The organism is Arthrobacter sp. P4_H3 (assembly GCF_056400885.1).
Window position 1 is genome coordinate 1 of sequence record NZ_JBFUKK010000016.1, and the last position, 54616, is coordinate 54616.

Annotated in this window: 57 protein-coding genes, 2 tRNA genes and 1 riboswitch (1 of these 60 cut by a window edge); of the genes, 22 read left to right on the forward strand and 37 right to left on the reverse strand. The window is 65.7% G+C overall.

The features are described 5' to 3' along the window. Positions 1 to 240 (forward strand): integrase core domain-containing protein (locus tag AC1DRE_RS18455; protein ID WP_476985972.1); only part of this gene is annotated, 240 nt, incomplete at its 5' end. Positions 241 to 323: 83 nt separating this feature from the next. On the opposite strand, the gene AC1DRE_RS18460 is transcribed toward AC1DRE_RS18455, so the two are convergent. From AC1DRE_RS18460 to AC1DRE_RS18475, 4 genes are all read right to left on the reverse strand, one after another. Next, positions 324 to 962, reverse strand: a complete 639-nt coding sequence (locus AC1DRE_RS18460) for a TetR/AcrR family transcriptional regulator (protein WP_476985973.1) — start codon at positions 960 to 962, stop codon at positions 324 to 326. Position 963: 1 nt separating this feature from the next. Continuing rightward, entirely contained in the window at positions 964 to 3504 is a 2541-nt protein-coding gene (locus AC1DRE_RS18465) for a PEP/pyruvate-binding domain-containing protein (RefSeq protein WP_476985974.1), read from the reverse strand. Then, positions 3497 to 5074 carry an MFS transporter gene (locus tag AC1DRE_RS18470; RefSeq protein WP_476985975.1) on the reverse strand — a complete coding sequence of 526 codons (1578 nt, stop codon included), beginning with the start codon at positions 5072 to 5074 and terminating at the stop codon, positions 3497 to 3499. The genes AC1DRE_RS18465 and AC1DRE_RS18470 overlap by 8 nt, the downstream gene beginning before the upstream one ends. A 271-nt stretch (positions 5075 to 5345) precedes the next feature. Continuing rightward, positions 5346 to 7172, reverse strand: a complete 1827-nt coding sequence (locus AC1DRE_RS18475; protein ID WP_476985976.1) for a phosphoenolpyruvate carboxykinase (GTP) — start codon at positions 7170 to 7172, stop codon at positions 5346 to 5348. Positions 7173 to 7450: 278 nt separating this feature from the next. Between AC1DRE_RS18475 and AC1DRE_RS18480 the strand changes: the two genes are divergently transcribed. Next, a tRNA-Arg gene (locus AC1DRE_RS18480) sits at positions 7451 to 7524 on the forward strand. Between the two features lie 118 nt (positions 7525 to 7642). Here AC1DRE_RS18480 and AC1DRE_RS18485 read toward each other — a convergent pair. After that, positions 7643 to 8371 (reverse strand): FadR/GntR family transcriptional regulator, encoded by a 729-nt coding sequence (locus AC1DRE_RS18485; protein ID WP_476985977.1) that lies wholly within the window; start codon positions 8369 to 8371, stop codon positions 7643 to 7645. Between the two features lie 173 nt (positions 8372 to 8544). On the opposite strand from AC1DRE_RS18485, the gene AC1DRE_RS18490 reads away from it, so the two are divergent. From AC1DRE_RS18490 to AC1DRE_RS18505, 4 genes are all read left to right on the forward strand, one after another. Then, positions 8545 to 10011 carry a dihydrolipoyl dehydrogenase family protein gene (locus AC1DRE_RS18490; protein WP_476985978.1) on the forward strand — a complete coding sequence of 489 codons (1467 nt, stop codon included), beginning with the start codon at positions 8545 to 8547 and terminating at the stop codon, positions 10009 to 10011. An 87-nt stretch (positions 10012 to 10098) separates the two neighbouring features. Continuing rightward, entirely contained in the window at positions 10099 to 10836 is a 738-nt protein-coding gene (locus tag AC1DRE_RS18495; protein ID WP_476985979.1) for an ABC transporter ATP-binding protein, read from the forward strand. Then, positions 10833 to 12869, forward strand: coding sequence for a YhgE/Pip family protein (locus AC1DRE_RS18500; RefSeq protein ID WP_476985980.1), 2037 nt, complete (start codon positions 10833 to 10835; stop codon positions 12867 to 12869). Before AC1DRE_RS18495 ends, AC1DRE_RS18500 begins: the two co-directional genes overlap by 4 nt. After that, positions 12866 to 13483 (forward strand): TetR/AcrR family transcriptional regulator, encoded by a 618-nt coding sequence (locus AC1DRE_RS18505; RefSeq protein WP_476985981.1) that lies wholly within the window; start codon positions 12866 to 12868, stop codon positions 13481 to 13483. The genes AC1DRE_RS18500 and AC1DRE_RS18505 overlap by 4 nt, the downstream gene beginning before the upstream one ends. Before the next feature lie 560 nt (positions 13484 to 14043). On the opposite strand, the gene AC1DRE_RS18510 is transcribed toward AC1DRE_RS18505, so the two are convergent. The 6 genes from AC1DRE_RS18510 to AC1DRE_RS18535 form a co-directional block, all read right to left on the reverse strand. Continuing rightward, complete coding sequence (locus AC1DRE_RS18510) at positions 14044 to 15147, reverse strand: EamA family transporter (protein ID WP_476985982.1); 1104 nt, start codon at positions 15145 to 15147, stop codon at positions 14044 to 14046. A 43-nt stretch (positions 15148 to 15190) separates the two neighbouring features. Continuing rightward, on the reverse strand, positions 15191 to 15907 hold the full coding sequence (locus AC1DRE_RS18515; RefSeq protein ID WP_476985983.1) for a hypothetical protein: 717 nt from the start codon (positions 15905 to 15907) through the stop codon (positions 15191 to 15193). Between the two features lie 95 nt (positions 15908 to 16002). Continuing rightward, complete coding sequence (locus AC1DRE_RS18520; RefSeq protein ID WP_476985984.1) at positions 16003 to 16533, reverse strand: SixA phosphatase family protein; 531 nt, start codon at positions 16531 to 16533, stop codon at positions 16003 to 16005. A gap of 57 nt (positions 16534 to 16590) precedes the next feature. Beyond that, positions 16591 to 16794 carry a dodecin family protein gene (locus AC1DRE_RS18525; protein ID WP_476985985.1) on the reverse strand — a complete coding sequence of 68 codons (204 nt, stop codon included), beginning with the start codon at positions 16792 to 16794 and terminating at the stop codon, positions 16591 to 16593. A 302-nt stretch (positions 16795 to 17096) separates the two neighbouring features. Then, entirely contained in the window at positions 17097 to 17969 is an 873-nt protein-coding gene (locus AC1DRE_RS18530; RefSeq protein ID WP_476985986.1) for a winged helix-turn-helix domain-containing protein, read from the reverse strand. A 541-nt stretch (positions 17970 to 18510) separates the two neighbouring features. Next, on the reverse strand, positions 18511 to 19392 hold the full coding sequence (locus AC1DRE_RS18535; RefSeq protein ID WP_476985987.1) for a hypothetical protein: 882 nt from the start codon (positions 19390 to 19392) through the stop codon (positions 18511 to 18513). A gap of 245 nt (positions 19393 to 19637) precedes the next feature. Between AC1DRE_RS18535 and AC1DRE_RS18540 the strand changes: the two genes are divergently transcribed. The 4 genes from AC1DRE_RS18540 to AC1DRE_RS18555 all read left to right on the forward strand — a co-directional run bounded on the left by AC1DRE_RS18540 (position 19638) and on the right by AC1DRE_RS18555 (position 24041). Continuing rightward, on the forward strand, positions 19638 to 20378 hold the full coding sequence (locus tag AC1DRE_RS18540; protein ID WP_028271072.1) for a response regulator transcription factor: 741 nt from the start codon (positions 19638 to 19640) through the stop codon (positions 20376 to 20378). 3 nt (positions 20379 to 20381) lie between these two features. Then, a complete protein-coding gene (locus AC1DRE_RS18545) occupies positions 20382 to 21911 on the forward strand; it encodes a HAMP domain-containing sensor histidine kinase (protein WP_476985988.1) in 1530 nt (509 codons plus the stop codon). A 201-nt stretch (positions 21912 to 22112) separates the two neighbouring features. Continuing rightward, positions 22113 to 22287, forward strand: a riboswitch (cyclic di-AMP (ydaO/yuaA leader). Continuing rightward, positions 22287 to 23072 (forward strand): aggregation-promoting factor C-terminal-like domain-containing protein, encoded by a 786-nt coding sequence (locus tag AC1DRE_RS18550; protein WP_476985989.1) that lies wholly within the window; start codon positions 22287 to 22289, stop codon positions 23070 to 23072. It overlaps the preceding riboswitch by 1 nt. A 162-nt stretch (positions 23073 to 23234) precedes the next feature. Then, positions 23235 to 24041, forward strand: coding sequence for a glycosyltransferase (locus AC1DRE_RS18555; protein ID WP_476985990.1), 807 nt, complete (start codon positions 23235 to 23237; stop codon positions 24039 to 24041). Between the two features lie 68 nt (positions 24042 to 24109). Here the strand turns inward: AC1DRE_RS18555 and AC1DRE_RS18560 are convergent, their stop codons facing one another. From AC1DRE_RS18560 to AC1DRE_RS18580, 5 genes are all read right to left on the reverse strand, one after another. After that, positions 24110 to 24478, reverse strand: coding sequence for a DUF7793 family protein (locus tag AC1DRE_RS18560; protein ID WP_476985991.1), 369 nt, complete (start codon positions 24476 to 24478; stop codon positions 24110 to 24112). A gap of 65 nt (positions 24479 to 24543) precedes the next feature. Beyond that, positions 24544 to 25248, reverse strand: coding sequence for an HAD-IA family hydrolase (locus AC1DRE_RS18565; RefSeq protein WP_476985992.1), 705 nt, complete (start codon positions 25246 to 25248; stop codon positions 24544 to 24546). 43 nt (positions 25249 to 25291) lie between these two features. Next, the gene (locus tag AC1DRE_RS18570; RefSeq protein ID WP_104173984.1) at positions 25292 to 25669 is read right to left on the reverse strand and encodes a glyoxalase superfamily protein; all 378 of its coding nucleotides are present in this window, start codon (positions 25667 to 25669) and stop codon (positions 25292 to 25294) included. A gap of 107 nt (positions 25670 to 25776) precedes the next feature. Then, positions 25777 to 26412 (reverse strand): uracil phosphoribosyltransferase, encoded by a 636-nt coding sequence (upp, locus tag AC1DRE_RS18575; protein ID WP_043478170.1) that lies wholly within the window; start codon positions 26410 to 26412, stop codon positions 25777 to 25779. A 12-nt stretch (positions 26413 to 26424) separates the two neighbouring features. Then, positions 26425 to 27210 carry a phosphatase PAP2 family protein gene (locus AC1DRE_RS18580; RefSeq protein ID WP_476986071.1) on the reverse strand — a complete coding sequence of 262 codons (786 nt, stop codon included), beginning with the start codon at positions 27208 to 27210 and terminating at the stop codon, positions 26425 to 26427. Between the two features lie 136 nt (positions 27211 to 27346). On the opposite strand from AC1DRE_RS18580, the gene tadA reads away from it, so the two are divergent. After that, complete coding sequence (gene tadA / locus AC1DRE_RS18585; protein ID WP_476985993.1) at positions 27347 to 27838, forward strand: tRNA adenosine(34) deaminase TadA; 492 nt, start codon at positions 27347 to 27349, stop codon at positions 27836 to 27838. Here tadA and AC1DRE_RS18590 read toward each other — a convergent pair. From AC1DRE_RS18590 to AC1DRE_RS18605, 4 genes are read right to left on the reverse strand one after another with little or no spacing between them, the layout of a single operon-like run. Next, positions 27835 to 29103, reverse strand: coding sequence for a DNA glycosylase AlkZ-like family protein (locus AC1DRE_RS18590; RefSeq protein ID WP_476985994.1), 1269 nt, complete (start codon positions 29101 to 29103; stop codon positions 27835 to 27837). The genes tadA and AC1DRE_RS18590 overlap by 4 nt on opposite strands. After that, positions 29100 to 30323, reverse strand: a complete 1224-nt coding sequence (locus AC1DRE_RS18595) for a glycosyltransferase (protein WP_476985995.1) — start codon at positions 30321 to 30323, stop codon at positions 29100 to 29102. Before AC1DRE_RS18595 ends, AC1DRE_RS18590 begins: the two co-directional genes overlap by 4 nt. A gap of 4 nt (positions 30324 to 30327) precedes the next feature. Further along, positions 30328 to 30726 carry a 6-pyruvoyl trahydropterin synthase family protein gene (locus tag AC1DRE_RS18600; protein WP_476985996.1) on the reverse strand — a complete coding sequence of 133 codons (399 nt, stop codon included), beginning with the start codon at positions 30724 to 30726 and terminating at the stop codon, positions 30328 to 30330. Positions 30727 to 30729: 3 nt separating this feature from the next. Next, the gene (locus tag AC1DRE_RS18605) at positions 30730 to 31734 is read right to left on the reverse strand and encodes a zinc-dependent alcohol dehydrogenase (protein ID WP_476985997.1); all 1005 of its coding nucleotides are present in this window, start codon (positions 31732 to 31734) and stop codon (positions 30730 to 30732) included. Positions 31735 to 31838: 104 nt separating this feature from the next. On the opposite strand from AC1DRE_RS18605, the gene AC1DRE_RS18610 reads away from it, so the two are divergent. Further along, positions 31839 to 31928 (forward strand) — tRNA-Ser (locus AC1DRE_RS18610). Positions 31929 to 32183: 255 nt separating this feature from the next. Here AC1DRE_RS18610 and AC1DRE_RS18615 read toward each other — a convergent pair. Further along, entirely contained in the window at positions 32184 to 32651 is a 468-nt protein-coding gene (locus tag AC1DRE_RS18615; protein WP_476985998.1) for a hypothetical protein, read from the reverse strand. Between the two features lie 299 nt (positions 32652 to 32950). On the opposite strand from AC1DRE_RS18615, the gene AC1DRE_RS18620 reads away from it, so the two are divergent. Next, complete coding sequence (locus AC1DRE_RS18620; protein WP_476985999.1) at positions 32951 to 33496, forward strand: hypothetical protein; 546 nt, start codon at positions 32951 to 32953, stop codon at positions 33494 to 33496. 177 nt (positions 33497 to 33673) lie between these two features. On the opposite strand, the gene AC1DRE_RS18625 is transcribed toward AC1DRE_RS18620, so the two are convergent. From AC1DRE_RS18625 to AC1DRE_RS18640, 4 genes are all read right to left on the reverse strand, one after another. Beyond that, positions 33674 to 33919, reverse strand: coding sequence for an AAA family ATPase (locus AC1DRE_RS18625; protein WP_476986000.1), 246 nt, complete (start codon positions 33917 to 33919; stop codon positions 33674 to 33676). A gap of 55 nt (positions 33920 to 33974) precedes the next feature. Next, positions 33975 to 34667 carry a DJ-1/PfpI family protein gene (locus tag AC1DRE_RS18630; RefSeq protein ID WP_476986001.1) on the reverse strand — a complete coding sequence of 231 codons (693 nt, stop codon included), beginning with the start codon at positions 34665 to 34667 and terminating at the stop codon, positions 33975 to 33977. 766 nt (positions 34668 to 35433) lie between these two features. Further along, positions 35434 to 35661 (reverse strand): hypothetical protein, encoded by a 228-nt coding sequence (locus tag AC1DRE_RS18635; RefSeq protein ID WP_476986002.1) that lies wholly within the window; start codon positions 35659 to 35661, stop codon positions 35434 to 35436. 432 nt (positions 35662 to 36093) lie between these two features. After that, the gene (locus AC1DRE_RS18640; RefSeq protein ID WP_476986003.1) at positions 36094 to 36540 is read right to left on the reverse strand and encodes a hypothetical protein; all 447 of its coding nucleotides are present in this window, start codon (positions 36538 to 36540) and stop codon (positions 36094 to 36096) included. Positions 36541 to 37198: 658 nt separating this feature from the next. Between AC1DRE_RS18640 and AC1DRE_RS18645 the strand changes: the two genes are divergently transcribed. Both AC1DRE_RS18645 and AC1DRE_RS18650 read left to right on the forward strand, forming a co-directional pair. Continuing rightward, on the forward strand, positions 37199 to 37540 hold the full coding sequence (locus AC1DRE_RS18645) for a hypothetical protein (RefSeq protein WP_476986004.1): 342 nt from the start codon (positions 37199 to 37201) through the stop codon (positions 37538 to 37540). Positions 37541 to 37623: 83 nt separating this feature from the next. Next, positions 37624 to 37767, forward strand: coding sequence for a hypothetical protein (locus AC1DRE_RS18650; protein WP_476986005.1), 144 nt, complete (start codon positions 37624 to 37626; stop codon positions 37765 to 37767). 83 nt (positions 37768 to 37850) lie between these two features. Here AC1DRE_RS18650 and AC1DRE_RS18655 read toward each other — a convergent pair whose 3' ends face one another. From AC1DRE_RS18655 to AC1DRE_RS18685, 7 genes are all read right to left on the reverse strand, one after another. Continuing rightward, on the reverse strand, positions 37851 to 38321 hold the full coding sequence (locus AC1DRE_RS18655) for a hypothetical protein (protein ID WP_476986006.1): 471 nt from the start codon (positions 38319 to 38321) through the stop codon (positions 37851 to 37853). Further along, complete coding sequence (locus AC1DRE_RS18660; RefSeq protein WP_476986007.1) at positions 38314 to 38724, reverse strand: hypothetical protein; 411 nt, start codon at positions 38722 to 38724, stop codon at positions 38314 to 38316. The genes AC1DRE_RS18655 and AC1DRE_RS18660 overlap by 8 nt, the downstream gene beginning before the upstream one ends. Beyond that, positions 38721 to 39065 carry a PadR family transcriptional regulator gene (locus tag AC1DRE_RS18665; protein WP_476986008.1) on the reverse strand — a complete coding sequence of 115 codons (345 nt, stop codon included), beginning with the start codon at positions 39063 to 39065 and terminating at the stop codon, positions 38721 to 38723. The genes AC1DRE_RS18660 and AC1DRE_RS18665 overlap by 4 nt, the downstream gene beginning before the upstream one ends. A 483-nt stretch (positions 39066 to 39548) precedes the next feature. Beyond that, entirely contained in the window at positions 39549 to 39818 is a 270-nt protein-coding gene (locus AC1DRE_RS18670; protein ID WP_476986009.1) for a hypothetical protein, read from the reverse strand. After that, positions 39809 to 40066 (reverse strand): hypothetical protein, encoded by a 258-nt coding sequence (locus AC1DRE_RS18675; RefSeq protein ID WP_476986010.1) that lies wholly within the window; start codon positions 40064 to 40066, stop codon positions 39809 to 39811. Before AC1DRE_RS18675 ends, AC1DRE_RS18670 begins: the two co-directional genes overlap by 10 nt. Before the next feature lie 409 nt (positions 40067 to 40475). Continuing rightward, entirely contained in the window at positions 40476 to 41081 is a 606-nt protein-coding gene (locus AC1DRE_RS18680; protein WP_476986011.1) for a dihydrofolate reductase family protein, read from the reverse strand. 102 nt (positions 41082 to 41183) lie between these two features. Beyond that, entirely contained in the window at positions 41184 to 41960 is a 777-nt protein-coding gene (locus tag AC1DRE_RS18685) for a type 1 glutamine amidotransferase domain-containing protein (protein ID WP_476986012.1), read from the reverse strand. 312 nt (positions 41961 to 42272) lie between these two features. On the opposite strand from AC1DRE_RS18685, the gene AC1DRE_RS18690 reads away from it, so the two are divergent. The 5 genes from AC1DRE_RS18690 (at position 42273) to AC1DRE_RS18710 (ending at position 44608) form a co-directional block, all read left to right on the forward strand. Further along, positions 42273 to 42725 (forward strand): hypothetical protein, encoded by a 453-nt coding sequence (locus AC1DRE_RS18690; RefSeq protein WP_476986013.1) that lies wholly within the window; start codon positions 42273 to 42275, stop codon positions 42723 to 42725. After that, positions 42715 to 43182: a hypothetical protein gene (locus tag AC1DRE_RS18695; protein ID WP_476986014.1), complete on the forward strand. Its 468-nt coding sequence runs from the start codon at positions 42715 to 42717 to the stop codon at positions 43180 to 43182. Before AC1DRE_RS18690 ends, AC1DRE_RS18695 begins: the two co-directional genes overlap by 11 nt. 11 nt (positions 43183 to 43193) lie before the next feature. Then, positions 43194 to 43343, forward strand: a complete 150-nt coding sequence (locus tag AC1DRE_RS18700; protein ID WP_476986015.1) for a hypothetical protein — start codon at positions 43194 to 43196, stop codon at positions 43341 to 43343. A 37-nt stretch (positions 43344 to 43380) separates the two neighbouring features. Continuing rightward, positions 43381 to 43686, forward strand: coding sequence for an NIPSNAP family protein (locus AC1DRE_RS18705; RefSeq protein WP_476986016.1), 306 nt, complete (start codon positions 43381 to 43383; stop codon positions 43684 to 43686). A 331-nt stretch (positions 43687 to 44017) separates the two neighbouring features. After that, on the forward strand, positions 44018 to 44608 hold the full coding sequence (locus tag AC1DRE_RS18710) for an adenylate kinase (protein ID WP_476986072.1): 591 nt from the start codon (positions 44018 to 44020) through the stop codon (positions 44606 to 44608). On the opposite strand, the gene AC1DRE_RS18715 is transcribed toward AC1DRE_RS18710, so the two are convergent. The 5 genes from AC1DRE_RS18715 to AC1DRE_RS18735 all read right to left on the reverse strand — a co-directional run bounded on the left by AC1DRE_RS18715 (position 44605) and on the right by AC1DRE_RS18735 (position 51823). Continuing rightward, a complete protein-coding gene (locus AC1DRE_RS18715; RefSeq protein ID WP_476986017.1) occupies positions 44605 to 46065 on the reverse strand; it encodes an amidase in 1461 nt (486 codons plus the stop codon). The genes AC1DRE_RS18710 and AC1DRE_RS18715 overlap by 4 nt on opposite strands. After that, positions 46062 to 47294 carry a M20 family metallo-hydrolase gene (locus tag AC1DRE_RS18720; protein WP_476986018.1) on the reverse strand — a complete coding sequence of 411 codons (1233 nt, stop codon included), beginning with the start codon at positions 47292 to 47294 and terminating at the stop codon, positions 46062 to 46064. The genes AC1DRE_RS18715 and AC1DRE_RS18720 overlap by 4 nt, the downstream gene beginning before the upstream one ends. 44 nt (positions 47295 to 47338) lie before the next feature. Further along, a complete protein-coding gene (locus AC1DRE_RS18725) occupies positions 47339 to 48697 on the reverse strand; it encodes an MFS transporter (protein ID WP_476986019.1) in 1359 nt (452 codons plus the stop codon). A 378-nt stretch (positions 48698 to 49075) separates the two neighbouring features. Then, the gene (locus tag AC1DRE_RS18730; protein ID WP_476986020.1) at positions 49076 to 49993 is read right to left on the reverse strand and encodes a LysR substrate-binding domain-containing protein; all 918 of its coding nucleotides are present in this window, start codon (positions 49991 to 49993) and stop codon (positions 49076 to 49078) included. 117 nt (positions 49994 to 50110) lie between these two features. Further along, positions 50111 to 51823, reverse strand: a complete 1713-nt coding sequence (locus AC1DRE_RS18735) for a PucR family transcriptional regulator (RefSeq protein ID WP_476986021.1) — start codon at positions 51821 to 51823, stop codon at positions 50111 to 50113. Between the two features lie 120 nt (positions 51824 to 51943). Here AC1DRE_RS18735 and AC1DRE_RS18740 point away from each other — a divergent pair, with 120 nt between their 5' ends. After that, entirely contained in the window at positions 51944 to 53431 is a 1488-nt protein-coding gene (locus AC1DRE_RS18740; RefSeq protein WP_476986022.1) for a CoA-acylating methylmalonate-semialdehyde dehydrogenase, read from the forward strand. 26 nt (positions 53432 to 53457) lie between these two features. Continuing rightward, positions 53458 to 54616, forward strand: the 5' portion of a protein-coding gene (locus AC1DRE_RS18745) for an aminotransferase class III-fold pyridoxal phosphate-dependent enzyme (RefSeq protein ID WP_476986023.1). Its footprint extends 215 nt past the window's final position; the window shows 1159 of its 1374 coding nt (coding positions 1-1159); it begins with the start codon at positions 53458 to 53460; the stop codon falls past the right edge of the window.

The following is a 54616-nucleotide window of genomic DNA, read 5'->3' on the forward strand; positions in this document are numbered from 1 at the left end:
CTCGCCGAAGTCGGGATAAAGCACAAGCGCACAAGGCCATACAGGCCCCAGACCAACGGCAAAGTCGAGCGGTTCAACCGCATCCTCCAGGAGGAGTGGGCCTACGCCAAGGCCTATAGCTCAGAAGCCGAACGCCAAGCCTGCTATCAGGACTTCCTCGAGCACTACAATCACAGCAGGCCCCACACCGCACTCAACGGCGCCTCACCGGCAAGCCGCGTCACCAACGTACCGGGTTAGTACAGCTAGTCCGCCCCTGTGGGGAAGCGCGAACGGACACTTAAGCCCCGGGGCTCAAGTGTCCGTTCGCGCTTCTTGAGGGCTTAAGTGTCCGTTCGCGCAGAGTACGACGGCGGCGCCCCGGGCGGGCTGGCCCCCAGCAACGGCAGCATCACCTCGTCCACCACCTGCACCAGATAATCGTCCTCGATGGGCGCGGCCGAGAAGATGAATCTCTGCCGGAGCAGGGCGGGGCCCGCCTCGATTTTGCATGCCGTGGCCAGGGCGGGGTCGCATTCGCCCCGGGCCACGGCTTGCTCGACGATGGCGTGCATGACCTTGACGACGTTGCCTCGCGCGTAGTCGTGGATTTCCGCGGCCACCGCGGGGTTCTGGAGCGCCTCGCCCAGCAGCCCGCGCATGGCCTGCCCCACCACTCCTTGCAGTTGCTGCGCCACGTGCCGCAGGAGTGCCAGGGCATCTCCGCGCAGGCTTCCGGTGTCGGGGGCGGACGCGGGGCTGGGCATCGCATCGTAGGCTGCCTCCAGCACCAAAGCCGCACGTCCGGGCCACCGCCTGTAGAGCGAGGCCTTACTGGCCCGGGCGCGCTCGGCCACACTGTCCATGGTCAGCGCGGCATACCCTGATTCGGCAATCTCCGCCCGGACCGCTTCGAAGATGGCGCTGTTCAGGGCCGCTCCGCGGCGGCGCGGCAGCTTTCGGTGGTCCTGGAGCTCCGGCATCTCAAGCCCCGTCCGGCGTGGGCGCGGACAGGACCGCTCCGGCGGTTCCGTCCACAAGTACGCGCTGCCCGTCGGCCAGGGTGCTGGTACCTGAACCGGTGCCCATGACGGCCGGAATTCCATACTCCCTCGCCACAATCGCCGCATGCGAGCCGAGCCCTCCGGTGTCCACCACCACCGCGGCGGCCCGCTGGAACAGGGGTGTCCAGGACGGGTTTGTATACGGGCAGACCAGGATCTCGCCACTGCGCAGCTGGCCGAACTCGGCAGGTCCACGGATCACCCGCACGGGCCCGCTCGCCTGGCCGCGGCTGGCTGGCGTTCCGGTGACGAGGGCATCTTTCACACGGCGGTTCCGGCCAAAGAGCAAAGCCGGATCCAGCAACGGGATCCCCTCCAGCTCGCGCCGCTTCGCCGCCCGCGCCAGCACCACCGGACGGAAACGCTCCCGGACGGAAGCTGGCAGCGCCCCGCCGTCGTCCGTGTCCGTGATGGAGGCCAGCTCCTCGAAGCGCAGGTGGTAGACGTCGTGCGCCTCGTCGACCACGCCGGCAAGCACCAGGCGGCGGCCGAGCTCCCGGTGCGCTCGGCGCATCGGCGGAATGACCTTTGTGGCGTAGAAGTGGCTGTCCTCGCGGAACGCCATTCCGCTGCGTGCGGACCCGACGGCGGCCAGCACGCTCCGGCGCAGGGGCTCGAACCGGAGCAGAGGGTGCCTCCTCAACTCGGACAGCGCCATCCCGGTCTGGTCCACCGCCTGGAGCCGCTCGCCGAACATGGCCTTCACCAGCCCCAGCACCACTTCCGGTGCATCGGACCAGGTGGGCGCACTGCTCAGGACAACGCTGATGGTTTCACGGTGCCCGTATTCGAGCAGGAACGCTTTGAAAGCCTCGCGGAAGGCGACGTGCTCGGGTTCCTTTTCCACCACCTCCAGCAGCCGGCCCGGGTCCGACTCCGCAAAGGCGCGTGCCAGTCCGGGATCCTCGGCGGCAATCGCGGCCAGCTGTTCAAGAGCGCGGTTCGCCTGGCTGGTCCGGGTTTCCGCCCCGGCGATCAGCGCGTCCGCCAGCTTAACTTTGCCCAGCAGCAAGAGCATCAGGCGCATTTTCAGCAACGGCACGAATACTCCGGGCAGGTAGGAGACGCGCAGATCCGTGATGCCCCGCATCGTTGCGAAGGATTCTTCCACGAGTGCGACGACGGCACGCCACCGTAACGGGCCGGGATCCTTCCCGTTCAGCTGTTCCACGTCCTCAAGGAAGGCGGAAAACCGTGGATCCTGTGTCCACATGGCCGGATTGAACTGCCTGGCGCGGCGCACCACTGACACAGGCGCGGCCAGCGTCCGGATGGTCGGGTGCGGAACCGGCGGGACGAGCCGCACCACCACGCCGTCCTCCTCCGGGAGCAGCAGCTCAACGGCTGGGAAGACCACCCCCACGCTTCCGGCCATTCGATGCAGCATGGCCAGGATTCCCCGGCTCATCCAGCCGGACACATCCAGCGGATAGGGCCGTTCCTGGAACATCTCCAGGAAAAACGGCCCCAGCCGACGTTGGAAGGGGTTGAGCATCTGCGGCTGGGGCGGCAGCGCCGTCATTGGCCGCGACTGCAGCACGTAAAGGAGTCCCTCGGAGACCGCCCATTCAATGTCCTGCGGCCGCCCGAAGTGTTGCTGTGCACGCTGTCCCAGACGGGCCAGTTCCGTCAGCTGATCCGCGGTGAGCTCCGGCCCGGTGCCCGGCGCTGCCGGGTTTTCCTGTGTGCCGCCGCCCTCGGCCGCACTGATCACCACTTCCCGGCCGCCGGGCGCAAAGCTGAGCGCCTTTCCCGTGCGGTCCAGGACATAGTGTTCCGGCGTCACCCGCCCTGCGACCACTGCCTCCCCCAGACCAGGGCTCGCGTCCACCACGATTTCACCACGCTCGCCCGTGACGGGGTTTGCGGTGAACATGACTCCGGCCGCATCGGCCGGCACCATTCTCTGCACGACGACGGCGATGGCCAGCCCGCGCGGATCGGTCCCCTGGCGCCGGCGGTATGCAACGGCCCGGTCTGTCCACAGCGAGGCCCAGCAGTCGGCGACCGCCTGGACCACGGCGTCCTCGCCGAGTACGTTCAAGTACGTGTCCTGCTGGCCGGCGAACGCGGCCCCCGGCAAGTCCTCCGCCGTGGCACTGGAACGAACCGCCACGGCTCCGCCGCCCAGCTCCGCATAGGCCGCGCCGATCTCTTGCCTCAGCTGTCCGGGAAGTTCCGTTCCCGCGAACAGGGCATGGATGGCGGCGCCGCGGCTTTCACCCTCGGCAGTGCCAATGTCCGCGCCGCCGGCGGAGTCAGCTCGCAGCAGGCCCTCCAGCGCCGCACCCACCCTTGTTTCCGCCAGGAAGGACAGGTACGCGCCGGTGGTGATGATGAAGCCCGGCGGCACCGGAAATCCCTGGCGCAGCAGCTCGCCCAGGGCAGCACCCTTTCCACCGGCGGCGGCGATGTCTCCTGCGCCGAAATCGGCCAGCGGGGAGGTGGTCTTTTCAGTCATCGGGGGCTCCTCTTTGTGTGCGGTCGGCAGGGTCTGCAGCATCGGAGTGCGCGGCGTCAGGGTCTGCAGCATCGGAGTGCGCCGTGGTCCGCAGCTCCCGCTCGGGCAGGAAGAGTGTCAGGAGGAATCCCGCGGCCAGCACCACGGCGGCATACCCGAAAACGGGCGGAAGTGCATGGCCGAACGCCTCGGCCACTGCACTGCGGTCCGCAGCAGGCAGACGCTCAAGTTCCTTGGGCGTCAGTGATTTGAGGCTCTCCCCCAATGCGGCGGCCAGCGGCGCGGGGACGGCGGCGGCGAAGCGCACGGTGATCAGGGAACCCAGAACTGCCACGCCAACAGAGGCGCCCACCTGGCGAAGAAAGGTCACGGTGGACGTGGCGGCGCCCAGGTCGCGCCGCTCCACGGCGTTCTGCACCACCAGCACCATGACTTGCATGACCAGCCCGATGCCCAGCCCGAGCAAGAGCATCGACGCCAGCACCAGCCACGGGCTGCTCCTCGAATCCATGGTGCTGAACAGCCAGGTTCCGGGAACGGCCAGCAACGTCCCGGCCACCGGGTACAGCTTGTAGCGTCCGGTGCGGGTGATCAGGGTGCCGGATACCGCCGTCGTGAGCAACACCCCGGCCATCAGGACGATCAGCACGCCGCCCGAAGCGGTGGCCGACATGCCCATGCCCACCTGCAGGAACGCCGGAAGGTAGCTCACCGTGGCGAACATGGCGAAGCCGATCAGGAAGCTGACCGCCGTCGGGACCGCGAATGCGGCGTCGCGGAACAGCGACAACGGGATGATCGGATCCGCAGTGCGGCGCGCGGCAAACAACCACCCGGCCATGGCCGCAACAGCCACCACCGCCAGGACAGGCCCCACCCAGCCCGGCCCCGAATAGCTGCCGCCGCTGCAGAGCAGGATCACGGAGACAATTGCCAGGCACAGCAAGGCCGCGCCAGCGTAGTCCACCCGCCGCCCGCGCGGGGTGTCCGGCAGCCGGAGCGTGAGCGTCACCACGGCAAGGGCGGCCAGGCCCAACGGCACGTAGAAATAGAAGATCCAGCGCCAAGAGAAGTGGTCCACCACCGCCCCGCCGGCAAGCGGACCGGCTACCGCGGCCACAATGAAGGCGGCGCCGATGATGCCAAGAAGCCTGCCGCGGTCGCGGGGACTGACAAGTTCGCCAATGATCGCCTGCGCCCCGATCATGAGCCCTCCACCGCCGATGCCCTGAATCGCCCGGTAGGCGATGAGTTCCGGCACGGTCTGCGCCAAGGAGCACAACGCCGCGCCAACAACGAAGAAGACTAGGGAGCCTTGGAGGACGCGCTTGCGCCCGAAAGCATCGCCGAGCTTGCCGGTCAGGGGCATCGCGGCCGTGGCGGCGACAAGGTAGCCGGTGATGATGGCGGACATCTGGTCCAGACCACCCAGGTCTCCGGCAACGGTGGGCAGCGCAGACGCCATGACAGTCTGGTCAAGGGCTCCCAGGAACATCACGAGCAGGATGCCAGGCAGCGCCGCCCTGACGGCAGACGGGATCCGTCTGGTGCGCTGCTGGGTGTTGCCCATAGCCCGGTCCCTCAACTTAGAGAACAACTGGTTCTCTAAAAGCTACGCCTGCCGCATGCGCGGCACAATGGCCGGGGTTCATGATCGGCTGCCATGGAACGGCCGTTTGACGCGGAAACCGCTGTTATGGAGTCATCAACGGTGAATTGACGACGGCGGCCCCCGCACCTTCCAGGGGGAAAGGTGCGGGGCCGCCGTCGTACTATTCAGGGGCCTCCGCCGCCGAGGGTTCCCTGGCTGAGCGGAGCGAAGCTAGGGAGGCGGTGGGGACCTAGCCGAGGCGGGCCTTCAGGCCCTCCAGCTCGGACTGCAGTGCCTCGGGCAGCGAGCCGCCGAAGTTGGCGAACCATTCCTCGATGGAGGCGAGTTCGGTGGCCCACTCGGCCGGGTCGACGCGGACGGCTTCTTCAACCTGGGCAGGCGTCATGTCCAGGCCCTTGAGGTCGATCGCATCGCCCGTGGGAACGAACCCGATGGGGGTCTCCACGGCGTCAGCCTTGCCTTCGAGGCGTTCGATGGCCCACTTCAGGACGCGGGCGTTGTCACCGAATCCGGGCCAGGCGAAGCCGCCCTCGGAATTGCGGCGGAACCAGTTGACCAGGAAGATCTTGGGCAGGCGCTCCGGGTTGGCCTTGGCGGACAGGTTGACCCAGTGGTTCAGGTAGTCGCCTGCGTCGTAGCCGATGAAGGGCAGCATGGCCATCGGATCCCGGCGGACAACACCAACCGCGCCGGCTGCGGCGGCAGTGGTCTCGGACGACAGGGTGGAGCCCATGAAGATGCCGTTGGACCAGCTGCGCGCCTCGGTGACCAGCGGAATGGTGGTCTTGCGGCGGCCACCGAAGAGAATCGCGGAAAGCTCCACGCCGTTCGGGCTGTGGTATTCCTCGGCCAGCATGTCGATCTGGTCGATCGGCGTGCAGAAGCGGGAGTTCGGGTGCGCAGCGGGCTTGTCCGAGTCCGAGGTCCACGAGTTGCCCTGCCAGTCGGTGAGGTGCGCGGGCACTTCCTCGGTCATGCCCTCCCACCACACACCGCCATCGTCGGTCAGCGCGACGTTGGTGAAGATGCTGTTGCCCTTGGCGATGGCGCGCATCGCGTTGGGGTTGGTACCCCAGCCGGTGCCGGGAGCAACGCCGAAGAGGCCGGCCTCGGGGTTGACGGCGCGGAGCTCGCCTTCCTTGCCGAAGCGCATCCAGGTGATGTCGTCACCCAGGGTCTCCACCTTCCAGCCTTCGATGGTGGGATCGAGCAGCGCAAGGTTGGTCTTGCCGCAGGCGGACGGGAAGGCGGCCGAGACGTAGTACGTCTTCTGCTCCGGGGAAGTCAGCTTCAGGATGAGCATGTGCTCAGCCAGCCAGCCTTCGTCGCGGGCCATCACGGAGGCGATGCGGAGGGCGTAGCACTTCTTGCCCAGCAGCGCATTTCCGCCGTAGCCGGAGCCGTAGGACCAGATGGAGCGCTCCTCGGGGAAGTGCACGATCCACTTATCCGGGTTGCACGGCCACGGCACGTCGGCCTGGCCGGTCTCGAGCGGGGCACCCAGGGAGTGCAGGGCCGGGACGAAGAACGCGTTGGTCTCCGTGATGCGGTTCAGCACGTCGGTGCCGATGCGGGCCATGATGCGCATCGAGGCAACAACGTAGGCACTGTCGGTGATTTCGACGCCGAACTTCGGATCTTCGGCATCCAGGTGGCCCATGACGAACGGGATCACGTACATGGTGCGGCCGCGCATGGAGCCGGCGAACAGTCCGCGCAGCTTCTGCTTCATCTCGGCCGGGGCCATCCAGTTATTGGTGAAGCCGGCGTCGTGCTCCTTCTCGGAGCAGATGAAGGTCTGCTCTTCCACACGGGCTACGTCCGCGGGATCAGAGAATGCAGCGAAAGAGTTGGGGAAGAGCTCCTGGTTCAGGCGCGTCAGCGTTCCTGCTGCGACGAGTTCGTCGGTGAGGCGCGTGTTTTCCTCTTCGGTACCGTCAACCCAGTGGATCCGGTCCGGCTGAGTAAGTTCTGCAACCTCTTCGACCCATGCCAGCAGGCCGGCATGTGTAGTGGGTGCTTTCTCAAGCAGCGGCAGTCGTGCGAGATCGCCCATTGCGGTTCCCTTCCTCGGGTTCAGTGGTGTGTCCTAAATGCTAGGGCTCTAGACCACTGGAATTTCTGGGCCAGAGATGGGATGTCCTCGGGGCTAAAAAGCAAAAACCGCGGAAAATCAAGGAACAGCACCCAAGGAATCGGCCCTTTTTGTGAGGAAGGTCACATAGACCGGTCTAGTCGTGTAGATTACACACGTTTCGATTTGGAACTCCGCGGCAACTCGCGTAAAGTAATTCGAGGTTCGGGGGTGAACGAAAAACTCCCGGAGCCGAGAATGCGCCCATAGCTCAGCTGGATAGAGCGTCTGTCTACGGAACAGAAGGTCAGGGGTTCGAATCCCTTTGGGCGCACAGATAGAAAGATCCGCACCGGTTCGCCGGTGCGGATCTTTTTTTGTTTCAATATGTTTCGGTTTGACGGCCGAGGGCGGCCGCCGGCCTGACCGCCCCTTCGGGTCAGGCCGCCGTCCTAGTTCTCTATTGACTCGGTGATGCGGTGACGGATGCCGTCGAAGTGGCGGTTGAGCCGTTCAGCAGCCAGGGCTTTGTCTCCATGCGCCAGTGCCTCGTAGATCCCGCGGTGCATCGCCGCCGTCTCCATCAGATCCTCGGCACCCGTGCCGACCTCGAGGTGAATTTGCCGGTACACCTTCCAGAAAACGGCGAGCAGGTTGATCAGCAGCGCGTTGTTAAGCGGCTCAAATAACCGCCGGTGGAACTCGGCGTCCGCTTCCACAAACGCCTCCCCAGCGGCAGCCAGCTCCTCCATTCGGACCACGGACTCCTCAACAGCTGCCAGCTGCCCGGAGCTCATCGCGTCCATGGCACTGCCAACCAGGCCGGATTCGAGGGCCTGCCTGACGTCCACCAGCTCCAGGGCCTCACCGCCCTTGTGCCGCAGCGACAGCCTGCCACGGAAGGTCAATCCGTCTGCCAGGGCATCAAAATTACTGGGCGCCACAAACATTCCGAATCCGTGGCGGATTTCCACAACGCCAAGCGCCTGCAGCACTTTGAGCGATTCACGGAGCGTATTCCGCCCCACGCCCAACGCCACGGCGAGCTCGTTTTCAGTGGGCAGCGGATCCCCCGCCTCGAGTTCACGTTCCAGAATGAGGTCCATGATGTCCGCCTGAAGCGCGCGGAGCCGCGCCTGGGCGCTGAACCGCGCCTGTGAAGCGACGCCTGATGTAGTCATGGGTTCCCCTAACCGAGAGTCCTGAACCACCGGACACAGTGGGTCACAGCAAACAATATTGGATGTCCCACCTACTGTTAAGCTCCCGCGCCTATCCCGGGCCTGATTGCCGGCGCCAATCTCCCAATCTTCATCCCGCCACACATCCTGGATGCCGGGCGTAGTCTGTTGCCATGACGGCGACAATTGAACGCGAATTCGATGTCATAGTGATCGGCGCGGGCGCCGTGGGGGAGAATGTCGCGGACCGCGTGGTCCAGGGCGGCCTGACGGCGGTCCTGGTCGAGGCGGAGCTGGTGGGCGGCGAATGCTCCTACTGGGCCTGCATGCCCTCCAAGGCCCTGCTGCGCCCCGGCACCGCCCTTCATGGCGCACAAACCGTTCCCGGTGCCGGAGAAGCGGTCACACGGACCCTGGACGCATCCGCCGTACTCAAGCGCCGGGACTACTTCACGTCCAACTGGCAGGATGACGGCCAGGTCAAATGGGTGGAGGACACCGGGATTGAACTGATCCGGGGCCGTGGCCGTATCACCGGCCCCCGTGCGGTGGAAGTGACGGGATTGGACGGCAAGAACTACCTCCTCTCGGCGAGGCACGCCGTCGTACTCTCCACCGGATCGGCCCCCACGGCTCCGCCGGTAGCAGGCCTGGCGGAGCTGGAGTACTGGACTACCCGTGAGGCCACCTCCGCACGCAGCGTTCCGCGCAGCCTGGTGGTCCTCGGCGGCGGGGTGGCCGGCACCGAGCTGGCGCAGGCATTCGCCCGGCTTGGTTCGTCCGTGACGCTCGTGGCGCGCGGCGACCTGCTCAGCATGTACCCGCAGGACGCCTCAAATCTGGTGCTGGCCGGCCTCCGCGCGGACGGTGTGGACGTCCGCCTCAACACCGGCACTGAGCGGGTCAGCAAGAACGACGACGGCTCGGTCACCGTGGATCTGGCGGACGGCAGCAGCGTCAGTGCCGAGAAGCTGTTGGTGGCAACCGGCCGCCATGCCGCCCTGGACGGATTGGGGCTGGAAGCCGTGGGCCTTGGCGCCGACGGCAAAGTACCGCCGCTGCGCACGGACACCACCGGGCTGGTGGAGGGCATCCACGCCGACAGCAGCGACGGCGGCAACAGCCCGTGGCTCTATGCGGTGGGGGACGCGGCCGGCAAGGTCATGCTGACGCACCAGGGCAAATATTCGGCACGCGCCACAGGCGACGCCATCGCCGCGCGGGCCAAGGGTGAGCTGCACGGAACGCCGGCGCCGTGGAGCCGCTTCGCGCAGACCGCCAACGACCATGCCATTCCCAATGTGGTGTTCACGGATCCCGAGCTCGCCAGCGTGGGCCGGTCCGTCCGGCAGGCGGAGAAGGACGGCTACAACGTCTCCTCGGTGGAACTCCCCATCAACGTGTCCGGCTCCTCGCTGCATTCCGAGCACTACGAGGGCTGGGCGCAGCTGGTGGTGGACGAGGACCGGAAGGTGCTGCTCGGTGCCACGTTCGCGGGCCCGGACGTGGCCGAGCTCCTCCATGCCGCCACCATCGCCGTCGTAGGCCAGGTGCCCCTGGACCGGTTGTGGCATGCGGTGCCGTCCTACCCCACCATCAGCGAGGTGTGGCTTCGGCTGCTCGAGGAGTACGGCCTCTGACTGCCTGGTCACATCCGCCGCATTCTATTTGAACTGACCAGTCAGTTCAGTTAGCCTTGAAGCAGAAACCCTCTGCGAAAGGCTCCAATGCTCTCGGTTCGACAGCTTCACGTGAAAGGCCGGCGGGATGACCTCCTCCCGCCGACTTCACTCCAGGCCCGGCGGGGCGAGCTGGTTTTGGTCACCGGCGCCGGCCAGGATCAGAGAACTGCGCTGGCACTCACACTGAGCGGACGCATGAAACCGTCGTCCGGCGGGCTCCTCTGGGACAGCGTGGCGAAGACCAAGCACATTCGGCTGGCCAGCTCCCTGGTGGACGCCCCCGGGGTCAATGAACCCGAGCAGCACCTGAGCGTGCGCGATCTCGTCACCGAGGACCTGGCGCTGATCCCCCGGCGCTACCGCGGTGCGCTGCTCAGCAAACCGTGGCTCAAAGTCAACCGCTTCGAGGACATCGCCGGCCTGTGGACGGAACAGCTGGCCCCTGCCAGGCGCATCGAACTGCTCACTGCCCTCTCGCTCGCCAACCCGGACACCGACCTCCTGGTGGTCGACTCCCCCGACCGCCACAGCGCTGACACCGCAGACTGGCTGCCGCGGCTTCAGGAGCTGGCGTACGACGGCGGCCGGCACCTCGCCGTCGTCGCCACGGTCGCTTCCCTCCCGGACAACTGGACCGGCCCCGCCGCGGTGATCGGCAACGCCGTCCCCCGCCCTCCCCTTGACAAGAGTTTTTGTCCAGATAACGCGGGCAAAACGGCCCCGAAGTCCCTTGATGTGGACAAAAACTCCAGCCCCGAAACCGAAACAGAGGACGCAAAGTGACTGTGCTGCGGCTGGCCCGCTCCGAACTCAAGCGCATGACCGGCGGGCTGCTGCCCAAGCTGACCATCATTGCCCTGACCATGGTGCCGTTGCTTTACGGGGCGGTGTATCTCTACGCCAACTGGGATCCGTACAGCAACCTGGACCAGATCGACGCCGCACTGCTGGTGGAGGACACCGGCGCCACGTCCGGCGACGGAACACAGCTGCATGCCGGCCAGGATGTAGCCGACAGCCTCATCGACGGTCACGTGTTCAACTGGCAGCCGGTCGATTCCGCAGAGAAGGCCGATGAAGGAGTCAGCAGCGGCAAGTACGCCTTCGCCCTCAAAATTCCCAAGGACTTCTCCTCGAACCTTGCCTCCCCCGGCAGCTTCGACGCAGCCAACCAGGCGATGCTGAACGTGACCACGAACGACGCCAACAACTACCTCCTGAGCACCATCGTGGACAAGCTGACCACGGCCGTCCACTCGAGCGTCGCGAAGGAAGTGGGCGAGGAAACCGCCAACCAGCTGCTCACCGGGTTCGGCACCATCCACACCCAGATGGTCAAGGCAGCGGACGGCGCCGGCCAGCTTTCCGACGGCGTGACCAAGCTCCACGACGGCACCGTGGCCCTCCACGACGGCACCACGCAGATGAGCAGCGGGGCCGATGAGCTCTACGGCGGCCAGCTCAAGCTGCGCGACGGCGCCAACCAGCTGAACGCCGGCGCGGCACAGCTGAGCGACGGACTCGGCCAGCTCGAGGACAAGACGGGCTCCCTGCCAGCCGATTCGCAAAAGCTGGCCGACGGCGCCGCCCAGGTGGCCGCCGGAAACGCCACCCTGAACACCAAGGTGCAGGACGTCGTCGGGCAATTGAACACGGCGGACCAGGGGCTGCGGACCCGGGTTGTCGAGTCCAACAGCAGGCTGATGGCTGCCGGGATCATCACCCAGGCCCAGGCGGACAGCATTCTTGCGGACTTTGATGCGGCTGCTGCCTCCGGACCTGTCGCGGACGCCAAGGCCAAAATCCAGTCCGATGCGGCGCAGATCCAACAGCTTGCCGACGGTTCGGCTGCAGTGAGCGCCGGTGCCGCCAAGCTGGCGGCCGCCACACCCGCCCTGACGGGCGCCATCTCCCAGGCGTCCGCAGGAGCCGACCAGCTCCACACCGGATCATCCGCACTGGCGGCCGGCGAGCAGAGTGCCGTTGACGGCGCCGCGAAGCTCGCCGAAGGCGCCCGGACGCTCGACGGCGGCGCGGCGCAGCTTGAGGACGGCGCGGCAACGGCCGCCGGCGGAGCTGGCACCCTTGCCTCGGAGCTGGCCAAGGGCGCGGGGCAGGTCCCCAATCCCGACGATGACCAAAAGGACAGCCTCGCCAAGGTCATGGCCGATCCCGTGGCCGTCAGCAACGTCTCCCAGGCGAAGGCCGGGTCCTATGGGGCCGGCCTCGCACCGTTCTTCCTGACCCTGGCACTGTGGATCGGCATCTTTATGCTCATCCAGGCTATGCGGCCCGTCACGCAGCGGGCGCTGGCGTCCAACGCGCCGTCATGGAAGATCGCCGTGGGCGGCTGGCTTCCCTTCCTGGCTGTCTCCGTTGTCCAGGCGAGCCTGCTCACTCTCGTAGTGGACCTGGCGCTAGGCCTGAACCCCGCGCACCCGGTGCTGATGTGGCTGTTCATGCTTGCGGCCGCCATGGCATTCAGCGCCATCATCCAGGGCATCGTGGCATTGCTTGGTTCACCCGGGAAGCTCGTGGTGCTGATCCTGCTGGTGCTTCAGCTGGTGTCCTCGGGAGGCACCTTCCCCTGGCAGACCACGCCCCAGCCGCTGCACGTGGTGCATGAGGTCCTCCCGATGGGCTACGTTGTCACCGGGATGCGGCACCTGATCTACGGCGCGGACCTGTCGATGATCCTGCCCACCGTGGCCGGCCTGCTTGGCTACACTATGCTGGGGGCCGCGCTGTCAACGCTGGCCGTCCACAAGCACAAGTTCTGGACCCTGAAGTCCCTGAAACCGGAGATCGCCGTATGAGCATGCCGGAAGCCGGCGACAAGAAACTCCGCCCCGCCCGCACCAATGCCACCAAGCAAAAGCTGTTCGAAGCCTCCATGGAACTCATCGGGGAACGTGGTGCGGCCGGCGTCACGGTGGACGAGATCGCTGCGGCCGCCGGCGTTTCGAAGGGGACGGTCTATTACAACTTCGGCAGCAAGTCCGACCTGATCGCCCAGCTGCTGCGCCACGGCGTGGACATCCTGCTGGCCAGGCTGCTGAGCGTAAAGGACTCCTCCGCTGACCCGCTGGCCGCCATGGACGAGATGATCGGCCAGGCCATGGACTTCATGGCCGAGTACCCCTCCTTCGCCAGGCTGTGGGTCAGCGAGAACTGGCGGACCCCCAGCGAATGGCAGGACACCTTTGCCGAGCTTCGCGGCCGCCTGCTGGAAGTGATCGGCGCCGCGATCGAGGGCGTGGCCGGACGGTACGACGTTGACGAATCCATCTCCCGAGGCAGCCTGGAGACCGCCATCTTCGGAGCCTGCTTTGTGGTGGGCCTGGACCGCCAGACGTACAACCCCGAGCGCACGCGCGAACAAAGCGTTGCAGCAATCATGGCAATCATGCGTGGCTACGTCAGGAAGTAGCACGCATCGGGGAAGATTAGTCACATGCGCCACATGGGTAACAGTGGAAGACTAGCCATCGTTGCGGCCTTCGCCGCTGCGGGCCTTCTGGTGCTCACCGCGATCACGCTCGAAGAGGCAGTGATGTACGCGTTCCTCGGAGCCGTGGCCGTGGGATACCTTGCCTGTGTCGTCCAGGTGGTGGCCCGGCGACGAAACGTGGCCCTGCTGGCGGGAGGCGTGGGAACCAGCCTGTTCATCGGTTTCGCCATTGCGTTCCTGCGCATGTGGGGGCTCGCCTTCACCGCGGAACCGGATTCGCTGGGCACGGCTGTGACCACGCAGGACTCCGATATCTACTTCTACCTCGCTGCCGTTTCCGGGGCGGGAACGCTGCTGGTTCTGTTCACCGGCGCGGTGTGGCCGGCCGGCAGGCGGCTCCGGCCGGGCCGCAACCAGTCCGGCCGTAACCTGTCTGGCCGTAACCCGTCTGGACGCAACCAGTCCGGACGGCGCAGACCTGCAGGCACCGCCAGCCGACCGGCGGCCCGGCCTGCTTCGCGCGCGGCTGCCGGGACCGCCTACGGACGCGTTCCCGCGTCAAGATCAGGAGCCTCCCGCGCCCCGGCGGCCAAACGGCCCGCGTCGGCGTCGTCATTTGCCAAGGCCCCCGTGACACGCGTGTCCCGGCCGGCACCCAAGTCCGCCGTGCCCAAGCCGGCCGTGCCCAAGCCGGCCAAGCCATCGCCCAAGTCGCCCGCAAAGGCCACATCACGTCGCTGAGCATGCCATCTGCGCTGGCCCGGCGTGGCTCCCCGCAGGCCAGGCCGGAGGACGGCGATAGCCACTCCGGCCAGCAGCAGGAGCCCGCCGGCCATCTCCGCAGGTGAGGGGACCTCGCCCAGGACCAGCCACGCCGTCGTCATCCCCACCACCGGGACAAGCAACGTAAACGGGACCACTGCCGACGACGGGTAGAGGCCCAGGAGCCAGTTCCAGATTCCGAAGCCCACCAGGGACCCGAGCACAGCCGTGTAGATGGCGCTCAGGATGGTGACCAACTGCAGCCCGGTGAGAGTCCCGCCCACGGCGGCCGGACCGTCGATCAACAGTGACAACCCGAACAGCGGCAGCGGAACCACAGCACCGGACCACACCACGAGGCCCAGGCCGGAGGAGGCCTTGGCCTGCCGGGCGACGATGTTGCCCGCCGCCCAGGACAGCGCGGCCGCAAGCATGATAATCAGGGGAAGAACAGGCGCCACCATGCTGCGGCCGACTGCCACGACGGCAAGGCCCGCCACACCGAGCACGACGCCGGCGAACTGGCGTCCGCTGGGACGTTCACCCAGGATTCCTGCAGCCAGCAGCACCGTTAGCAGCACCTGTGCCTGCAGGACCAGTGAGGCCAGCCCGGCCGGCATACCCAGGGCCATGGCCAGGTAAAGGAGGCCGAATTGTCCGGCACCCATAAACAGGCCGACGCCAAGGATGGCCCGCCAGTTGACGTTGGGCCTGCGGATGAAGAAAATCCACGGAAAGACCACCAGTACAAAGCGCATGGCCACAAATAGCAGCGGCGGCACTTCCGTGCCGTTGGCGTGCAGGCCGAGGTCGATCGCAACGAAATTCGCGCCCCACAGGACGGCCACGAGGACCGCAAGGGCGGAATGGCGAAGGTTCACTCTCCGGCTGCCGGTTCAGTGCTGCAGCGCCACGGTATGCCGGTCAAAGGTTCCGGGGGCGCTCTCCGGGAGCCCCGTCCGCTCCGCTGTCATGCTGGTCGCCGCCCGGGACGGAATCGGTCCGCCGTGTCGTCCCGGGTTCCACGGCGCCCGTCTCCGTGGTGGTGGATTCCGAAGTATGGGGGGCAGCCGTGCGGGGTTCATTCGTGACGGGGGCAGCCGTGCGGGGTTCGTTCGTGACGGGGGCAGCCGTGCGGGGTTCCGCGGCGGCTGGTTCCCCCGCCGGCGGAATGTTGTCCCCGCGTCCGCGGGTGCCCGCTTCCGCACGCGTCTGCGGCGGGACGGGGGCCGCATCGTGCCGGTCTGTGTCGTGCCGGTCTGTGTCGTGGACGTCGGTGTTGTGCCTGTCAGCGGCTTGCCGGTCGGCGGTGACCACGTCCGGGTCAACTTCATCGGCTTCGCGGAGCTGCTCCTGCGACGAGGCCCGCACGCGTTCCGCTTCCTGCTGCTTTTCGCGGGCATCCCGGCGCAGGCGCTCGGCCTCAACCTCTGCCTGCTTGGCATCGGCCTCGGCACGCGCGGCTTTGGCCTCGCGCTCCCGGGCTCCGAGCTCATCGGCCTTGGCTTTTTCACGCATTTCGGCGGCGCGGTTCCTGTCCGCCTCCACCTTGCGCCTGCGGTTGAAGAACAGTACCGCTGCAATAATCGCAACCACCACCACAACGCCGATGATGATGCCCACAAGCTGTCCTGAGTCCACGATGTTCTCCTCTAACCTGGGCCGCCGATGAATATCTCCAGTAAACATCACAAACCCCCTGCTGACCATGAACCGCGGCGGTAAATTGCCGGTGCCTACTTGTGCGCCCGGGGCACCTTGAAGTGCGTCAGCCGGGCGTCCTGGCCGTCCAGTTCAGCCCAGGTCTTTTCAGTTTCCAGCACGGTCAAGCCGCTCGTGGGAAACCGGTTGGCCGCGTCCATGTAGGCATCGTGGTTGGAGTCACGTGAAGCAAGATGCATGGCAAGATCCTGCACGCCGGGCATGTGGGAGATCACCATCAGTGTGGTCACGGTGTCCGGCACGTGGTTAATGACGGTAAGCATCCGAAGTGCCGATGCGCCGTAGAGGCCATCCTCAAGTTTCGGTGTCGGGGCCTTGTCCCCCAGTTCCGCGCACACCCACGTGCACGTCTGCCGGGTCCGCAGCGCACTGGAGCACAGGATGAAATCGGGAACGACTCCGTGTTTGAGCAGCCATTTGCCTGCCAGCGGCGCCTCCCGGTGTCCGCGCTCTTCCAGTGGCCGCTCATGGTCGGGCACGCCTCCGGGCCAATCGGCCTTGGAGTGCCGCATGAGGACCAGCCGCCTGATGTGATGCTCGCTCATGCACCAATCCTAGTGCGGCGGCCTTGCCCCTCAGGTCACGGCCGCCCTGCACACGGTTCAGTCCTCCAGAACGAAGGTCACTTCGAGAACGACGTGCCAGGCAACGACGGCCCCGTTCGCGATTTCGACCTTCTGTTCCTTCACCCATGCGCCCGTAACGCCCCGCAGCGTCTTGTTGGCCCGGTCGATGCCTTCTTTGATGGCATCATCAAACGAGGTTTTCGAGTTCGCGCTCAGGGTTGTAATGCGTGCAACTGACATGGTTCCTCCTGATGGTCGGATGGACGATCAGAGCCTACGCCGCACCACCCCAAGCCAACAGGGCCATAGGACCACAGGACCACACCTAGGCCAACGCCCCCCACCAGCCGCGGAGGCACAACTTCAAGAGCCCACCCCCGCGAAGCACGGTCCCAGCGGGGCAAAGGGCGCTGCAGCGTAGCGGCACATCCCGAAAGCGCCGTTGTTGCGTGAGGAACGAGCGCAGGCGCCGAGGGATCGTGCCGCGAAAGCGAAAGCGCCCGTCCCAACAAGGGGAACGGACGCTTTGCGCGGGGCTAAGACTAGATGGAGTATTCCGGAGCGGCCCAGACCACGACCTCCGGGTGCTCGTAGAACCGGTAGCCTTGGCCGCGGACCGTGCGCACGGTGTTGGCGAGGCGGCCCAGCTTGGAGCGGAGGCGGCGGATGTGGACGTCGATGGTGCGCTCGTTGGGAACCTCTTCGGCGTTGCGCCACAGGCCCTCGAGCAGCTCGTCGCGGCCCACCGTGCGGGTGCCGTTTTCGACGAGGTAGTTGAGGAGCTCGAATTCCTTGAAGGTCAGGTTCAGGGAATCGCCGTCGAGGTGGACTTCGCGGCGGGCCAGGTCGATGAGGACGCCGGACGGCCGGGGATCCTGGGGCTGGGGCAGCCGGGCGGCTTCCGTGCGCTGGCGGGAGTTGACGGTGGGGTCACCGAAGGTGGACCGTACGACGTCGAGCGCGGAACCCGGGGCGCTGGCGGGGGCAACCGCCACGGCAGCGTAGCTCTCCGCACCGGAGACGAGGGACTGTGCGTAAGCGCGGATTTCCTGGGCAAGCTTGGCGATGGAGGTGCCGGCTGCTGCCGCGGTTTCCTCGTCGATGCCCATGTACAGGACAAATCCGCGGGCAACGTTTTCGTTCGCGACGGGGCGGATGGCGCTGCCGTTGGCCGGTGCAATCACGGGGGTGGGCGCCGTCTGCGGGGCTGACTCGGCGGCGGGAACAGCGCGAAGCTGGCCATAAGAGTTCGGGTTGTAGCCCTGCGGCGCATAGCCGGGGGCCGGGAAGCTGTTGCCGGGGGCTGCCGGGGCGAACGCCGGTCGGGCGCCGAATCCCTGGCGTAGGCCGGAAGGCTGGCCGCCCTTGTTGGCGTTTCGGACGGAGATGTGGACGTATCCAGATGCAACTGACATGGAATGCTTACCTCAATGTGAATGGCCGTCATCGCGGCTCGAATGCTGGCTTTCCCCGCAATGAGATCTGGGGAGGGGCGCCCGACGCTGGGCTTGGGGCGAATGCCTAAAAACTTCTCGGGGTAGGAAAGTTAGGCGTGCATTCGACAACAGCGCATGTCTTCGCCAGCGGGTGGGCTGGTCCAGGGTTCTGCGGCTGCAGGTGCTGTTGAGTTCTTGTTCACAATTGAAGTGTGCAACGTAACAATGAAAACTTGCAAGTAACAATGGACCGAATCGTCCGCATCGTGAGACGGAATCCCGCATTGTGGCCCAAATCACGATTCTGAAATGCCAATAAAATAACAGGTGTTTTTCAGAACGATCGATCGGAATTGGTCAGATTCCGAATAATATTCTCCCAAACGGACCCTTAGGTGGCAAAAATTCAGTCAGTATGGAATTGCTGAAATACGAGGTCCGCTTATTGCCGATGTCCAGCCCCCGGTTTTGCTTCACGGAAAAATCTGGCTCAGGGAACCCGCCCGGAACCCCCGCCCGCTCAGTTGGACTGCCCTGTCAGCGTCGTGGCCACGAGCTGAACGGACTCGGCCGGGAACCCGCTGGATTCTTTCACAGCAACGATCCTTACCATGGCGCCCGAGACGATATCGGCAACTGTCAGCTGGCTGGTTGAGGTTCCGCCGGCCTGTTGACGCCTTTGTTGCTGATTGCTCACTGCCGCATCCGAACCCAGCGTATATGTCCGGCTGAACCCGTCCATACTCTTGACGGTCACGGCGTCCGAACTGACCTCGGTGACCGTCCCCTGCTGTTCCACTTTGGTGACGTAAGCGCCGTCCTGCAGGATCACGTATTCGGAGTGCACGGCGGCGGACACCCCACTCCCCATTCCGCCCAGCCCCTCGGGGACGAAGTTTCCGGGTCCACCCTGGGCAGGCATCCCGCCGTCGGCAAATCCGCCCGGCGCACCGCCGCGGGCGCCCGGCAAAGTTTCCTGCAGCGCACCGCCGTCGGCCGTTGCGTCGGCACCGTCCGCCGCCGCGGAGCTGGACGCCAAGGCGTACATTCCGACCCCGGCTCCCCCTACGAGGACAACCGCCGCTCCTGCGGCCACCATCCCCCGCTTCACGGTCCAGGGTTTCGAACGGCCGCCAGGCCCGCTGCCGGGGAAGTGTCCGGCAGACGCCGGGGCGCCCCATCCGCCGGCTGCCGGTCCGGACGAACCCCATTCCGCCGGCAGGGAGCCGGAAGGAGCTGACGACGGCGGTGCGCCCCACCCGGAAGCCTGCCCGGAGCCGGCAGTGCCGGTGACGGGACGGCTGACGGGGGTGCCTGCCGTACCTGGCTGGTTTTCCCCAGTGGGGTCCGGGCTGGTTTCCGGGTTGGTTTCCGGAACCGGCGTGTTCTGGTGGTTGTTCATGGCGTACTCCTCGGGCCTGCGGACGGTGTCCACCCCAGACTCTGAATCGTTCCTGTGCGGGGCCTGTGCACCACACGAGGTGAGCCTGTGACCTTTCTGCGGCCACCTTCAGCGCGGAAACAACCGATTCACGCCATGCCGCCCGGGAAGGGCCGCCGGAGCGTTCAGCTCGCTAGGCTGGGATTCACAGCCGGCCCACAGGATCCCCATAGCGCCGGCTAAACCGCAGATCGGAGAGTTGTCCCATGGCCACTTCGCACTCCATGACTAACAACCTTCCCCAGCTCACCCACCCGGACGGCTCCCCCATCCGCGCCCTGGTGGTTGACGACGAACCCAGCCTCTCCGAGCTCATGAGCATGGGCCTGCGGATGGCAGGCTGGTCCGTTGCCGTCGCCGGTGACGGCCCCGAAGCCGTGAAACTCGCCAAGGAGTTCCGCCCGGACGTCCTGGTGCTGGACGTGATGCTTCCCGGGTTCGACGGCGTTGAGCTGCTCACCAGGATCCGCGCCTTCGCGCCGGAGGTGCCCGCGCTCTTCCTGACGGCAAAAGACGCCGTCCAGGACCGCATCCTCGGCCTGGCGGCCGGCGGCGACGATTACGTCACCAAGCCCTTCAGCATGGAAGAAGTGCTCCTCCGACTGCACCGGCTGGTGCAACGCTCCGGGGTTGCCGCCATGGACACCGCCGAGCTGGTGGTGGGCGACCTCGTCCTCAACATCGACACGCGCGAGGTGACCCGGGCCGGGGAGGAACTGCAGCTCACGGCCACCCAGTTCGAACTCCTCCGCTACCTCATGGAGAACCCCAAACGGGTGGTCAGCAAGGCACAGATCCTGGACCGGGTGTGGGACTACGATTTCGGCGGCCAGGCCAACATCGTGGAACTCTACATTTCCTACCTGCGCAAGAAGGTGGACGCAACGCACCCGCCTATGATCCACACCGTCCGCGGGGCGGGCTATGTCATCAAACCGGCGGATTGAGCGGTGCCCACGCTTGCCGGCGTAATCCGCAAAGAAGGCCGCCGCTGGCTCGATCCCTCAACCTGGCACCTGCGCACCCGGCTGGTGCTCGTGGCCATGGCGTTGCTGGTGGCAATCTGCGGTGCGGTTGGCCTGTTCAGCTACGCGTCCATGGATTCATTCCTGACCAAGCAGCTCGACGATCGCCTGGGCCAGGCCTCTCGGATCTCCAACAACGCTGGCCGGCCTCCGAGCGGCAACCCGACCGGCAGGCCGAATCCGCTGGACGGCCCGGGCCAAGGCATCGGCACGCTGTTTGCCCGTATCAACGGCGAGAACGTCAGCTCCGGATTCCTCGCCAAGGACGCCACCAGGTCATCGTTGTCCTCCGAGGACGACCAGGTCCTGTTGGCCCTCCGACACGACGGAACGCCGGTTGACCGGACCCTGTCCACCGGTTCCTACCGCCTGGTGGCCGTAGAGGCGCCCTACGGGGACGTGATCGTCACGGGACTACCCCTCGATGAAAAGCAGAACACCCTCAACTCACTGGTGTGGACCATGGTGATCGTTTCGATGGGGGGCCTGGTCCTGATCGGCCTGGCCGGAACGGTCCTCATCCGCCGCACCATGAAACCCCTCGAGCAGCTGTCCGAAGTGGCAACGCAGGTTTCGCAACTGCCGCTCGACGCCGGCGAGGTTGCCCTCGCGGTGCGCGTGCCGCCGTCGAACGCGCACCCCGGAACTGAAGTGGGCAGTGTGGGGCACGCCCTCAACCTCATGCTGGACAACGTCTCCAAGGCCCTCGAGGCCCGGCAGCAGAGCGAGACCAAGGTGCGCCAGTTCGTGGCCGACGCCTCCCACGAGCTGCGCACGCCACTTACGGCAATCCGCGGCTACACGGAACTCATGCGGATGACCGAGGACTTCACACCGGACGGCAAGAAATCCCTGGCCAGGGTGCAAAGCCAGTCCGAACGGATGACCACCCTGGTGGAGGACCTCCTGCTGCTGGCCCGGCTGGACGAAGGGCAGCCGCTCAAGATCAGCGACGTGGACCTGACGCAGCTGGTGGTGGAAACCGTCAGCGACGAGAAGGTCATGGCCCCGGACCGCGTCTGGCAGCTCGAGTTGCCCGACGAGCCGGTGGTGGTCCGCGGGGACGCCACGCAGCTGCACCAGGTGCTGGCCAATTTGCTCTCCAACGCGCGCAAGCACACGGACCCCGGAACCACCGTCGTCACCGGCGTGATGCGCTCCGCTGACGGCAGCGCCGTGGTGACCGTGACGGACAACGGCGCCGGGATCCCGCCCGAATTTGTGGACCGGGTCTTTGCCCGCTTTGCCCGGGCGGACGCCGCCCGCACCAGCCCGGCAGGTTCTGCATCGGGTTCAGGCGCCGCGGGGGCGGCCGCCGCTGAGGGGACCAGCGGGCTGGGCCTTTCGATAGTGCAGTCGATCATGGAAGCGCACGGCGGAACCGTCGAAGTCACCTCCCGTCCGGGACGCACGGAGTTCGCGCTGCGCCTCCCCTCCGAACCACCGGCGGCCTAGTACCCGGCGCACGGGAATCACGGCCGGCCGATGCCCGTGCGGACTGGCCGGTCTTTTCTGTGATCAAACGAATTACTGGCAGCTCGGGCGCAAGTCAACGCGCCGCAACCGTGATCCTCGTTACCGAAATGTGACTTAAGGTCCCATCTCCTGTACGGTTTTTAGAGTGCGGCCACCGTTCCGGCCGCATATCCGGATGGACGCCAAACTCTGCCGCTACCCGGATTTCCTCATGATCAGGCAGAGGCGGGGGACCCAGGTCTCCGGGCATTCTGCATCGCCGCCCTCGGGGTGAAGCCGACACGTGAAGTTCCGTGCGGCCGGATGACCTCATCCGAACCCGACAGCTAACTCCGCCGGCATCGAGAGGCAACCATGACTAAATCCACGCCAGAAGTACGTCCAGAGCGCCCTTCACGTAAGACCGCGGTGCCCGCAGAACGCTCACGCCACCGCGCTGAATCAGCCAAGACGACGTCCCCGCTGTCCCGCTTTGCCGCTGGCCTCCACGGCTCCGGCCGCCGCGCCGCAGTGGTGGCGACCGCCTGCGCAGTGTTGGTCGGCGTCGGCGCCGCCGGCCAGGCTTCCGAGCCCGCCGCACCGGCAAGCTCGGCGACGGCCGCAGAAATCGCCGCATCGAGCGCCGACACGAAGTCGAAGCTCGCGTTCGAAAAGATCCTGGTTTCGGCCATGCCGGCTCCGGCTTCTGTCAGCATGTCTGCGCAGTCCACCGAGGAGCGGCCGTCCGAAGAGCAGCCATCCGAAGAGCGGCCCGCGGAAACACCGGCCCCCGCCCCTGCCCCGGCGGCGGCTCCGGAACCCGCTCCCGCTCCCGCGCCGCCTGTCGCCGTGGACGACCCCGCAGCGGCCCAGGCGTATGCCGCCTCGCAGCTCGGCAACTACGGCTGGGCAGCTGACCAGATGCAGTGCCTGACCACGCTGTGGACCAAGGAATCGGATTGGAAGACCACGGCCACGAATGACAGCAGTGGCGCGTACGGCATTGTCCAGTCGCTGCCGGCCGAAAAGATGGCCAGCGCGGGGGGAGACTACCTCACCAATTTCCGCACTCAGATCAACTGGGGCCTGAATTACGTCAAGGAACGCTACGGCTCCCCCTGCGACGCCCTGAACTTCCACTACGCCAACAACTGGTACTAAGCCGGCCCGTACCGGCCGGACCGGTCCGCATCAGCAGATGGCCCCGAATCCACGTGGTTCGGGGCCCTCGGCCGTGTTGCGGGCGTATCGCTTCCCAGCTTCCACAGCAGGCGCACAGCTGTGGCCTAAATCCTTTATATGCGCCAGCCTCATAGTTGAACCATGACGCTCACAGACCAGGCCCCGGGGATCCTGCCGCACACGCAACCGCGGGCGGCCGTCGACGAACGGACCGGAACCGCGGTGCCTCTCCTGGATGCGACCATCCCGGTCTACAACGAGGAACAGGATCTGGAGCAGTCCCTCCGGCGGCTGCACACTTACCTGCGCGGCACGTTCCCGCGCACCTTCCGGATTACTGTGGCGGACAACGCCAGCACCGACGGCACGCTCCGCGTCGCCGAGCGTGTGGCCCGGGAACTCCGCGAGGTCACCGTGGTCCGGCTCCCGGGACAAGGGACGGGGGAACGCGCTTCGCACGGTGTGGCTCGCGTCGCCGTCGCCCGTGCTGGCCTACATGGATGTGAACCTTTCCACCGACCTTGCTGCGCTGGCCCCGTTGATAGCCCCGCTCATCTCCGGGCATTCCGACCTGGCGGTCGGAACCCGGCTATCGCGCAGTTCGCGTGTGGTCCGGGGCCATCGGCGGGCGTTCATCCCCCGTGGCTACAACCTTTTGCTGCACACCCTTCTGGGCGCACATTTCAGCGATGCGCAGTGCGGCTTCAAGGCCATCCGCGCGGATATCGCCCGACAGCTCCTCCCCCACACCGCGGACAATGCCTGGTTCTTCGACACCGAGCTGCTGGTACTCGCCGAAAAATGCGGGCTCCGGGTGCACGAGGTGCCGGTGGACTGGGTAAACGAGTCCGACGCCGGCGTGGATCTTCTCCGGACCGCCCTCGCCGACCTGCGCGGCATGGGCCGCCTCAGCCGCGACCTGGCGACCGGCCGCATACCGGTTCCTGAACTTCGCTCGGCCCTGGACGGCGGCTCCGCGCCGGTGACGTCCGGCTGAACAGCGGTGGAAGGCGCGGCTACCCGTCCCCAAGCCACGTCATGGCTTCGTCAAGGCAGGTGAAATACCGCGTGGGAGCAGCCGGAGAGTTCATGCTGAGAAAGAAATTGGCCATGGCCCGGTCCACCGGGGACGATCCTAGGAGCGCCACCCTCGCCACTGTGCTGGGACGGGCGAAGACGCGCCGTGCACCGCGGCTCATGGACGCCGCGGCAGCCATGTCCACCAGAATCGGATAGCGCCGCCCGCCGCTCAACTCCTTGACCGCCGCCATGACGGCCGTCGCGGCATCCTCGGAGATCGCCAGGCCTTGAATCCATCGCACATGAAGAACACCATCGCGCAGAACAACGGTGCCTCTGGCGCCGTCAATCGAAACTTCGGTCATCCTATCCCCCCAGATAGCGTCAGCACTCTTCACCGACCCTAGCCGACGGGAGCCCGGTTCGGACGTCAGAACCGGAAGGAAATCGTCCGTACACCGGCCTCGTCCACTGCCGTGGTCATGGAGACCCCGGTGTAGTCCTCGATGTGCAGGACGCCGTCCGGCAGCTGACCGGTGTTGGGCCCGATGGCCACGGTCCTGATCCCGGCGGCAAGTCCGGCCGCGATGCCTGCGGGCGCGTCCTCAAAGACCACGGCGTTGGCCGGGTCCACCCCGAGAAGTTCGGCAGCCCGGAGGTAGCCCTCGGGATGGGGCTTGCCCCGCGTGACAAGATCAGCCGTGACGGCAGTGGCAGGCATGGCGAGACCAGCGGCGCCCATCCGGATATCGGCCAGGAGCCGGTCGGCCGACGTCACCAGTGCCACGGCATCCGCCGGCAGCCTGCGCAACAGATCAGCGGCTCCGGGCAAGGCGACAATGCCCTCGGTCCGGACGCGTTCCATTGCGCCGAGTTCCGCAGTGAGCGCGGCGACGTCGGCTCCCGCCGGGGCAAACCGGCGCACCGTGTCCCCGGCCTGGACGCCGTGCGAGGTCCGGAGGATCTCGGCGAGGTCCAGGCCGTAGCGGGCAGCAAATTCGCCCCACACCTGCTCCACAATGGCCGTGGAATCAACCAGGGTGCCGTCCATGTCGAACAGCACGGCCCGTGCGGTCAAGGTTGTCGCGGACCGTGTGGCGGAGACGGGGGTTGCGGCGTCGGCAGGAAAGCTCATGCTTCCATCCTGCCCCACGCCGGGCGGCGCGGGTTTTTGTGACTTAGCCGTTCGGGCGTTGAGGGAGGTACTGGACCGCCCACTTGTTGCCGTCAGGATCGGCAAAATGGACGAAATGGCCCCAGTCCTGGACGTCGATGTCGCTGACCTCAACTCCGTTGTCCTTGAGGTGCTTGTGCGCGGCCTGGATGTCGCTGACCACGACCTGCAGGCTCGGGGCGGTGCCGGGAGGAGCGTCACTGAGACCCTCGCCGATAGCGATCGAACAGGCCGATCCGGGCGGGGTCAGCTGGACGAAACGGATGCCGTCCATGGGCCGCTCGTCGAAGTCGGCGTTGAAGCCCACCTTGTTGACGTAAAAATCCTTGGCACGGTCCACGTCGGACACAGGGACAAACACCAGTTCAAGTTTCCAGTCCATGGGGCACAGGCTATCCGGGGCCGCCGGAAACCGGAAGGGGGCAATCGCTTCGCACCGGCTTAGCCGGCGCCCCTGTTAGCCAGCGATGCTGTCAGCCAGGGGTGCTGTTAGCCGGCGATGCCATAGAGGCGGTCGCCAGCGTCGCCGAGTCCGGGCACGATGTAGGACTTCTCGTTGAGCTTCTCGTCAATGGATGCCAGGACGATGGTCACGTTGGCGTCCGAGAGTTCTTCTTCCAGCTTGGCCAGGCCCTCGGGTGCCGCCAGCAGGCAGATGCACGTGACGTCCGAGGCGCCGCGCTTGAAGAGGAACTTGATGGCTTCGCGCAGTGTGCCGCCGGTTGCCAGCATGGGATCCAGGACAAAGATCTGCCGATCCGTCAGGTCCTCGGGGAGGCGCTCCGCGTAGGTAATGATGTCCAGCGTTTCCTCGTCACGGGCCATTCCCAGGAACCCGACCTCGGCTGTGGGCACCAGTTTGGTCATGCCTTCGAGCATGCCCAGGCCGGCGCGGAGGATGGGAACCACCAGCGGGGTGGGCTTGGTGAACGCGGTGCCGATGGTGGTGCTGACCGGAGTCTCGATGGTGACCGGCTCGGTGCGGACGTCCCGCGTGGCCTCATAGGCTAGGAGCGTGACGAGTTCCTCGGTGAGCTGCCGGAAGACCGGGGAGGGAGTGTTTTTGTCCCGCAGAACGGTGAGCTTGTGGGCGACCAGCGGGTGGTCCACGACGAGTGTGCGCATGGGTCAAAACTATCACTCGGCGGTGGTGTCCCCGCCCCGCGATCCGCCGGCTTCCTGACGCGGGCCCGCGCCGCCGCCACCGGGTTTTCCGCCGTGGGTGCCATGGTGCACGTCCGGCTCCTCCCGGAGTAACGGGTGGTCGAACGTCGGAGCCGGTCCTGCGTGCTCGCGGTGCCGTATGACGTGGAAGAGCCGGTGTGCCAGGATCACGATTCCCACCCAGGCGAGGCCAAGGAGCCACCCGGCGATGACATCCGTCAGCCAGTGATGGCCGAGGAACACCCTGCTCAGGCCCATCGCGATGATGAAGATCGCACCGGCCGTGATCATGGACACCCGGGCAACGGTCCGCTGGATCTGCAGGCAAGCCAGATATACCACCAGCCCTATCACTACGGTGGTGTTGAGCGTGTGCCCGCTGGGGAACGACGGCGAATCTTCGTAAGGCGGAACGGCATCCGTGTGGTCCGGGCGGGTGCGGCCAAACAGCTTCTTGCCAAAAGTGGTCGCGGTGACCGAAGCAGCCGCAGCGCCACCCACCAGGATGAGGGGCCGCCAGGTACGCCCTGCCCACGTAAGCCAGGCCGTCAGGATGCTGCCGACGATCGGCATGCCGACCCCGCCGCCGATGTTCGTGAAGGCAGTGACGGCGGAGTTGAGCCAGGGGCTCCGGAGGCCCTCCGACAGCGCCAGCGCAGGCTTGTCCAGATTGGCGAGGCCCGCTTCGTCCACCACGTCGTCGTAGACTTCGGCACCCATAAACGCCAGCGTGACGACGATTGCACCGCCAACCAGCATGGTGATCCAGAGAGCAGCGTAGGGAACAACCCACCGTCCCCATCGGTCGGTGATGCGGTCAGTCAAAGTCTTCACGTCGTCTCCCGGGCTCATCCGTCGTCTGCGCCTGCCGTACCTTCGAAACTATCATTGAGCCATGACTTCCCCGGAGCCCCGCCATGCCGAATGGATGGGCCTTGCCCTCGCCGAGGCACGGGCTGCACTGGCCACCGAGGACGTGCCGATCGGCGCCGTCGTCATCGGACCGGACGGCGAAGTCCTGGGTACCGGGAGGAACGAACGGGAAGCCCACGGTGATCCCACCGCGCACGCCGAGATGGTGGCCATCCGTGAGGCGGCAGCCCGGCTGAAGGCACTTCCCCAAGGCGACGGCTGGCGGCTGGCGGACTGCACCCTCGTAGTGACGCTGGAACCCTGCGCCATGTGCGCGGGCGCCGTTGTCCTGGCGAGGATCCCGCGTGTGGTGTTCGGGGCGTGGGACGAAAAGGCGGGGGCGGCCGGTTCGGTGTTCGACATTCTCCGCGAGCGCCGGCTCAACCACTGGGTGGAGGTCTATGCCGGCGTCCGGGAGCAGGAGTGTGCCACGCTGCTCCGGGATTTCTTCGCCGGCCACCGGCAGGTCAGCTAACCGGCATTCGCCGCGTCCAGGGCGTCAATGCGCTCCTGCCTGGACGCGGGCGAGTCAAGGCTGAAGGAACGGAAATCGCCCAGGTCCTCCCGGATCCACGCTTCCATCTCGGCGATCCGCTGCCCGACACGCGGCGAAGCCCTGCCGAAGAGCCAGTGGGCAATCCGCTGCCCGACGGGATCGTACTGCCAGAGTCCGATGATCCGGCCTCTGTCCAGGATCGGGTGGTCCGGCAGGTCGGCCTGTTGCGCGAGTATCGCGCCGAGCAGTGTCGCGTCCCCGTCGCCGTCCGCGAACAGGTCCGCGGCGTTCCGCCGCTGGATGACGAGCGAGTCCGTCCCCGCGAGAAGCTGGATCTGTTCCTCCGCTGGCACGTCAAAAGCGGCGAGGCGTGCGACGTCGTCGGGCAGCATCCACAGCGCTTCGCCTTTGGCGGCAGGGTGGGCGGTGGGCACCTCGACGGCACCGACGGCGGCCAGGGCCGCCTTGCTCTGGGCGACCGTGAACCCGGAGAACCACTGGGATTGCTTGAGCGCGGCTCCGCCGGTCCAACCCAAGTACTTGCGGATCAGCTCGGTGCGGGCGGCATCCATGTCCAGCAGGCTCGGCGGCAGGTCCCAGAGCGTGTAGGCGTAGCGCTGCTGGTCGAGACGGCCGTTGGCAGGGACGCGGCGGATCCGGCCGTCGCGCTGCAGCAGGCCAAGAGCGGTGGGGAGGGTGGTGGAGACGCCCTGCCTCTTGCCTTCCTCGCCCAGGCTTCGGACGGAATCGCCCAGTTCGTCCTTGAGCTGTTTCGGATCCAGCGGGCGGCCAGCCCCGGCCAGGGCGTGCACCACCTGGTCCTCGAGCAGCGTAAGTTCGCCGCGGTCCACCCCCAGCCTGCCAAGCACCTTGAAGGCTTCCGCGGAATCCTTGCCCAGCTTCAACGCCCACGCGAAATCCTCCGCGCCCAGGATGTAAGTGCAGCCGCGGGCGCTGGGGAGTTCGTAGATCCGCATCGCAAGGACGTCGGCATCAACCTGTTCGCGGCGGATTCCGGCACGGGCGAACAACGTGAGGTAGGGGTTGGCGCCGCCCAGGGAACGTGCCCAGCCGGCCCTGGCCAGGACCTCCGCCGCGGAATGACCGGCGAGGCTGCCGTCGAGGCCCTGTTTGTGCCAGGCCCACGCGCGCAGGCGTTCCGCCGTGACCGTGTGCGCGGGCGGCACACTGACGGCCGCGGGATTAGCCTCCGGAGTCTCAACAATGAGGGGCTCGGTTGTCATAGGGGCCATTGTCCATCAGCCGGCACGGCAACGGAATGACCCGGCGAAGTCCGGCTTCTCGGCGCATTCGGTCCCGCCTTGTCCGCCGCAATGCTGTCCAGCACAGTCCTGGCCGTGGCATCCCAGCCCGGCAGCCGGTTACGCGCATCCAGTGCCGCGCCGCGCCACCGCGAGCGAAGTTCCGGATCCGTCAACCAGCCGCGCAGGACTGCCGTCAGCGGGGACGGGTCCGCGCCGAGGACGACGGCGGCGCCCGGCAGCGCGGGTCCCCCGCCGCCGTCGGGAGCTGCTACCCCGACCGGCGGCCCCGCCGGACCCGGTGAACCCGGTGAACCCGGTGAACCCGCCGAGAGTGCCTCGACGGCGCCGGTGCCGGCCCGCACCACCACCGGGATTCCGCGGGCGAGGGACTCGGTGACCACCATCCCGTACGCTTCAGCCCGCGAAATGAGCAGGCTGAGATCGGCGCGGTGCCATGCCTCGTCCAGGACCTGCCCACTGAGCTCGCCGCTGGCGGTCACCCGGCCGGTCAGCCCGAGCCGGGTTACCGCGCTGCGGACCGTCCGGGCGTAGGCGGGGTCGGCGGAATCGGAGCCCACCAGCGCCGCAGTCCAGGGCAGATCCGTGAGTCCTGCGAGGGCCTTCAGCAGCAGGAGCTGGTCCTTGTTCGGCAGCAGTGCAGCCACTGCCACGAGGTGTGGCGGGTTCGAGCCGGCCGCAGGAGGAGCGGCATCAGTGCCGGGCAGCGCCACGTGGATCGGGACGGGGCAGTGCTTGTCCCGGATTGCCGCAGCCGTCGTCGAACTGGTGCAGATCACGCCCGCGGCGGCCGCCAGCGCACGTTCCTCCAGGTCCGGGTGCGCTGCCAGCGGCATGTGCAGCAGGATCCACGCGGGCCGTCCCGCGGCGGCTGCCGCCTCCATTTCCAGCGGCGCGCCCAGCGCAACCAGACCGTCCACGATGGTCACCGGCCCCCCGGACCCCTCGGCCCCGCCGGCGCTGTCCAGTCCGCCGTCGAGCAGTAACCCGGCCAGCCGCCGTCGTTCTTCCCTGGTGCCCACCGGCCAGTGGCCGTCAGCGGGGCAGACGTCCACGTCCGCCCCAAGCGTGGTGAGCCCGCGGACCAGCGCGGCGTTGTAGGCGTTGCCCCCTGAGTTGTGCAGCACGTTGCCCGGCACGATCAGCCGTATTACGGGTCTCTCCGCGCGGGGCCCGGGCATGTGCTTACGCGGCGTCGAAGTCGAGCGCGAAGGAGGCCCAGGCGTCGGGGTTCTCCCGGAGGGTGACGTCCAGTCCTGCCAGTTCCCGCCCGTCCTCGCCGTCGCGGACCTTCGCGGCGACCGCCTCGGCGATGTACTGCGCGAGGGCCTCGGTGGTGCTCAGCTTCCCGGCAAAGTCCGGGTGCTCGTCGAGGTTCTTGTAGTTCAAGCCGGCCAGCACTTCCTCAATGAGCCCGCCGGCCGCACCGATATCCAGGACGATGGCGTCGTTGTTCAGCGCCCGACGGCGGAAGGTCACCTCCGCGACAAACGTGGCCCCGTGCAGGCCCTGGGCGGGCCCGAAGGCTTCGCGCGGCAGGCTATGGGCAATCATGAAGTGGCGACGGACGGTCAGGCTGAACAAGGGCTACCTCTTGTCTTCGGCGGGGTATTCAATGACGTGGCAGAGCGCATCCAGCCGGCCGTCGGCCAGGTCATGGACGACGACGGGAAGTTCCGCAAACGGGGAGGATCCGGTGAGGAAGGTGTCGTAGACGGGATCGCTGAGCAGGGACACGGCGAGCGCCAGGCGGTCGGCGTTGGTCCGGCGGTGGCGGCGCGAGCGGGCCACGACCCCGACCTGGCTGGCACGGATGGAGAGCCGGCGGGCGTGGAAGTCCTCCCCCAGCGGGATGGTGACCTTCCGGTCGGCGTACCAGGACATCTCGATGACGTCCCCTTCGTCGCCCACCAGCTGCAGGCTCCGTTCGAGGCCCTCCTGGGAGGCCGAACAGTGGATCACGATGTCACAGTCCGCAAGGGCGTCGTCGGGGTGCGCGAATTCGACACCGAGTGCTTCGGCGAAGGTGCGTTTCGCCGGATCGATGTCGATCAGCTGGAGCCGCTGCAGCGGAAAGGTGCGCAGCAGGGTGGCCACCATGCCGCCGACCAGGCCGGCGCCGACAACGGCCACGCGGTCGCCCAGCCGGGGCCCGGCTTCCCACAAGGCGTTGACGGCGGTTTCCACGGTTCCCGTGAGCACTGCCCTCCGGGCCGGGACGTTCTCCGGGACCACGGTCAGCGACTCCACCGGGACAACATAGCGGTCCTGGTGCGGGTGCAGGCAGAACACGGTGCGCCCCACCCATTCCTCCGGGCCTGCCTCCACGGTTCCCACGGAGAGGTAGCCGTACTTCACCGGCGAGGGGAAGGAACCCTCCTGCAGGGGCGCCCGCATTTGTTCGGCAACCCGGGGCGGCACGTTGCCGCAGTGGACCACCGTTTCGGTGCCCTTGCTGATGCCCGAGTAAAGGGCACGGACCAGCGCTTCGCCGGGGCCCGGCGCGGGCAGGTCCTCGCTTCGGAGTTCGCCTTTTTCGTGGCCGACGGTCCAATAGGCCTTGGCTTGGGAGTGCTGCTGGGAATTGATCATCTTGCTTACGAATCTAGTCCCCGGCGCGGGCGCGGGGAAGACATCTGACACCGGCGCGCCCTCGTTTTGGGAAGCGAGCCATGCTCCGGTAACCTATTCAGGTTGGTGACGTGTCCGAGCGGCCGAAGGTGCAACACTCGAAATGTTGTTTGGTGTCAAAGCCAACGTGGGTTCAAATCCCACCGTCACCGCCAAGTGAGTAGGCGTCTACTTCGTTGATAACACAGCGAAGTAGGCGCCTTCGCTTTTCTGTAATTCAGTCCCGTGAGCGCACTTTGAGCGCGACAGCTGCAGCGTCAAGATCATCCACTTGCTGATGCGTCTCATTTCGTCAGTCAGCTCGTCGGTGTTGCGCAGCAGACGCTCAGGCAATCCACCGTGACCAGTTCGCGGTTCGAACGAAAGTGGCGGGGTATCCATCTGACTTTCGCGACCCGCCATCTACGCAGTCAGTATCCGTAGTGATTGACCACGACCTGCACCGTGGAGTTGTCATCCCCGGGTCCGTAGTCGTGCACCGAGATGCGTACGTTCCAGCCGTCAATAATTCCGACAGCCCGGCAGTCCAGTCCACCTGCGTTGAACCGCGGGTTCCTCTCGCACTTTTCCAGCTCCTGGGGAACCAGGCTGACCTGGTAGATGTAGCTCTCCAGGTCGCCTTGCTGGTACGCCTGATGGGTGGCCCATCTGTAGGCATATTGGGAACACGGGCCGCCCAGTGGGATGCACACGGCCGCAGCCACCGGGGGCTGGGTTTCCAAGTTCTCCCATCCCGGACTGGTTTCAAGGCGATCCGCGATCGACTTCAGCTCGGCGATGATCCGGTCGCTTTTCCAGGACGCCCAGACGAAGAAGGCTGTGAGACAGACAGCCAGCGCGGCCAGCACAGCAAGCCAGACCTTGCGGCGGCGGCTCATTCTCTTTGGTATTCCGCTGACCCCCATGAGAACAGGGTAGTCAGGACCAGGTAGCTGCACTCCGCAACCGTATGCAGTCCATTGAAAGCCGGCAGCGAGGCGTGGCGGCCGTCACCCTCTATTCTGCGCGTTGCCGATGTCCTTCAAATCCGAGGACGCATTTGCGTTTAGACTTTGCCGGGATAGGGCCGAACAGGCCGATCACATACTGGGGGAAATATGCTCCGTCGTACCATCAGCGCGTCTTTGCTCATACTCACAGCCACGTTGGCATTCCGCACCCAAGGCAGGTAGCCGAAATGTCGACAGCGCAGATCATTAACATCTCCATCACGGTATTCACGACTGTGTCCATTGCCGCGATTGCCTGGTGGGCGCGGAAGCACCCCAACCGGTCCAAGGAGTACCCGGAACAGGTTCGTATGCCGAAGGTGCTTTTGATCTTTGGCTGGCTCTGCGTGTCCGTGGGGCTCCTTATGGGTCTGTTCGCCTTCACAACAGACCGTGCACCTCTTGGTGCCCGTATTGCTTCGGTGGCGATTCTCCTGGGTGGGCTGGCATTCGTCGCGATGTACCGCAACTTTTACGTGGCTCCGCGCGCCTATGAGGTGGCCTTCCGCAGCGTGCTCGGCAAGGAGCACCTGATTGCCTATAGCGACATCGCGCATTACAGCGTGGGGACGTTGAAAGGTCAGCAGTTCCTGACCGTGAGATCCGTTCACGATGTCAAGCTCAGCCTGAACATGAGCGCTTACGACATGACGCCATTACTGCGGGCCATTGATTTCCGCGAGGTCACAGGCCGTTGGCCTGTGAGACCCGAGGTCGCTATGCACGACATGTAGCGCAGCGGCGCACCCGCCGCCGTCGTTGAGGAGGAAATCGGCCGGCAATCGGCTCCTCATCGTTGGCGACAGCCTCGATCCAATCCACAGCCTCGTCGGAAAGCTGGGGACCGTCTGCTGATTCGCCAGCCCACCCATTAAGCCAGGTTCGCTGGAGTTGGCTCCCAGTTGAGTCGTCTAAGCGCCGGAGATAACGATTAGCGGTCCTGCTTCCAATGTCGGGACCTCGAAGTGATCGTAGTACTTGGCAGCCAGTTCCTCGCTTAGCTGGAAGTTGTCCGCGTGCTCTATCGTTCTGGCACGAATACGCGCGAGGGCTACAGATCTAGGCGTTGCCAAGTAGATGGTTTCCGGCTCAACGCCTAGCGATCTTAGGAGGGCACGGTAGTTCTCACGCATACGTCGCGACCAGAAAGCGGGCACCTACCCTGGCTGGCCAAGAGGCCCGTAGCCGTAGAGCGGCTTCGGGGCACGAGGGTCAGTGGCCAATGCTGAGCAGCGCGTCGGCCGCATCGCGGACCGCAGAACGACGGAGCTCTTGGGTCGCGGTGATGACTTCCTGGACATATCGCGGATCTGCCTTTGCGGGTGACCCGTGGTCGAAAGGAGGTTCAGGGTCGTACTCAATGGCCAGCTGAATGTTGCCCGCGATTTCGCTGCCATATAGCTCCGCCGCGAGAACAATCGCGAAGTCGATTCCGGACGTGACACCGGCTCCGGTAATTCTGTTTCGATCACGAACAACACGCTTACTGACAGGAATTACCCCGAAGTCTTCGAGCATTTGCAACGAGGCCCAGTGGCTCGTTGCCCGGTAGCCAGTCAGGAGCCCTGCTGCTGCTAGAGCGAAAGAGCCCGTGCAGACAGAAGTGACCCACCGCGCGTGGGCTGCCTGGGCGCGTAGGAACTCCAGTGCAGGGCCGTCGGCGAAGAGGTCGAATGTCCCGGCGCCGCCAGGAACGAAGAGCACATCAGCTGCCGGGCAATCGCCCAGAGTAGTGGTGGGGACGATGCACCAGCCTGCATCTGTTTTCACCGGTTCGAGATCATGCCAAGCGAGATGGACCCGCGCATTCGGGAATTTGGAAAAGACTTGGGCTGGCCCTGTGAAATCCAGTTGAGTGACGTTCGGAAAAAGAAGGACGACGACGCTCAGCGGCTCTTGGGTCATGCTGTCTACCTTAGTTGCCCTAACGGTCGAGGCAGATCTTCGTCGCATATGCCTGCACCTCTGTCGCCCCGAAAGGGGTGTCCGTGTAGACAGTTGCGGACAGCGCCCGTAAGCCGAGCCTTCAGTACGCGGGGGGACCGCCCCCAGTTTTGTCGACTCCATCGCCTAGGGCGCTGGGTGACCTCAGCGCCCGGTAATGGATATCTTTCCAGACTGCACCATGAACAAAATAGCGCTGCGACACGCCGCCATTTGCCTCCGAAGCCCACAGGGTACGGGCGCTACGGCTCTGACAGACTTCGACCATGGAAATGCCTGCAACACTTCATCCTTGGCCCACTGTGGCGCCTTGGCCCCACGGTGGCGATACCAGGCTGTGTGGCGTGCATATCTGTAAGAGTCCAGCTGCTTCTGGTACTCCGCCTCAACGGCGTCCTCGACCAGCTGCTCTGCGAGGCCTTCAGGACGTTTTCGTCATTAGAAGCCGCCTGCTCCACGAGTTCGCGGTCTCCTTCACCACGGAGGTCCTCAAAGGCTTCGGGGCAATCTGCAATGGCCTGGCGGTCGGCAGCTGTGCGCTCGGCGGAAGTCATTACTGTCGGTGCGGCGACTGTTGTAGTGCTCAGCTGCGCGGCATGTGAGGACACCTGCACCGGTGCCACACACTGGCTCTGCCGCCGCTTCCAGCGGAGTGCCTTCATGGAGCTATTCTGCGCAGGAGGGGCCAAGCCGGAAGTGGTGCGGGCTTCTCCGTTCGCAGATGGGGTCAGTCGGGCGTGGTCTCGCCGGGCTGGTCCTTCTTGGCTCGTTTCTGCATTCCAACAAGGAGGAACGTTGTTCCCATCGTGAGGAAGGCGATCCACGCTAGATTTCCCATAATCAGCAGGACCACCGCCAGTATGAAAAAGACGATGCAGAGCTGGAGGAATGCCGAGCTCCCGGACTTGTCGGATCGGCTATTCGGCTCTGACGAGGGCTTTCTGTCACCGTTCATCTACGAGACGCTACGCGAGCTGAGAAGACTCCCGACAATCCGTCACGGGTTCCGCAGGAACCAGGACCGCCCATGACGCAGCGCCACAGCAAGATTGGTGATTGCGTCGGCGGCGGACGCACGGAGAGCGCGCGCATCTGTGACATCAGCGAACTGCGCGTCGAGCCAGTCAGCAGTCTTGTTCCGCTGCTCGTCGTGCTCTGTTCGGGCAACAGCGCGGACCTCTGCGATGGCCGAGACGATCTCAGCCCTGACAGATTCAACCTGCTCGGCACGCCGACCGACGAAGTGCCCGTGATGCTCTCGCTGTGGTACCGCGAACTCGCCGCCGACCCGAGAGTGGGCCTGCCGCCGGCAAACCCTTGGAACAAGGAACTGCCTACGTTCGACCCGGCCTTGAGGTCAGCCCTAATCGGGCTTAGGGTCGTTGAGTCACCGGGCGGAAGGTCCCTCACTGTTGACGCCGACGGACCATCCCTTCGCGAAGAAGGCGTTGGCGATTTCACTGATCTCCCGATGGCTTTTCTCTCGATAGGTCAGCCGGATCCACTCGTAGTCCCACTCCTGCATCGCCCGCACATGGTGGACACGCTTGGTGGCGCGCATCTGGGCCGCGAGGTCCTCGTTGACGAGGGCTTTGGGCTCAGGAATCCGGACCGGCTTGGGCGGGCGCGCCGTCGCAGGAGGGGCGGGGGTCCTGGCGTTACGGACCAGTGCCACGGTCAGCGTGATCACGCCAAGTGCGATTAGGAGAACCCACCAATACTGGATGAGAAGCCCGATCGCGGCGAGTGCGAGGAAGAAGCCGAAGGGGCCACATCCGAGCGCACCGGCGCCTGCCGCGGACGCCTTGCTGGATCGGCGACGCTTGCTAGCCATGCTTCAGGATCCCACCAGGCGCTGACAATTTATACAGGCCTGAAGCGAACTTGGGGACGGCGGTATCGCTTGCCCTAATGTGGCACACCGGACTCTCGGACCGCGATCAGCAAGCGCCCGGCTGAATTCAAGAGGGCAGCGGCGGAAGCTGAAAGATGAACCGGTCGTCGGGTGACCAACTGTGCCCGTCATCGCATCTGTAACCACGCAGCCACGCTCGACCGTCTACGACGCGAAGATAGAAGCCCTTCGGATACTCGTCGTCTCTGCTAGGTGCTTCGGAGGCCTGCATGGTCGTTTTCCTCTTGGCGGGGAGAATCGAGTACCGGGTACTCGTGCGCTTCAACCCGCAGTGACTTGTACTGGTATTTGTACTAGAGCGCTGCCCGCATGCCGCTGCGAACATCAAGTGATCAAGTGGATGGGGGAATCGAATATGAAGCAGTATCGCCCATCTCAGAGCCCTTGCTGTGGCCCCTATGCATCGGGGTGCAGTGGGAAGAGAACTTGAAGGAGAACGGTCAGTATGACCCCTCGCGAAGCGCCAGCCCCCGGCTTCCGGGTTGGGAAGCCCGTCCACGAGCCGACGCAGTACGAAGCTGGAGGGCGGTTGAAACCGCGGCCATGGCCTGTTGGCCCGAGTGAGAGCTACGGGAAAGTGGACTTTGATGACAGCGAGGGAAAGGCCGTCCTCACCGTCTACGTACAGCGCGAGCCCGATGAAGGTTACGTCCTGCACGTCGAGCACCTAGCCGCGCCGCTGCGGGTGGATGGCACGCTCCTTCGCCTGAGCCCGGCGCCTCACGTTGATAGGGACGCCGCGGACTTCCGCCGGATCACCGCTGCCCGGACGGCTGCCGCGAAGGCCCAGGCCGAGCTCGACGCCGCCGTCAGCGCCGCCCGCGCGAACGGAGACTCCTGGGAGGTTATCGGTGCGGCCCTCGGCATGTCCGCTCGAACTGCGCGGGAGCGGTTCGGGAACACACCGGGACGGTCGTGAGGCCGGCTGTCGACGAGGTGACGCACGTGCAGGGCCTGTTCTCGCTTCTCCACGCAACGCCCGCAAGTAGGAGATAGCCACAGATGGCAACAGATACGATTGCATCCGCCGTTACGACCGGGGAAGGCACGACGGAGGAAACCTTTCGGCAGAAGAAGAACCGCATCGACAAGGCCGCGTCACCCGACCACCCGGCATCGGCATTCCCCGAGGCTGGTGAAGCGTGATGATGTCGTTGTGCCCGTATCCCCTGCTGACTTAGCAGCATGATCTTCCCACAGACGCCTTCTCGGGATGGATACTGGGGGCCTCAGTAGCCGTATTTGTTGACCACGATCTGCACGATGTTGGTGTCGTCGTCCTGACCGTAGTCAGTGATCGAGATGCGTACGTTCCAGCCGTCAATGACCCCAATGCCCCGGCAGGTCAGTCCGCCTGCGTTGAGGCGAGGGTTCCGCTCGCACGCCTCGAACTCCTGAGGGATCAAACCCACCTGCTGAACGTATCGCTCCAGGTCACCTTCCCGGTACTTCCGGTGAGTGTCCCACCTGTATGCGTACTGGGAACAAGGTCCATCCAGTGGGATGCACAGTGCAGCAGCCACCGGAGGCTGGGTATCCAAGTTCTCCCACCCCGGCTCTGGTTGAAGACGGTCAGCAATCGACTTCAGCTCAGCGACGATCAGATCGCTCTTCCACGACGTCCAGAGGAAGAACGCGGTGACAGACACGGCGGTACCAGCCAGCACAACGAGCCATACTTTGCGGCTCCTGCTACTCATGGCCTGCTGCTACAGCCGGTTTTTCGCGCTTCTGCGCCGGCTGGAAGTAGTCGGTGAGAAAGCCAGCCAGTAGACCAAGCAGGACAAGTCCTGCGGCGGGCAGGAGCGTGACCGGCCCGACGAAGTCGCGGATGTCCACTCTGAAGACGAGCATCAGGACGACCACGAGCAGAACATAACCCACAGCCAGGGCTGTGCTGATTGAAGTGATGTTCTTCCCCCGCGTCCGCCGCTTCTGCTTGGGGAACTGCTTGGCATACTCTTCTGCTGTGCCGAATTCGGCTTCCGCAGGAGTCCCGGTGGCTGCCTCGTGTGAGCGCACCTCATCAAGGGCTTCAGCTATTTCTGACTCAGACAGCCCACGCACTCGGAGGTTGAAAGTCAGTTTTCGCTCGTAGCTCATGGTCGTTCCTGTCGGGTCGTCTGGATGTCGGTGAGTGCCTGGCTCATTCGGCGCCAGGCTGTCCCTGAGCGCTCCAGTTCCTGGCGGCCCTGCTCAGTGAGCCTGAACTGCTTGCGGCCCGGACCTGCCTGGTCGTGATGCCATGTGTGCTCCACAAGACCCTGGTCCTCCAGTCTCTTCAAAAGCGGGTACAGCGTCCCGCCTTTGATGCGCGTGAAGCCGTGCTGACGAAGGACCTCGGCGATCGCGTAGCCGTGACTTTCTCCGTGGCTGAGCACCGCAAGCACCGCCTGCGGAAGCGCCGCGCGGGTCAGCTCCTGGTCAAAGTCGATCTCATTCACAAATAGATAGTGTCACTAACTAGGTAGCTGCGCAACCAGATCGGGCGAAGGGCCAATCGTGGCCATAAAGCGGCCCGGTTTGGCCCGCATCATGGCCCCAGCGTGCGTACCGCCCACAAGCGGCCTCTTTACGGGTCAGATGTGGCCGAACTCGGGCTCTCTACAGCGGCTCTGACTGACCGGGGGCGGTACGTGGGCAGGTTGTGACCGGCTCCGGGCCAAAATACAGTCCAATCATGGGCTTACGGCTACACAGCGCGCCTGGCGGCGCTGATTCTGGTGTGCTGCGCTGGATGCTCCGTGTACTGGCCACGAGCCGCCGATGCAGGACATGTCTTCGGCAGCCGCGGAACATTCACCAAGCGTCAAACAGGTGTGTGCACTGCTACAGGGAGCGGTCGTCTTGATCACCAGGTTTCTCTTCGTCCTCGATCAGAGCCAGAGCCCGTTTCTGTTGGGGTGTCATGACAACCCTCGTACCCTTCACAGCCGGAGCACATGCCACAGCCGGCTCTTTCGGGCGTTCTCCCGGCTGAACGACTGAACGACGGAGTAGGCCTGTCGCATGATCCTCTGCTGACTGCGCACTGCACGCGTGATCGCGAACGCTTGCGCCGCGATCGGCGCGAAGCAGCCGATCCCCGACGCGAACACATAGCGGCGGTCTCCACTGCCGTCATGTGCGGCGCCGTTGAGAACGTAGTTGCACAAACGCGAGGAACTCGTCGTGGCGGTGATGGACGTTACTGCCATGAGCCTGACTCCTCCGAAAGCCCACTTAAACCCTGCCGGTCGAGCGAGCGCGACAACAGCCCAAACGCACGCACAACGTCGTCCAGATCGGCGCGCAGCTCCTCGATGACCGGCGCGGCATTCGCCGCTGCCGCACCACCGTCGGCTCGCCGAAGCATGAGCCGGGCAGCCTTCGATTCAGACACGCCAAGTGCGTCTGCGACATGCACGACCAACTTCCGATCCGTGTCCGTCAGCCGCAAAGACATGACGTGTTCCGGACGACAGCGTGCACGCCCACTGCCCGGAAGTAGGAACTGGCCGGTGGGTGGGCGAATTCGGCGGCGTCGTTGAGGAACCCACCCGGCCTGAACCGAACCCGCCAGGAAAAGTTAGAGGGACGCCGCGTAAATATGGGGTTTCGAGATATGGGTCAAACACGAAGGCAAACCGCGCCTGGCGTCTCGGCCGCGGAGTAGCCGGCCTCGGCCTCGGCGTTTTTCTCACAACCGGACAGATGAGTGACGGGATCGCCGGTTTCGTGGGAGTTATATTCTGCGCCGGCGGCCTGGCTTCGCTCGCGGGCTTGATCCCCGGCAAACACAGATGGTGGTGAGTCGCACGTCCACGGTGAGGTGATCTTCTCTGGTTCCGGAGGCCGTCACTTCGCCTACGGAGTTAGCTGACGCGACGATAGCGGATGTGGGTGGCCAGCGGGGAGTGAAGCACCTCGGCGGGTTCGAAGCCGAATGATTCAACCCCGCCGAAGATGCGCTCCCCTGAACCGAGCAGGACCGGTGCGATGTCGAGGGTGAGCTCGTCGATCACGCCGGCGATCAGTGCCTGTCGGACGGTCGAAGCCCCACCGGCGATGTCCACGCCTTCGTCCCCGGCGGCCTGGCACGCTGCGAAGTAGGCCGCGTCGAAGCCCTCGGTGACGAAGTGGAAGGTCGTCCCGCCGTCCAGCTGGATCGGGTCATGTCCGTGGTGGGTCAGCACGAACACCGGCGCGTGGTAGGGCGGTTCGGCTCCCCACCACCCGGTCCATTCCTCATCCCAGTCCCCGCGGATCGGACCGAACATGTTCCGGCCCATCACATACGCGCCCCGCGGGCGCATGAGCCGCTCGGTCGCAACCTTGTCGGCATGGTTCGCTCGCGGGTCGCCGATGTGCCAGCGGTGCAGCTCCAGACCGCGCTTGCCCAGGGGGTCTTCGCGGCTTTGGTCCGGCCCGGCGACAAAGCCGTCCAGCGAGATCGACATATGGCAGGTGGTGTTCGGCACCGCGAACCTCCTGTGTGATTGCGACTTGCATCCGGTCGTGTGCGGATTGTGGCCGGTGAAGGCCACAGTCCGGCCAACTTCAGCTTCAGTGGACTGTTGGTGTTAGTGCTCCGCGTCTGCGGCAGCCTTCTTGGCGTCTTTCTCAGCGTCCTTCTCTGCGCGCAGTGCCTCCGCATCGTGCTGTTCCTCGGCTTTTTCCTTGTGGATGACCTCTGCCAGGAGCTTCTCCATCTCCTTGGCGACGCCGGCCGCTGACGCCGGGTTTTGGCCGGTCACCAGCCGGTCGTCCACCACGACCTTCTCTTCAAAGACACCGGCGGAGACGTGGGTGGCGCCCTGTTCCTCAAGCCGGTCTGCCAAGAAGAACGGGATGACCTTGTCCTTCCCGGCGGCAACCTCCTCGTCGTTGGTGAAGGCGGCGACCTTCCTGCCCTCGACCAGCCGAAAGCCGTTGGCCAGTTCGACGTTCAGCAGTCCGGCCGGCCCGTGGCAGACAGCGCCCACCACGCCGCCGGCGTTATAGACGCTGGCTACGAGTTTCTGCAAGCCTTCGCTGTCCGGGAAGTCCCACATGGTGCCGTGGCCTCCCACGAGATAGACGGCGTCGTACTGTTCGGGATCAACGACGTCGACGCGGGCCGTGTTGTAGAGACCGGCGCGCGTGGTCTCGTCCTCCGTAAAGGCAACCTGGATGGGATCTGTTGAGTCCACCTCATCGCGCGGCGGCTGGCCGCCCTGAATGGATGCGAAGTCGACGAAATGCCCCGAATCCTTGAAGACCTTCCAGGGGTGAGCCGCCTCAGCCACGTTGTAGCCGGTCTTCTCTCCGGTATCGCCGATCTCGGAAACGCTGGTCAGTACCATGAGGATTTTCTTCATGAAGTGCTCCTATCGTCTAAATTCCACCCTACGCCTAGCCCATATTCAGGTCTTCCCCTCGGCCGAGACAGTGGTGGTCGCCTGCGCCTGAAATCGCCCCTCTTGATAGTCATGGCCCTGCCTCATCTTCGTTAGGCTGTGGGATGTGTGTGCGGCGGCGGGCCGCGCATGGCCCCTTACGAGAACGGACATTGCGGACAAATGGCCGGCACTGAACCCAAACAGCATCCAGGACTGCCCAAGTACTGGTACGGGTACGGGGGGTGGAACAAAGAGGTTGTCATCCACGCTTACACTCGTGAGGAGTGGGGCTTGGGAGGCCACAGTGCCACCGAATCCGCCAACATGGCCAACAGCTTTGTTGGCCAGAGCATCGTTGCCCTGTTGATGACGGTCCCCGCTATCCTGGCCCCTCTCGGAATACTCTTCGGGATTCTCGCCCTGTTCATGTCCTTCCCGGATGCGGGGGACATGGGTATGGGCTTGATCATCATGCTGGGCTCCGCGGTATGCACCGTCCTGTTCACTGGCGGCTGGCTCCTGAGCATCAGTTCCCTTCGCGCTGAACTCCGTGCCCGCAAGCTTCGCAAGCCCAAGGGGCTGCCAAAGCCGATGTACGCGGTCACCGACGATCGGGCACGCAAATGGTTCGAGGAGCACCCCGGAACCTTGGAGATCACCCGGGAGAACTTCCCTCATAGCACCCGCCCCTTTCCCGGAGAGCCGGGATATTTCGAACCCAAGAGGACCGACCATGGTTTATGACCGTGAGCGTGAGCGGCGCAACGATGCCGTGTACGCCGAACACAAGAAGGCTGTAGCGGCCGGTGAGAAGCGTGTTCTGCGCAGGACCAGCACCGGCGAGCTGCACAGCTACCCCGCTGATGAGATCGGCTTTACGCCCGGCCGCGGCCAGGCCCAGGTCAGCACCTGGTGGGGCATGGGAATACTCATGGTCATTTCGGGGATCGGATTCATCACCATGTGTTGGCTGTTCCAGCGCCCTTTGTGGGAGGGTGAGGCACCCGAGTGGGGTGCGTTGTGGCCCATCGGGATCTCAGGGTTCTTCACTCCCTATGCGTTCATACTCGCCCGTGACGAATACCGGGCGTCCCAGCTCCGCAAGCGCCACGGATCCCCAAAACCCGGCACCGGCAGCGTCGACATTGATCTCCTTGAGTTGGGGCGAAAAAGTCCCGACCGACCCGACACGTCCCAATAGGATCCGTTCCGATGTTCAACCAGGATAAGCAGTTCCGCAGGCCTGACGGCACCCTGTACGACCCGAGCAGCTTCAACGTGCGCCACTACGAGGAGCAGTACGGTCCCGGCGCCAAGCGGAGGCGCTGGTTGCGGCAACAACAGACCGAAGCGGCTGGATGAACGTCCCGGCACGCCCCCTAACGAAAGAGGACCATCCGTGATCACAGTGCACCTTCGATATGAGATCGATGCAAGCAAGCTCGCTGACTTTGAAGAATATGGACGGCGGTGGATCCGCCTCGTCAACAGGCTGGGCGGAGAGCATCACGGCTATTTCCTTCCGAGCGAAGGTGACAGCGACGAGGCCTTCGCCTTGTTCACCTTCCCGTCGCTCGCCGACTACGAGAAGTACCGGTCAGCGGCGGCTGTGGATACCGAGTGCATCGAGGCCTACCGATTCGCGACGGAAACAAACTGCATCCGACGATACGAGCGAAGGTTCGTCTCACCCATGTTCGAGTAACCAACGAGGCTCACAGGGTGGCACTTCTAGTGGTGATGGGACCTGGCGCGGATGATCCCGGCAGATAGCCCCGCAGCGGCTACCAGGGATCCAAGCATGATGGCTACGCCTGAGAAGTAGTCAATGATCGTCATTTCGGTACACCTTCCATCTAGTGGTGTACCGAAGCTACCCACGCAAACCCTGTCCCCGCGCAGGATCGCCGAAAGATTTGCTCACAATTGGGACACGGACCAGGCGCTGCGCCCCCGTCCCTTGTGCTGATCTCTTCCGGCGGACACCATGTAGGGACACCTTTCAACGGCGCCAAGGAGTGGTCTCACCGATGCGAATGCTGATCATGGGCCCTCCGGGCTGCGGCAAGGGCACCCAGGCCGAACGTTTGTCCCGGCATCTTGGCGTTAACGGGGTGTCCACCGGGGATGTCTTCCGGGAGCATGTGAAGAACCTGACGCCACTGGGCCGTGACGTCGTGGCGCATCTGGACGCCGGCGATTTCGTTCCGGACAGCCTGACCAACCGCATGGTGCGGGACCGCCTGAACGAGGATGACGTCCGGGACGGGTTCCTCCTGGATGGGTATCCACGCAACGCCGCGCAGCAGGCCGAGCTTGACACGATCCTTGCCGCCAACGGGCAGGCACTGGACGTTGCACTCCAACTGACGGCCGACGATACCGAACTGGTCCGCCGGGTGCTCCACCGCGCCACCCTGACCGGGCGCAGCGACGATACCGAGGACGTGATCCGGCACCGCCTGGAACTCTATTACCGCGAAACCGAGCCGGTGGCCTCGGCATACTCACGGCGCGGGATCCTGCTCAGCGTCGACGGCATGGGCACGGAAGACGATGTTTTCGGCCAGCTGCTCGCAGCACTCCGGGAGTCCTTCCCCTCGGCTGTGCCCGATTCAACCCCTTAGGCCATCGCCAGGAGGCCCGGCCGCCGTGCGGTCCAAGGCCGCAGCGCCTCTACGGCCGCGCCCACTGTGAACACCGCGGCGTCGTCGTACGGGTGCCCGACGATCTGCACGCCCGTGGGAATCCCGCAGTCCGCCATGCCGCTGGGAACGGCCAGCACCGGGCAGCGGTTGGCGATGTTGAACGGTGCCGTCATGTGGCCCTGCCAGTAGTGCTCGAGCTGGTGCCCGCCGGCGTCGATCCCGTCAAGGTACATGCCGCCCGCATCCAGTGCCGCGACGGCGGACGCGGGACAGATCAGGGCGTCGAAGCCGGCCATGGCGGCAGCCAGCTCGGCCTGTAGCCGGGTCTCGGCCCGGATGCCGTCAACAAAGCGGTTCTCCTCGGCTGCCCGCCTGGCATCCTCCATGAAGCGGCGGGTGTAGGGGGCCAGGAGTTCGGTTGAGCCCTCGGTCTCGTCCTCCATGGCCGGGCCCAGCAGGTAGCCGAAGTGCGTGAACATCGTGCGGCTGATGGACTCCGTGGTCCACGGGAGTTCGACCTCCTGGACAACGGCCCCGGCGTCCCGCAAGGCCGCAGCGACCGCGCGGGTGTTGGCCTCGACGTCGGGCGCTACCGGGTAGTTGCCCAGCCGGATACACAAGGCGATCCGCATCCCCGCGACGGTTGCCGCTGCGACGGAACCCCCGCCGTCGTGAATCTCCAGTCCCGGAACCCCAATCCCGGGAGCGTCCGCGAGCGAGGTATGGTCCCCCGGGTGCCGTCCGGCCATGACGTTGGCCAGCAGGGCGGTGTCCGCCACGGTCCGGGCCATTGGCCCGTCGCCGCGGTAGTGGTCGGCGGAGAGCGGTGCCAGGCCGGGGATCCTCCCGTACGGCGCCTTGTAGCCCACCGTTCCCGTAAACGACGCCGGCAGCCTGGTGGAGCCGGCGATGTCCGAGGCTGTAGCCAGCGGAGCCAGCCCGGCGGCCAGAGCGGCCCCGGAACCACCCGAGGATCCCCCGGGCGAGAACTGCAGGTTCCACGGGTTCCGGGTGACTCCCCACAGCGGACTGTGTGTGACCGTCGCACAGCTGTATTCGGGGGTGGTGGTGCGGGCGTGGATGATGCCGCCCGCACGCCGGATCCGGCCGATGGCCGGGTGGTCCTCCGCCGCCAGCTCGTCCTTCCGGGCCACGAGTCCCTGCGAGAGGGTCCGGCCTTTGAGCCCGTGCTTTTCCTTGGCGGCCACCGGGAGGCCCAGCAGCGGGGTGAGGTCCCTTCCGCGGGCGTACTTGGCGGCCGCCAGGCGGGCCGCGGGCAGCGCTTCCTCGAAGAGCGTTTCGGTCAGGGCGTTGATTTCCCCGTTGACGGCCTCTGTCCGCGCAATCACGGCTTCCATCAGCTCCACCGGGGAAAGCTCCCGGGTGCGGAAGAGCCGCAGTGCCGTGGCGGCGTCGAGGTAGTGCAGCTCCGTCATGCGAGCGCCCCGCAGACGAGCTCGCGGGCCACACCGGTCAGCATGTCCACACCTGCCACCATGTCGGCGTCGGAAGTGAATTCACGTTCGCAGTGCGAGACGCCGTCCACGCTGGGAATGAACAGCATGACGGACGGCGCCACCGTGTTCATTGCCACGGAGTCGTGGCCGGCCATGGTCTGGATCCGCCGGGCGGAGAGTCCCAGGTTGGCTGCGACCTTGTCCGCCAGTTCCAGGCCGGCCTCGGGGAAGCGGCGGATGGGCCGGATGTCGAAGTCCTTCACGTTGACCTTGATGTCGTGTTTGCGGGCCAGCACGTCGATCTTCTCCAGCAGGGTGGCCCGGGCGGCCGTGACGATCTCCGGATCGCCCGAGCGCAGGTCCGCCACGAGGTGCACCCTGCGTGCCACCACGATCGGGGAGTTCGGTTCCAGGGTCAGCTGGCCCACGGAGGAAACCAGTGCCTCGTCCCCGAAGTCGCCGGTGACGTCGTGCACCATCAGGATGATCTTCGACGCCGCCACCAGGGCGTCATGCCTGTCCGCCATGGCGGTGGCGCCGGTGTGGGACTGCTCCCCGAGCACCTCGATGTCCAGCTTCTGCGTGTACCAGCTGCTGTCCACCAGGCCGATGTTGATGCCTTCCCGTTCGAGGATCCGGCCCTGCTCAATGTGGATTTCCGCGTAGCCCGCCACGTCCGGGCCCTCGGCGGCGCCCAGGTATCCGATGCCGTCCAGGGCTTCACGGACCGTGACGCCCTGCAGGTCCCGGACATCGAGCATCCGTTCCCGCTCCAGCAGGCCGGCGAAGACCGAACTTCCCATGATGCTCGGCGCGAACCGTCCGCCCTCCTCGTTGAACCAGTTCACCACCGCAAGGTTGAAACGGGGCGCTGCTCCGCCCTCAGCAACCTCGGCACCGAGCCGGCGTGCCGCATGCAGTGCCGCGATCACGCCGTAGGCGCCGTCGAAACGGCCGCCCAGCGGCTGGCTGTCCAGGTGCGATCCGATCAGCACGTACGGTGCGCCGGGAGTCCACTCCAGCAGCCCGAACATGTTGCCGATGCCGTCCACCCGGAGTTCCCAGCCGGCGTCGTGCACCCAGGCGGCGAACCAGTCGCGCGTCTGCGCATCCTCGGCGGTGGCCGCCTGGCGGTCAACGCCGCTGTTGGGTGTGGCGCCGATGGTGGCCACGTGGTGGAAGTCGGAGAGGAAAGCTGCTGCATTCATGGGAAGTCCTTTGTGTATTGCTGTGAAGAGGGCAGGCGGCGGGCTTAGCCCATGCGTCCGCGGGTCTCGGGCACCTTGGTGAACAGCACCAGGAGGAGTACGACGGCGGCAGCGGCCGCCATGTAGAAGCCCGGCGCGTGCGGCACACCGGTTCCTCCAACGAGGGCGGTGCCGATGAACGGGGCGGTGCCGCCGAAGAGGGCGTAGGCGCCGTTGTAGCTGATGGCCGCTGAGGTGAAGCGGGTGCGGGTGGTGAAGATCTCGACGAAGAAGGTGTAGCAGCCGCCGCCGTAGATGCAGAGCGCCACCACGAACAGGGACTGTCCCAGCAGCGCCAGCGGCAGGCTGCCGCTGGTGACCAGCATGAAGCTCGGCACGGACAGCACGGCGAGGGCGAGGGAACCGGCGATGAGCATCGGCTTGCGGCCGAAGCGGTCCCCGAGGCGGCCGCCGATCGGCAGGAGGATGGCGTAGAGGGCCAATGCTGCGGCGTTCACCATCAGCGACTGTTCGCGGCTGAGGTGGCCGGTGGTCTGCACGTAGGAGACGAAGTAGGCCGAGAGGAAGTAGAAGCCCATGGCTGTCAGGCCCATCACGAAGATGACCTGCACCATGCGGAGGCGGTTCTCGCGGAAGGCCTCGCGGACGGGGCTGAATTCCTTGGTCCGGGCTGCCTTGGCCTCGTTGAACGCGTCGCTTTCCACCGTGCGGCTGCGGATCCATACCCCGAACAGGGCCAGCGGCAGGGCGAGCAGGAACGGCAGGCGCCAGCCCCAGGCCATAAAGGCTTCGTTGGGCATCGACTGGCTGAGGACCAGGATCATGGTGCCCGCAACCACGGAGGGCAGGGCGGTGGCGGCGATGGTGATGTTGAGCCAGAAGCCGCGCTTGTTGACCGGGGCGTGCTCGAAGACGAATGACGGCGCACCGACGGATTCACCGCCGGCCGAGAAGCCCTGGATGAGGCGGCAGAGCACAAGGAGTGCAGGGGCCCAGGCGCCGATCTGGCCGTAGGTGGGCAGGAGCCCCATCAGGGCGGTGGCACCGCCGATGGCAACCAGGGTGATGGTCAGGACGCGCCGCCGGCCGATCCTGTCGCCGAGCGCCCCGAAGAACAGGCCGCCGATGGGGCGGATCACGAAAGCGACGCCAAACGTGGCGAAGGTGGCCAGCAAGGCAGCGACGGGGTTGCTGCCGGGGAAGAACAGCTGCGAGAAGATCACGGCAGTAAGGCCGTAGAGGGTGAAGTCGTAGAACTCGATGAACTGGCCGATGCTTCCACCCAGCAGGACGCGCTTCTGCATCTTGGTGGTGCCCGGCTCTGCGGCTCCTGGGCGGGCGGCGTCCTTCTCGAGGGTCGCAGCGCCGGGGCCGGACTGGTTCTTGATGTCGTTGATGGTCATGAGAGCCACGCTAGGTTTGCCGTGTTTCCGGTACCCGATGCCGCGTTACGGGCATTTGAAGAATTTTTTAAGGACGTTGCCGCGCTGTTGCCGCGATACGCCGGTCCGGACATGCGTCGGACACATTCTGTGTGATTCGGAACCATTGAATCTCCTTTGATCAACATGGTCAGCTCGCTGGGCGGGGTCGGCCCAAGCCGTGTTTGCAGCGTTTTCGCCGCTGGAGGATCCCCTGATCCACCCGGTTGCATTAACAGTGTGTGACCCCGTTCACATCTGTCCAATTGATTGTTTTTGGGGAATCGATCGATTTTGTCAATGCCACAATTCGAGCTCGCGGCCGTCTTCGGCGGCATCGGTCAGGCACGACGCCCCGTGTCAGTTGCGCGACGCCCCGTAGAGGCGGATGCAGGTTTCCTCGAAGGCGAGGGCCCGCCGCGTCGGCTGCACACCCTCTGGGCGGACCAGCATCACCTCGATCGGCGGAAAATTGTCCGTCAGCGTCAAGGCCACCACGCTGGCACCGGAATAGGTCATGTCGCTGTGGAGCCGCTGGTTCAGCACCGCGTAGCCGTGCCCCTTGGCCACAAACGACCGGACGGTTTCATAGCCGGCAAACCGGTGCCGGACATTGGGCACCTGACCGGCCAGGGCGTAGAGCTGCTCGTAGTACTCCCTGCTGTGCGGCAGGTCCAGCACCACGGCGGGTTCGCCATCGAGATCCTTCAAGGCGATGGTCCGGTCCGGGCGGGCGGCCGCCGGATGCTCGGCGTGAACCAGCACGTGAGGAGGGACGCGCTCCAGCACCTTGTAGGTGAAGCCGCGCCCGAGGCCCAGGCCGTACATGAGCGCGACGTCGCACTGGCCCTCCAGCAGGGCGGTCTGGAGGCTGGCCAGGTCGGCTTCGAGGAACGAGACCTCAACGCCGGGGTGCTGCACCTCGAAGGTCTGGAGGATGGCCGGAAGCCTGAACGGTGCCAGCGGCGCAAACACGCCCACCTTGAGCTCGCCCACCAGGCTGGCGGACAGGCCCCGGGCAGATTCGTACAGGGAATCGGCGTGTTCCAGCAGTACCTTGATGTCCTGGGCAAGCTGCCGGCCGGACGGCGTGAGGCGCAGGCCGCGCGTCCTGAGCCGCACGAACAGCTGCGTGGACAGACTGGCCTCAAGCTGGGCCATTGCGGTGGACAGGGTGGACTGGGTAACAAGCAGTCGGTCTGCGGCCGCCGTCATGTTCTCGAGCTCCGCTACCACCGCAAAATACCGCAGCTGGGTCAGGGTAAAGGGCTTAGCCATCCGTCAATGTTCGCATTCTGCGGCATCGGCCGCCTTCGGAGGAGTTTTTGTCCAGATAACGCGGCCAAAGGGGCGCGGAAGTCGCGTTATCTGGACAAAAACTCCTCATGGTGAGGTTCACAGCGTCCGGAGCCTGTGCAGCAGGAGGGCAACGTGCAGCGACGTCCGGGATTCGGCGTCGTCCAGGTCCACCGCCAGGAGCTCCTCCAACCGGGCCAGCCGGGCGTAGAGCGTGGGGCGGCTCAAATAGCCGCTCCGTGCCAGCGCCGCCTTGTTTCCGCCGGATTCGAGGTACTGGCCCAGCAGGTCAAGGTACCCGCGTTTCCCCCGGGCCTCGGCCTGCAGCAGGCTTTCCAGTTCGGACTCCACAAACTGCTGCACGCGCGGATCGTTGCGCAGGAGCGCCAGCAGCCCCCGCAGCCGGATGTCGGTGGCCCGGTAGAACGGCTTTCCGGCACCGCGCAGCGTCGCCGCCGTTTCGGCCACGTGGGCAGCCTCATCAATGCCGGCCGCCGCCTCCAGCAGGGAACCCCGCGGACGTCCGACGCCGATGGTCCAGGCCGGTGCCGCCGCCTCCTTCAGGCGGGTGGCGCCGTCGTCCGCTGCCTGTGTACCGGCGCCGGCCTGCACCGCCAGCGCGTCCGCCAGCCGCTGCAGCGAGGCGTCCTCGAGCTGCCTCGCCGGGAGGGCGAGGATCATGCCCACCGATCCGGACTGGATACTGGCAGTCAGCGCGCTGCCCGCCGTGGATTTCACCACCTTGGCCAGCAGTTCCAGGAGGGCGCGTTCCTCCTGTTGGCCGGCCAGCGGATCGCGGGACTGTGCGCCGTCGGACGTCGGCGCAGCCTGCGCCGAGGCGCCGGTGCGGTACACGATCGGCAGATAGAACGGCGAGCGCTTCAGCCCCAGGGCTCCGGCGCGCGCCAGTGCCTCCGCCTCGCTGAGCCCCCGGGGGTGGCGGAGTTCGTTGAGCAGCCCGGCCTGGGCCTGCTGGCTGAGCTCGCGCCGGTCCCGCTCGGCGAGGCGGTTGATCGCGAGGGTCTGCGCCGCGCGCTCAAGCACCATGGCCGCGGTTTCCTCGTCGTCCGGGGTTACCGGAAGGACCAGCCGTCCCCACAGCTGCTCCCGGACACCCACCGGAACCTGCAGCCAGTCCTCCGGGCCGGTGCGCACCGTTCTCGCGGAGGACGGCGTGGTCCGGGAGCGGCGCTCCCAGTCACGCAGCAGCTCTGTTGTGGCCAGGCCCTGCGCCGAGAAGGCGAGGACCAGATGGGACAGATCCTCCAGCACCACCGGCGCTCCGATCATCCCGGCGGCCTGCTCCACCACCCGCTCCGTTCCGGCACTTTCCAGGCTGAGGACCGTGAAGGCCTCGTGGACATCACGGGCGCGTTCCACGCGCTCAAGCTGCTCCGCCACGATCATCCGGTGCACCACCTCCGTGACCTCGACGAAGCGCACCCGCCGCTGCACCACGATCACCGGCAGCGTGCATGACTTCGCCGCCGCCTGCAGCGCGGCCAGGCTGCGGTCCCGCTCCCCCACCAGTTCCACGATCAGCCCGGCGGCCGAGGATTCCTCGAGGGACCGGATGAACGATGCGGTAGCTTCCGGTTTCTTCTCCAGCTCCAATCCGGTGGTGAGCACCAGCTCGCCGCCGGAGAGAAGGCTGGAAATGTCCAGCAGCTCGCTGACGTGGACCCAGCGGACCGGCGCATCAAGGCCGGCAGGGCCGCCCTCGGCGGCGCCGCCAGCCTCGCCGCCGAGAATCTGCGGCGAGGCAGCGCGAAGCACGGGGAGGCCAAGAATGGTGCGGAGGGTTGGCAGCATTTACACAGTGTAATGCCGGCCACATTTTCCTTTACACATCGCCCCTTATGGCCGCGGTCCTCCGGCGACAGACTGGACGCAACGCATGAAGCGACCACAAGCCACATCTAAGGAGATTCCTTGAACATCGTCGAGCACTGGATCAACGGCAGCTACGTCCCGGCCAGCGAGCGCACGGCGCCCGTCACCAACCCCGCCACCGGAAAAGTCACCGCCCAGGTGGCACTGGCCAGCACCGAGGACAGCAACGCCGCGATCGCCGCCGCGAAGGCAGCCTTCCCGGCCTGGCGTGACACGTCCCTCGCCCGCCGCTCGCAGGTCCTCTTCGCTTTCCGCGAGCTGCTCAACTCCCGCAAGGACGAGCTCGCCGCCATCATCACCTCGGAGCACGGCAAGGTCCTCGACGATGCCCTGGGCGAGGTGACCCGCGGCCAGGAAGTGGTCGAGTTCGCCTGCGGCATCCCGCACCTGCTCAAGGGCAGCTACACCGAAAACGCCTCCACGAAGGTTGACGTCCACTCCATCCGCCAGGCCCTCGGACCGGTTGCCATCATCAGCCCGTTCAACTTCCCGGCCATGGTTCCCATGTGGTTCTTCCCGCTCGCCATCGCCGCCGGCAACACCGTGATCATCAAGCCGAGCGAAAAGGATCCGACGGCCGCCAACTGGATGGCAGAGCTGTGGAAGGAAGCCGGGCTGCCGGACGGCGTCTTCAACGTCCTGCACGGCGACAAGGTTGCCGTGGACGCCCTCCTCACCCACCCTGACGTCAAGGCCGTTTCCTTCGTGGGCTCCACCCCGATCGCCAAGTACGTCTACCAGACCGCGACGGCCCACGGTAAGCGTGTCCAGGCCCTCGGCGGCGCCAAGAACCACATGATCGTGTTGCCGGACGCCGACCTGGACCTCGCCGCGGACGCCGCGGTCAACGCAGGCTTCGGTTCGGCCGGCGAGCGCTGCATGGCGATCTCCGCCCTGCTGGCCGTGGGCGACATCGCCGACGAACTTGTGGCCAAGATTGCCCAGCGCGCCAACTCCCTGCGCACCGGCGACGGCCTGCGCGGCTGCGACATGGGCCCCCTCGTCACGGCCCAGCACCGGGACAAGGTCGCCGGCTACGTGGACGCCGGCGAAGTGGCCGGCGCCACGATCGTCGTCGACGGCCGGACCATCTCCCCGGACGCCGAAGGTGACGGCTTCTTCGTCGGCCCCACCCTTTTCGACAACGTCACCACCGACATGTCCATCTACCAGGACGAGATCTTCGGCCCCGTCCTGTCCGTGGTCCGCGTGGACACCTATGACCACGCACTCGAGCTGATCAACACCAACCCGTACGGCAACGGCACCGCGATCTTCACGAACGACGGCGGCGCGGCCCGCCGCTTCGAGAACGAAGTGGAGGTGGGCATGGTGGGCATCAACGTCCCTGTCCCTGTCCCGATGGCGTACTACTCGTTCGGCGGCTGGAAGAACTCACTGTTCGGCGACACCCACGCCCACGGCACCGAGGGCGTCGGCTTCTTCACCCGCGGCAAGGCCGTCACCTCCCGCTGGCTCGATCCCAGCCACGGCGGCATCAACCTCGGCTTCCCGCAGAACGCCTGACCGGCGCTCCTTCGAAAGGAACAGTCATGACTTCCATCCTTGAATCCGTTCCGGCCTTCGGCCAGGCTGAACGCGACGCCGCCCGCCGCGCCTACGAGCTGGACCGCAAGCACGTCTTCCACTCCTGGTCCGCCCAGGACCTCCTGGATCCGATGGTCATCACCGCGGCCGAGGGCTCCCACGTGTGGGACGGCGACGGCAACAAGTACCTCGACTTCTCCTCCCAGCTGGTCAACACCAACATCGGCCACCAGCACCCCGCCGTCGTCGCTGCGATCGCCGCGCAGGCTGCAAAGCTGTGCACCATCGCCCCGAGCTATGTCAACGATGCCCGGTCGGAAGCCGCGCGGCTGATCGCTGACCGCACGCCGGGGGAACTGGACCGGATCTTCTTCACCAACGGCGGCGCCGACGCCAACGAACACGCCGTCAGGATGGCCCGGCTCCACACCGGCCGCCACAAGGTCCTCTCCGCCTACCGCTCATACCACGGCGGCACCCAGCTCGCGGTCAACCTCACCGGCGACCCCCGCCGGTGGCCCAGCGACACCGGCAGCACGGGCACCGTCCACTTCTTCCCGCCCTACCTCTACCGCACGGCGTTCCACTCCAGCACCGAAGAGGAGGAAAGCCAGCGCGCCCTGGAGCACCTCGAGCAGCTGATCAGCCTCGAGGGCCCCGCCACCATCGCGGCGCTGATCCTGGAATCCGTTCCCGGGACCGCCGGCATCTACATGCCACCGCCCGGCTACCTGCAGGGCGTCCGGGAACTGTGCACCAGGCACGGCATCGTCTTCATCGCGGACGAGGTCATGGCCGGCTTCGGACGCACGGGCAAGTGGTTCGCCGTCGAGCATTTCGACGTCGTTCCGGACCTGCTGACCTTCGCAAAAGGCGTCAACTCCGGCTACGTCCCGCTCGGCGGTGTGGCCATCAGCCCCGAAATCGCCGCGACCTTCGGGAAACGCGTCTACCCCGGCGGCCTCACCTACTCCGGACACCCGCTGGCCACGGCAGCCGCCGTCGCCACGATCAACGCCATGGAACGCGAAGGCATTGTGGAACACGCCGCGTTCCTGGGCGAAACCGTCATCGGCCCCGCGCTGGCCGGCTTTGCCGAACGGCACGCGTCAGTAGGCGAGGTCCGCGGCACCGGCGTGTTCTGGGCCATCGAGCTCGTCAGGG

What these genes read in the sequence shown, in the direction of transcription:
- AC1DRE_RS18460 (WP_476985973.1), bottom strand. Translation starts at nt 962, where the DNA reads ATGCCGGAGCTCCAGGACCACCGAAAGCTGCCGCGCCGCCGCGGAGCG.
- AC1DRE_RS18465 (WP_476985974.1), bottom strand. Translation starts at nt 3,504, where the DNA reads ATGACTGAAAAGACCACCTCCCCGCTGGCCGATTTCGGCGCAGGAGAC.
- AC1DRE_RS18470 (WP_476985975.1), bottom strand. Translation starts at nt 5,074, where the DNA reads ATGGGCAACACCCAGCAGCGCACCAGACGGATCCCGTCTGCCGTCAGG.
- AC1DRE_RS18475 (WP_476985976.1), bottom strand. Translation starts at nt 7,172, where the DNA reads ATGGGCGATCTCGCACGACTGCCGCTGCTTGAGAAAGCACCCACTACA.
- AC1DRE_RS18485 (WP_476985977.1), bottom strand. Translation starts at nt 8,371, where the DNA reads ATGACTACATCAGGCGTCGCTTCACAGGCGCGGTTCAGCGCCCAGGCG.
- AC1DRE_RS18490 (WP_476985978.1), top strand. Translation starts at nt 8,545, where the DNA reads ATGACGGCGACAATTGAACGCGAATTCGATGTCATAGTGATCGGCGCG.
- AC1DRE_RS18495 (WP_476985979.1), top strand. Translation starts at nt 10,099, where the DNA reads ATGCTCTCGGTTCGACAGCTTCACGTGAAAGGCCGGCGGGATGACCTC.
- AC1DRE_RS18505 (WP_476985981.1), top strand. Translation starts at nt 12,866, where the DNA reads ATGAGCATGCCGGAAGCCGGCGACAAGAAACTCCGCCCCGCCCGCACC.
- AC1DRE_RS18520 (WP_476985984.1), bottom strand. Translation starts at nt 16,533, where the DNA reads ATGAGCGAGCATCACATCAGGCGGCTGGTCCTCATGCGGCACTCCAAG.
- AC1DRE_RS18525 (WP_476985985.1), bottom strand. Translation starts at nt 16,794, where the DNA reads ATGTCAGTTGCACGCATTACAACCCTGAGCGCGAACTCGAAAACCTCG.
- AC1DRE_RS18530 (WP_476985986.1), bottom strand. Translation starts at nt 17,969, where the DNA reads ATGTCAGTTGCATCTGGATACGTCCACATCTCCGTCCGAAACGCCAAC.
- AC1DRE_RS18535 (WP_476985987.1), bottom strand. Translation starts at nt 19,392, where the DNA reads ATGAACAACCACCAGAACACGCCGGTTCCGGAAACCAACCCGGAAACC.
- AC1DRE_RS18540 (WP_028271072.1), top strand. Translation starts at nt 19,638, where the DNA reads ATGGCCACTTCGCACTCCATGACTAACAACCTTCCCCAGCTCACCCAC.
- AC1DRE_RS18550 (WP_476985989.1), top strand. Translation starts at nt 22,287, where the DNA reads ATGACTAAATCCACGCCAGAAGTACGTCCAGAGCGCCCTTCACGTAAG.
- AC1DRE_RS18555 (WP_476985990.1), top strand. Translation starts at nt 23,235, where the DNA reads ATGACGCTCACAGACCAGGCCCCGGGGATCCTGCCGCACACGCAACCG.
- AC1DRE_RS18560 (WP_476985991.1), bottom strand. Translation starts at nt 24,478, where the DNA reads ATGACCGAAGTTTCGATTGACGGCGCCAGAGGCACCGTTGTTCTGCGC.
- AC1DRE_RS18565 (WP_476985992.1), bottom strand. Translation starts at nt 25,248, where the DNA reads ATGAGCTTTCCTGCCGACGCCGCAACCCCCGTCTCCGCCACACGGTCC.
- AC1DRE_RS18570 (WP_104173984.1), bottom strand. Translation starts at nt 25,669, where the DNA reads ATGGACTGGAAACTTGAACTGGTGTTTGTCCCTGTGTCCGACGTGGAC.
- upp (WP_043478170.1), bottom strand. Translation starts at nt 26,412, where the DNA reads ATGCGCACACTCGTCGTGGACCACCCGCTGGTCGCCCACAAGCTCACC.
- AC1DRE_RS18580 (WP_476986071.1), bottom strand. Translation starts at nt 27,210, where the DNA reads ATGCTGGTTGGCGGTGCAATCGTCGTCACGCTGGCGTTTATGGGTGCC.
- tadA (WP_476985993.1), top strand. Translation starts at nt 27,347, where the DNA reads ATGACTTCCCCGGAGCCCCGCCATGCCGAATGGATGGGCCTTGCCCTC.
- AC1DRE_RS18590 (WP_476985994.1), bottom strand. Translation starts at nt 29,103, where the DNA reads ATGACAACCGAGCCCCTCATTGTTGAGACTCCGGAGGCTAATCCCGCG.
- AC1DRE_RS18595 (WP_476985995.1), bottom strand. Translation starts at nt 30,323, where the DNA reads ATGCCCGGGCCCCGCGCGGAGAGACCCGTAATACGGCTGATCGTGCCG.
- AC1DRE_RS18605 (WP_476985997.1), bottom strand. Translation starts at nt 31,734, where the DNA reads ATGATCAATTCCCAGCAGCACTCCCAAGCCAAGGCCTATTGGACCGTC.
- AC1DRE_RS18615 (WP_476985998.1), bottom strand. Translation starts at nt 32,651, where the DNA reads ATGAGCCGCCGCCGCAAGGTCTGGCTTGCTGTGCTGGCCGCGCTGGCT.
- AC1DRE_RS18620 (WP_476985999.1), top strand. Translation starts at nt 32,951, where the DNA reads ATGTCGACAGCGCAGATCATTAACATCTCCATCACGGTATTCACGACT.
- AC1DRE_RS18630 (WP_476986001.1), bottom strand. Translation starts at nt 34,667, where the DNA reads ATGACCCAAGAGCCGCTGAGCGTCGTCGTCCTTCTTTTTCCGAACGTC.
- AC1DRE_RS18635 (WP_476986002.1), bottom strand. Translation starts at nt 35,661, where the DNA reads ATGAACGGTGACAGAAAGCCCTCGTCAGAGCCGAATAGCCGATCCGAC.
- AC1DRE_RS18640 (WP_476986003.1), bottom strand. Translation starts at nt 36,540, where the DNA reads ATGGCTAGCAAGCGTCGCCGATCCAGCAAGGCGTCCGCGGCAGGCGCC.
- AC1DRE_RS18650 (WP_476986005.1), top strand. Translation starts at nt 37,624, where the DNA reads ATGGCAACAGATACGATTGCATCCGCCGTTACGACCGGGGAAGGCACG.
- AC1DRE_RS18655 (WP_476986006.1), bottom strand. Translation starts at nt 38,321, where the DNA reads ATGAGTAGCAGGAGCCGCAAAGTATGGCTCGTTGTGCTGGCTGGTACC.
- AC1DRE_RS18660 (WP_476986007.1), bottom strand. Translation starts at nt 38,724, where the DNA reads ATGAGCTACGAGCGAAAACTGACTTTCAACCTCCGAGTGCGTGGGCTG.
- AC1DRE_RS18670 (WP_476986009.1), bottom strand. Translation starts at nt 39,818, where the DNA reads ATGGCAGTAACGTCCATCACCGCCACGACGAGTTCCTCGCGTTTGTGC.
- AC1DRE_RS18675 (WP_476986010.1), bottom strand. Translation starts at nt 40,066, where the DNA reads ATGTCTTTGCGGCTGACGGACACGGATCGGAAGTTGGTCGTGCATGTC.
- AC1DRE_RS18685 (WP_476986012.1), bottom strand. Translation starts at nt 41,960, where the DNA reads ATGAAGAAAATCCTCATGGTACTGACCAGCGTTTCCGAGATCGGCGAT.
- AC1DRE_RS18695 (WP_476986014.1), top strand. Translation starts at nt 42,715, where the DNA reads ATGGTTTATGACCGTGAGCGTGAGCGGCGCAACGATGCCGTGTACGCC.
- AC1DRE_RS18700 (WP_476986015.1), top strand. Translation starts at nt 43,194, where the DNA reads ATGTTCAACCAGGATAAGCAGTTCCGCAGGCCTGACGGCACCCTGTAC.
- AC1DRE_RS18710 (WP_476986072.1), top strand. Translation starts at nt 44,018, where the DNA reads ATGCTGATCATGGGCCCTCCGGGCTGCGGCAAGGGCACCCAGGCCGAA.
- AC1DRE_RS18715 (WP_476986017.1), bottom strand. Translation starts at nt 46,065, where the DNA reads ATGACGGAGCTGCACTACCTCGACGCCGCCACGGCACTGCGGCTCTTC.
- AC1DRE_RS18720 (WP_476986018.1), bottom strand. Translation starts at nt 47,294, where the DNA reads ATGAATGCAGCAGCTTTCCTCTCCGACTTCCACCACGTGGCCACCATC.
- AC1DRE_RS18725 (WP_476986019.1), bottom strand. Translation starts at nt 48,697, where the DNA reads ATGACCATCAACGACATCAAGAACCAGTCCGGCCCCGGCGCTGCGACC.
- AC1DRE_RS18730 (WP_476986020.1), bottom strand. Translation starts at nt 49,993, where the DNA reads ATGGCTAAGCCCTTTACCCTGACCCAGCTGCGGTATTTTGCGGTGGTA.
- AC1DRE_RS18735 (WP_476986021.1), bottom strand. Translation starts at nt 51,823, where the DNA reads ATGCTGCCAACCCTCCGCACCATTCTTGGCCTCCCCGTGCTTCGCGCT.